The 55,955-nt window shown below is 72.3% G+C and carries 57 protein-coding genes (2 of these 57 cut by a window edge); 33 read left to right on the top strand and 24 right to left on the bottom strand.

Features of this window, described 5'->3' with window-relative positions:
* The 3 genes from JD276_RS09865 to murJ all read right to left on the bottom strand — a co-directional run.
* Positions 1–321 carry the beginning of a lipid II:glycine glycyltransferase FemX gene (locus tag JD276_RS09865; RefSeq protein ID WP_200115476.1) on the bottom strand. 633 nt of this gene lie to the left of the window's left edge, so 321 of the gene's 954 nt are visible here — the first part of the coding sequence; its start codon is at positions 319–321; the stop codon falls past the left edge of the window.
* A 75-nt stretch (positions 322–396) separates the two neighbouring features.
* Complete coding sequence (locus tag JD276_RS09860; RefSeq protein ID WP_200115475.1) at positions 397–1,503, bottom strand: lipid II:glycine glycyltransferase FemX; 1,107 nt, start codon at positions 1,501–1,503, stop codon at positions 397–399.
* Between the two features lie 79 nt (positions 1,504–1,582).
* Positions 1,583–3,208 carry a murein biosynthesis integral membrane protein MurJ gene (gene murJ, locus JD276_RS09855; RefSeq protein WP_200115474.1) on the bottom strand — a complete coding sequence of 542 codons (1,626 nt, stop codon included), beginning with the start codon at positions 3,206–3,208 and terminating at the stop codon, positions 1,583–1,585.
* A 138-nt stretch (positions 3,209–3,346) separates the two neighbouring features.
* Here murJ and JD276_RS09850 point away from each other — a divergent pair, with 138 nt between their 5' ends.
* The 13 genes from JD276_RS09850 to dapF all read left to right on the top strand — a co-directional run bounded on the left by JD276_RS09850 (position 3,347) and on the right by dapF (position 18,104).
* Complete coding sequence (locus JD276_RS09850) at positions 3,347–4,681, top strand: peptidoglycan DD-metalloendopeptidase family protein (RefSeq protein ID WP_200115473.1); 1,335 nt, start codon at positions 3,347–3,349, stop codon at positions 4,679–4,681.
* Positions 4,682–4,776: 95 nt separating this feature from the next.
* On the top strand, positions 4,777–7,818 hold the full coding sequence (locus JD276_RS09845) for a DNA translocase FtsK (protein ID WP_200115472.1): 3,042 nt from the start codon (positions 4,777–4,779) through the stop codon (positions 7,816–7,818).
* Between the two features lie 69 nt (positions 7,819–7,887).
* Entirely contained in the window at positions 7,888–8,997 is a 1,110-nt protein-coding gene (locus JD276_RS09840; RefSeq protein WP_200115471.1) for a hypothetical protein, read from the top strand.
* A 39-nt stretch (positions 8,998–9,036) separates the two neighbouring features.
* Positions 9,037–9,627, top strand: a complete 591-nt coding sequence (gene pgsA / locus JD276_RS09835; protein WP_200115470.1) for a CDP-diacylglycerol--glycerol-3-phosphate 3-phosphatidyltransferase — start codon at positions 9,037–9,039, stop codon at positions 9,625–9,627.
* Between the two features lie 113 nt (positions 9,628–9,740).
* Positions 9,741–10,265, top strand: a complete 525-nt coding sequence (locus JD276_RS09830; RefSeq protein WP_200115522.1) for a CinA family protein — start codon at positions 9,741–9,743, stop codon at positions 10,263–10,265.
* Between the two features lie 266 nt (positions 10,266–10,531).
* Entirely contained in the window at positions 10,532–10,852 is a 321-nt protein-coding gene (locus JD276_RS09825) for a helix-turn-helix domain-containing protein (RefSeq protein WP_200115469.1), read from the top strand.
* A 112-nt stretch (positions 10,853–10,964) separates the two neighbouring features.
* Positions 10,965–11,186: a DUF3046 domain-containing protein gene (locus tag JD276_RS09820; protein WP_200115468.1), complete on the top strand. Its 222-nt coding sequence runs from the start codon at positions 10,965–10,967 to the stop codon at positions 11,184–11,186.
* Between the two features lie 249 nt (positions 11,187–11,435).
* Positions 11,436–12,515, top strand: a complete 1,080-nt coding sequence (gene recA, locus JD276_RS09815) for a recombinase RecA (protein ID WP_200115467.1) — start codon at positions 11,436–11,438, stop codon at positions 12,513–12,515.
* Between the two features lie 4 nt (positions 12,516–12,519).
* Positions 12,520–13,266 (top strand): regulatory protein RecX, encoded by a 747-nt coding sequence (locus JD276_RS16335; protein WP_200115466.1) that lies wholly within the window; start codon positions 12,520–12,522, stop codon positions 13,264–13,266.
* A 41-nt stretch (positions 13,267–13,307) separates the two neighbouring features.
* Positions 13,308–14,855 (top strand): tRNA (N6-isopentenyl adenosine(37)-C2)-methylthiotransferase MiaB, encoded by a 1,548-nt coding sequence (gene miaB, locus JD276_RS09805; protein ID WP_200115465.1) that lies wholly within the window; start codon positions 13,308–13,310, stop codon positions 14,853–14,855.
* Positions 14,852–15,781: a tRNA (adenosine(37)-N6)-dimethylallyltransferase MiaA gene (gene miaA, locus JD276_RS09800; protein ID WP_200115464.1), complete on the top strand. Its 930-nt coding sequence runs from the start codon at positions 14,852–14,854 to the stop codon at positions 15,779–15,781. The genes miaB and miaA overlap by 4 nt, the downstream gene beginning before the upstream one ends.
* 92 nt (positions 15,782–15,873) lie before the next feature.
* The gene (locus JD276_RS09795; RefSeq protein ID WP_200115463.1) at positions 15,874–17,178 is read left to right on the top strand and encodes a GNAT family N-acetyltransferase; all 1,305 of its coding nucleotides are present in this window, start codon (positions 15,874–15,876) and stop codon (positions 17,176–17,178) included.
* A gap of 44 nt (positions 17,179–17,222) precedes the next feature.
* On the top strand, positions 17,223–18,104 hold the full coding sequence (gene dapF / locus JD276_RS09790; protein WP_200115462.1) for a diaminopimelate epimerase: 882 nt from the start codon (positions 17,223–17,225) through the stop codon (positions 18,102–18,104).
* A gap of 113 nt (positions 18,105–18,217) precedes the next feature.
* Here the strand turns inward: dapF and JD276_RS09785 are convergent, their stop codons facing one another.
* The 6 genes from JD276_RS09785 to JD276_RS09760 form a co-directional block, all read right to left on the bottom strand.
* Positions 18,218–18,847, bottom strand: coding sequence for a class I SAM-dependent methyltransferase (locus tag JD276_RS09785; RefSeq protein WP_200115461.1), 630 nt, complete (start codon positions 18,845–18,847; stop codon positions 18,218–18,220).
* A 71-nt stretch (positions 18,848–18,918) separates the two neighbouring features.
* Positions 18,919–20,424, bottom strand: coding sequence for a cardiolipin synthase (gene cls / locus JD276_RS09780; RefSeq protein ID WP_200115460.1), 1,506 nt, complete (start codon positions 20,422–20,424; stop codon positions 18,919–18,921).
* Positions 20,425–20,505: 81 nt separating this feature from the next.
* Positions 20,506–21,279 (bottom strand): ABC transporter permease, encoded by a 774-nt coding sequence (locus tag JD276_RS09775; RefSeq protein ID WP_307866524.1) that lies wholly within the window; start codon positions 21,277–21,279, stop codon positions 20,506–20,508.
* A 48-nt stretch (positions 21,280–21,327) separates the two neighbouring features.
* The gene (locus JD276_RS09770) at positions 21,328–22,092 is read right to left on the bottom strand and encodes an ABC transporter ATP-binding protein (protein ID WP_200115459.1); all 765 of its coding nucleotides are present in this window, start codon (positions 22,090–22,092) and stop codon (positions 21,328–21,330) included.
* Positions 22,089–22,463: a DUF1048 domain-containing protein gene (locus JD276_RS09765; RefSeq protein ID WP_200115458.1), complete on the bottom strand. Its 375-nt coding sequence runs from the start codon at positions 22,461–22,463 to the stop codon at positions 22,089–22,091. The genes JD276_RS09770 and JD276_RS09765 overlap by 4 nt, the downstream gene beginning before the upstream one ends.
* Before the next feature lie 2 nt (positions 22,464–22,465).
* Complete coding sequence (locus tag JD276_RS09760; protein ID WP_307866523.1) at positions 22,466–22,804, bottom strand: PadR family transcriptional regulator; 339 nt, start codon at positions 22,802–22,804, stop codon at positions 22,466–22,468.
* A gap of 167 nt (positions 22,805–22,971) precedes the next feature.
* Between JD276_RS09760 and hflX the strand changes: the two genes are divergently transcribed.
* Complete coding sequence (gene hflX / locus JD276_RS09755) at positions 22,972–24,558, top strand: GTPase HflX (protein ID WP_200115457.1); 1,587 nt, start codon at positions 22,972–22,974, stop codon at positions 24,556–24,558.
* Positions 24,559–24,617: 59 nt separating this feature from the next.
* Here hflX and JD276_RS09750 read toward each other — a convergent pair whose 3' ends face one another.
* Positions 24,618–26,021 (bottom strand): aspartate aminotransferase family protein, encoded by a 1,404-nt coding sequence (locus tag JD276_RS09750; protein WP_233615556.1) that lies wholly within the window; start codon positions 26,019–26,021, stop codon positions 24,618–24,620.
* Between the two features lie 325 nt (positions 26,022–26,346).
* Here JD276_RS09750 and metE point away from each other — a divergent pair, with 325 nt between their 5' ends.
* The 3 genes from metE to JD276_RS09735 are packed head-to-tail and all read left to right on the top strand — an operon-like array spanning position 26,347 to position 30,832.
* Complete coding sequence (gene metE, locus JD276_RS09745; RefSeq protein ID WP_200115455.1) at positions 26,347–28,680, top strand: 5-methyltetrahydropteroyltriglutamate--homocysteine S-methyltransferase; 2,334 nt, start codon at positions 26,347–26,349, stop codon at positions 28,678–28,680.
* Positions 28,677–29,855, top strand: a complete 1,179-nt coding sequence (locus JD276_RS09740) for a uroporphyrinogen decarboxylase/cobalamine-independent methonine synthase family protein (RefSeq protein WP_200115454.1) — start codon at positions 28,677–28,679, stop codon at positions 29,853–29,855. The genes metE and JD276_RS09740 overlap by 4 nt, the downstream gene beginning before the upstream one ends.
* Positions 29,852–30,832, top strand: coding sequence for a methylenetetrahydrofolate reductase (locus JD276_RS09735; protein WP_307866522.1), 981 nt, complete (start codon positions 29,852–29,854; stop codon positions 30,830–30,832). Before JD276_RS09740 ends, JD276_RS09735 begins: the two co-directional genes overlap by 4 nt.
* A 93-nt stretch (positions 30,833–30,925) precedes the next feature.
* On the opposite strand, the gene lipA is transcribed toward JD276_RS09735, so the two are convergent.
* From lipA to lexA, 3 genes are all read right to left on the bottom strand, one after another.
* Entirely contained in the window at positions 30,926–32,143 is a 1,218-nt protein-coding gene (lipA, locus tag JD276_RS09730) for a lipoyl synthase (RefSeq protein WP_233615555.1), read from the bottom strand.
* Complete coding sequence (gene lipB, locus JD276_RS09725; RefSeq protein ID WP_200115453.1) at positions 32,140–32,916, bottom strand: lipoyl(octanoyl) transferase LipB; 777 nt, start codon at positions 32,914–32,916, stop codon at positions 32,140–32,142. Before lipB ends, lipA begins: the two co-directional genes overlap by 4 nt.
* Before the next feature lie 238 nt (positions 32,917–33,154).
* Positions 33,155–33,820 (bottom strand): transcriptional repressor LexA, encoded by a 666-nt coding sequence (gene lexA, locus JD276_RS09720; protein WP_200115452.1) that lies wholly within the window; start codon positions 33,818–33,820, stop codon positions 33,155–33,157.
* A 332-nt stretch (positions 33,821–34,152) separates the two neighbouring features.
* Here lexA and JD276_RS09715 point away from each other — a divergent pair, with 332 nt between their 5' ends.
* Positions 34,153–34,563, top strand: a complete 411-nt coding sequence (locus JD276_RS09715; protein ID WP_200115451.1) for a LysM peptidoglycan-binding domain-containing protein — start codon at positions 34,153–34,155, stop codon at positions 34,561–34,563.
* A 48-nt stretch (positions 34,564–34,611) separates the two neighbouring features.
* Here the strand turns inward: JD276_RS09715 and JD276_RS09710 are convergent, their stop codons facing one another.
* Positions 34,612–34,887: a hypothetical protein gene (locus JD276_RS09710; protein ID WP_200115450.1), complete on the bottom strand. Its 276-nt coding sequence runs from the start codon at positions 34,885–34,887 to the stop codon at positions 34,612–34,614.
* 53 nt (positions 34,888–34,940) lie between these two features.
* Here JD276_RS09710 and JD276_RS09705 point away from each other — a divergent pair, with 53 nt between their 5' ends.
* The 10 genes from JD276_RS09705 (at position 34,941) to JD276_RS09660 (ending at position 43,114) form a co-directional block, all read left to right on the top strand.
* A complete protein-coding gene (locus JD276_RS09705; RefSeq protein ID WP_200115449.1) occupies positions 34,941–35,387 on the top strand; it encodes a MarR family winged helix-turn-helix transcriptional regulator in 447 nt (148 codons plus the stop codon).
* A 24-nt stretch (positions 35,388–35,411) separates the two neighbouring features.
* Positions 35,412–36,500, top strand: a complete 1,089-nt coding sequence (locus JD276_RS09700; protein ID WP_200115448.1) for a histidinol-phosphate transaminase — start codon at positions 35,412–35,414, stop codon at positions 36,498–36,500.
* Positions 36,501–36,573: 73 nt separating this feature from the next.
* Entirely contained in the window at positions 36,574–37,443 is an 870-nt protein-coding gene (locus tag JD276_RS09695) for a DsbA family protein (protein WP_233615554.1), read from the top strand.
* Between the two features lie 6 nt (positions 37,444–37,449).
* Positions 37,450–38,265: a cytochrome c biogenesis CcdA family protein gene (locus JD276_RS09690; RefSeq protein ID WP_200115447.1), complete on the top strand. Its 816-nt coding sequence runs from the start codon at positions 37,450–37,452 to the stop codon at positions 38,263–38,265.
* Between the two features lie 10 nt (positions 38,266–38,275).
* A complete protein-coding gene (gene hisB / locus JD276_RS09685; RefSeq protein WP_200115446.1) occupies positions 38,276–38,884 on the top strand; it encodes an imidazoleglycerol-phosphate dehydratase HisB in 609 nt (202 codons plus the stop codon).
* The gene (gene hisH / locus JD276_RS09680) at positions 38,881–39,528 is read left to right on the top strand and encodes an imidazole glycerol phosphate synthase subunit HisH (RefSeq protein WP_200115445.1); all 648 of its coding nucleotides are present in this window, start codon (positions 38,881–38,883) and stop codon (positions 39,526–39,528) included. Before hisB ends, hisH begins: the two co-directional genes overlap by 4 nt.
* A 68-nt stretch (positions 39,529–39,596) precedes the next feature.
* Positions 39,597–40,349 (top strand): bifunctional 1-(5-phosphoribosyl)-5-((5-phosphoribosylamino)methylideneamino)imidazole-4-carboxamide isomerase/phosphoribosylanthranilate isomerase PriA, encoded by a 753-nt coding sequence (gene priA / locus JD276_RS09675; protein ID WP_200115444.1) that lies wholly within the window; start codon positions 39,597–39,599, stop codon positions 40,347–40,349.
* Positions 40,350–40,387: 38 nt separating this feature from the next.
* Positions 40,388–41,284 (top strand): SseB family protein, encoded by an 897-nt coding sequence (locus JD276_RS09670; RefSeq protein WP_200115443.1) that lies wholly within the window; start codon positions 40,388–40,390, stop codon positions 41,282–41,284.
* A 76-nt stretch (positions 41,285–41,360) separates the two neighbouring features.
* Positions 41,361–42,944 carry a sodium-dependent transporter gene (locus tag JD276_RS09665; RefSeq protein ID WP_200115442.1) on the top strand — a complete coding sequence of 528 codons (1,584 nt, stop codon included), beginning with the start codon at positions 41,361–41,363 and terminating at the stop codon, positions 42,942–42,944.
* Positions 42,941–43,114, top strand: coding sequence for a methionine/alanine import family NSS transporter small subunit (locus JD276_RS09660; protein WP_200115441.1), 174 nt, complete (start codon positions 42,941–42,943; stop codon positions 43,112–43,114). Before JD276_RS09665 ends, JD276_RS09660 begins: the two co-directional genes overlap by 4 nt.
* A gap of 28 nt (positions 43,115–43,142) precedes the next feature.
* Here the strand turns inward: JD276_RS09660 and JD276_RS09655 are convergent, their stop codons facing one another.
* Together JD276_RS09655 and JD276_RS09650 are read right to left on the bottom strand one after the other, a co-directional pair.
* A complete protein-coding gene (locus JD276_RS09655) occupies positions 43,143–43,469 on the bottom strand; it encodes a branched-chain amino acid transporter permease (protein ID WP_200115440.1) in 327 nt (108 codons plus the stop codon).
* Positions 43,462–44,202: an AzlC family ABC transporter permease gene (locus JD276_RS09650; protein WP_307866521.1), complete on the bottom strand. Its 741-nt coding sequence runs from the start codon at positions 44,200–44,202 to the stop codon at positions 43,462–43,464. The genes JD276_RS09655 and JD276_RS09650 overlap by 8 nt, the downstream gene beginning before the upstream one ends.
* Positions 44,203–44,312: 110 nt before the next feature.
* Here JD276_RS09650 and JD276_RS09645 point away from each other — a divergent pair, with 110 nt between their 5' ends.
* Entirely contained in the window at positions 44,313–45,374 is a 1,062-nt protein-coding gene (locus tag JD276_RS09645) for an aldo/keto reductase (RefSeq protein ID WP_200115439.1), read from the top strand.
* On the opposite strand, the gene JD276_RS09640 is transcribed toward JD276_RS09645, so the two are convergent.
* Positions 45,367–45,744, bottom strand: coding sequence for a DUF1844 domain-containing protein (locus tag JD276_RS09640; protein WP_200115438.1), 378 nt, complete (start codon positions 45,742–45,744; stop codon positions 45,367–45,369). The genes JD276_RS09645 and JD276_RS09640 overlap by 8 nt on opposite strands.
* A gap of 244 nt (positions 45,745–45,988) precedes the next feature.
* Here JD276_RS09640 and infC point away from each other — a divergent pair, with 244 nt between their 5' ends.
* The 4 genes from infC to JD276_RS09620 all read left to right on the top strand — a co-directional run bounded on the left by infC (position 45,989) and on the right by JD276_RS09620 (position 48,355).
* Positions 45,989–46,597, top strand: a complete 609-nt coding sequence (gene infC / locus JD276_RS09635) for a translation initiation factor IF-3 (RefSeq protein WP_200115515.1) — start codon at positions 45,989–45,991, stop codon at positions 46,595–46,597.
* A 70-nt stretch (positions 46,598–46,667) separates the two neighbouring features.
* Entirely contained in the window at positions 46,668–46,862 is a 195-nt protein-coding gene (rpmI, locus tag JD276_RS09630; protein ID WP_010156662.1) for a 50S ribosomal protein L35, read from the top strand.
* A 41-nt stretch (positions 46,863–46,903) separates the two neighbouring features.
* Positions 46,904–47,287 carry a 50S ribosomal protein L20 gene (gene rplT / locus JD276_RS09625; RefSeq protein WP_200115437.1) on the top strand — a complete coding sequence of 128 codons (384 nt, stop codon included), beginning with the start codon at positions 46,904–46,906 and terminating at the stop codon, positions 47,285–47,287.
* 252 nt (positions 47,288–47,539) lie between these two features.
* A complete protein-coding gene (locus JD276_RS09620; protein ID WP_200115436.1) occupies positions 47,540–48,355 on the top strand; it encodes a TrmH family RNA methyltransferase in 816 nt (271 codons plus the stop codon).
* A 6-nt stretch (positions 48,356–48,361) separates the two neighbouring features.
* On the opposite strand, the gene JD276_RS09615 is transcribed toward JD276_RS09620, so the two are convergent.
* From JD276_RS09615 to JD276_RS09585, 7 genes are all read right to left on the bottom strand, one after another.
* Positions 48,362–49,159 (bottom strand): ABC transporter ATP-binding protein, encoded by a 798-nt coding sequence (locus JD276_RS09615; protein WP_200115435.1) that lies wholly within the window; start codon positions 49,157–49,159, stop codon positions 48,362–48,364.
* Positions 49,156–50,082, bottom strand: coding sequence for an ABC transporter permease (locus tag JD276_RS09610; RefSeq protein WP_200115434.1), 927 nt, complete (start codon positions 50,080–50,082; stop codon positions 49,156–49,158). The genes JD276_RS09615 and JD276_RS09610 overlap by 4 nt, the downstream gene beginning before the upstream one ends.
* Positions 50,057–51,088 carry an ABC transporter substrate-binding protein gene (locus JD276_RS09605; RefSeq protein ID WP_200115433.1) on the bottom strand — a complete coding sequence of 344 codons (1,032 nt, stop codon included), beginning with the start codon at positions 51,086–51,088 and terminating at the stop codon, positions 50,057–50,059. Before JD276_RS09605 ends, JD276_RS09610 begins: the two co-directional genes overlap by 26 nt.
* Before the next feature lie 13 nt (positions 51,089–51,101).
* Complete coding sequence (locus tag JD276_RS09600; RefSeq protein WP_200115432.1) at positions 51,102–52,007, bottom strand: alpha/beta hydrolase; 906 nt, start codon at positions 52,005–52,007, stop codon at positions 51,102–51,104.
* Positions 52,004–53,500: an NtaA/DmoA family FMN-dependent monooxygenase gene (locus JD276_RS09595; protein ID WP_200115431.1), complete on the bottom strand. Its 1,497-nt coding sequence runs from the start codon at positions 53,498–53,500 to the stop codon at positions 52,004–52,006. The genes JD276_RS09600 and JD276_RS09595 overlap by 4 nt, the downstream gene beginning before the upstream one ends.
* Before the next feature lie 37 nt (positions 53,501–53,537).
* Positions 53,538–54,638 carry a PLP-dependent cysteine synthase family protein gene (locus tag JD276_RS09590; protein WP_200115430.1) on the bottom strand — a complete coding sequence of 367 codons (1,101 nt, stop codon included), beginning with the start codon at positions 54,636–54,638 and terminating at the stop codon, positions 53,538–53,540.
* 125 nt (positions 54,639–54,763) lie between these two features.
* Positions 54,764–55,955, bottom strand: the 3' portion of a protein-coding gene (locus JD276_RS09585; RefSeq protein ID WP_200115429.1) for a Dyp-type peroxidase. Its footprint extends 128 nt past the window's final position; the window shows 1,192 of its 1,320 coding nt (coding positions 129–1,320); its start codon lies beyond the right edge, outside the window — the gene reads right to left on this strand; the stop codon is at positions 54,764–54,766.

Raw genomic sequence — 55,955 nt, 5'->3', positions numbered from 1 at the left:
GCGGCGCAGGCCGGCCGCCTCGAGCAGGGCGGGCGGCAGTCCCGGCTGGTCGTCGGGGCCGGGCGCCTGCGCGAGCACGGGCTCGACGCGGATGAACGCGGCGCCGAGGCGCCGCGCCTCCGCCCGGAGCGCGTCGAGGGCGGGCCGCAGGGCCTCGGGCCGATCGAGCTGGGGGCCGTAGGGTGCGTAGAGCCGGGAGTTCAGCCTGCCCCGCTCGACGAAGGCCTGCACCCGCCAACCGTCGCCCTCGAGCCGCACGACCTCGCGATCCTGCGCCCGCTGCAGCCGCGCCCAGGCCTCGCTCTGCAAGAAGTGTCCCATGTGCTCACACCCTCTGATCGTCTGCTCGTGTCGCCTGGTGCCGAGGCGCCGGGCCCGCTCCGGATCCCGCCACCGCTAGTACATGCCCGTGTCGTCGTAGCGCCCGCGGTGGAGCCGCTGGGCGAGGCGCAGCCCGTAGCGCTGCCACCGCGAGTACGCGCCCGGCCGCATGACGAGGTCGTAGGCGCCGATGAACTCGGTGACCTCGCGCGCGAACGACAGCTTGAACGGCGCGAGCGAGTGGTTCAGGTACTCCGGGTCGTCGAGCCGGTCGCGGGGCGGCACGCCGACGAGGTCGTAGCTCTTCGCCCCGGCGTCGCGCTGCACGCGCATCATATGCCACTGCAGCAGGTTCGACATGCCGGGGGTCGTGCGGGGGCGCTCGGATCCGCCGTCCTTGTAGAAGGCGCGCTCGCCGACGCGGATCGTGTAGGCCATCACCGCGGGGGCGCCGTCGACGTCGATGCCGAAGAAGCGCCCGAGCCCGGCGTCGGAGAAGGCGCGCCAGAATCGTTCGGTGTAGGCCTGCGAACGCAGATCGAGCTTCGCCTTGCCCCCGCCCACGAGGCGCATGAGCCGGTGCATGTGGGCGAAGGTCTCGGGCGTCGCCGGGTACTCGCGGATCTCGACGCCGTCCCGCGTGGCACGGCTGATCATGTTGCGGCACTTCTTGTGGAAGCTCGCGAGGAGCTCGTCGTCGTCGCGGTCGACGTCGACGATCGCGGTGCTGGTGTTGATCTGGATGCCGTCGCGCCACCGCGCGCCGAGCGCGGCGAGGGAGTGCTCGCCGGAGTCGAGACGGGTGCGGTTCTCCTCGGTGTCCTCGACGAGGGGCTCGAGCGTGGCGGCGAACACCCCGCGCGCGCGATCGCGGAGGAAGTCGCGCAGCGCCTCGGCGTGCGCCCGCAGGTCGGCGGTCGTGCGCACGGCGGGCCCGTGCGGCAGGTACCAGTAGTCGCCCACGGTGGGGATGCGGCGCTCGAGCACGAGCGACACGGAGACGACGCGGCCGCCGCCCGCCTCCTCGAAGACGAGGTAGCGCGGGGTCCAGCCCACCGCGGCCTTGGTCGTCGCGAAGCCCCGCACCTGCAGGAAGTCGCCGCCCGAGGGGTTCGCTGCCACCAGATCGTCCCACCGGTCGATCTCGGCGGGGGAGGCGTATCTGGCCTGGAGGCTGGTCATGGGTGAACGATCCCTCTCTAACGTCGGGCGCCGTACAGTTTAGCGGGGCAGGGCGGGGCGGGCGTCGCGCCGGCCGCGGTCAGCGGCGGCCCGGGATCATCGCCGTCGCCCGCCGGGCCAGGGCGGCCGCCTCCGGGTTCCGCAGCAGCAGCAGGATCCCGGCGTACACCGCGCCCATCGCGACCGTGACCGCCGCGCAGGAGACGAGGGCGCCGCCGAATCCGGCCACGGGGAACGCCCCCTCGGAGATCCCGCCCAGTGCGACGAGCACGCCGACCCCCGCGGCGGCGGCGGGGATCGCCGCGACCGCGTTCTGCAGGAGACCCGCGACGACGCTGCGGCCGCCGACGGGGCCGATGCGCCGCCGCAGCAGCAGGAAGGTGACGGTCATCTGGACGAGCCAGGTGATCGATACCACGAGGGTGATGGTCGCCGTGATCATGCCGGTGGGCAGGCCCATGCAGAGCACGGCGGCGACGACCGTCGCGGCGCACTGGCCGGCCTGGATGAAGAACGGCGTGCGCGTGTCGCTCAGCGCGAAGAAGCCGCGGTTGAACACGAACAGCAGGCTGAAGGGCACGAGCCCCACGAGGTTCGCGAGCAGCACGACCGAGACCGTCGCGATGACCTCGTAGGAGGAGCTGGGCTGGATCAGGCGGATGAGCGGGTAGGCGAGCACCGCCATCGTCACCGTGAAGAACATCATCGCGAGGGCGGCGAGCCTCGCCGAGCCCTGGAGATCCCGGCTCACCGCGGCGAGGTCGCCCGCGTGCACGTTCTCGCTCATGCGGGTGAAGCGCGCCGTCACGATCGAGATCGTGATGATGGAGTGCGGCAGCACGAAGATGAGCGAGCCCAGCTGCCACGCGGCGATCCCGGCCTCGTCCTGCCCCGCGAGGTTCATGACGCGCGTGTTGAAGAGGCCGGTGGCCTGGGTGAGCAGCACGGAGAGGAAGGTCCACATGGCCACGCGGCCCATGGTGCCGAGGCCGACGCCGCGGAAGCCGAAGTCGGCGCGGAACGAGAGGCCGGCCCTGCGCCAGAACGCGAAGAGGATCAGCGCCTGCACCGCGACCCCGAGGGTGGTGGATCCCGCGACGAGGGCCTCGCCCGCGACGTTCCAGGCCTCGACGCCGCGCCGGCCGTCGGGGTCGGACCCGAAGAACCACACGAAGACGAGCAGACCGGCGATGTTGAGGACGTTGTTGAGCACCGGCGACCAGGCGTAGGGGCCGAAGAGGCTCCTCGCGTTGAGCACCTCGCCGAGCACCGTGTAGAGCGAGTAGAAGAGGATCTGCGGCAGCAGCCAGAAGGCGAACATCGTCGCGAGCCGGACCTGGTCGGCGGGCCAGCTCGCGCCCAGCCAGTGGATCAGCAGCGGCGTGACGGCCGCCGCGGCGAGCATGATCGCTCCGGATCCGACGATCGCGAGGGTCACGAGCTTGTTGATGTATCGCGCGCCGCCGTCGGCAGCGAGGGCGGCCTTCGTGATCTGGGGCACGAGCACGGCGGTGAGCGCGCCCGTCGCGATCAGGGTGTAGACCGTGTTCGGAACCTGGCTCGCCGTCGCGAACGCGTTCGCGCCGGCTCCGATCGAACCGATCGCGTACACGAGGACGATCGAGCGGATCAGCCCCAGCAGGCGCGAGGTGAGCGTGCCGGCCGCGATGACGAGGCCCGCGCGCCCGATGTTCGAAGCAGCCATGGTCGAGAAGTCTATCCGGGGCCGGCCTGTTAGGGTTGACAGGAATGTGCTCCTGCATCGAGGGTGTAGGGGGAGGAGCACGCTTCGGGGGAGACGTCTTTGCCGATCGTGCGTGAAGGTCTGAGGAAGGACGTGTCTATGGCTGCTCGTGCGAGCCGTGCCCATCGCACGGCAAGACGAGTCGTTGCCGGGGGAGCCGCCCTGGCCCTGTTGACGACGGTGCTCCTGGGGTCGCAGCTGGCGAGCGCGCCCGAGGCCCGTGCGCAGGGCGTCGACCAGTCGCTCCCCACCTGGGAGGACGTCGAGGCCGCCAAGCAGGACGAGTCGAAGACCGCCGCGAAGGTGACCGAGATCGAGGCCCTCCTCGTGCAGGTCGAGGCCGAGGTCGAGCGGACCCGCAAGGCCTCGGAGGATGCGGCGGCGGCGGCGCAGAAGGCCATGGAGGAGTACCAGGCGGCCTACGAGCGGGCGGAGACCTTCGCCGCCCAGGCCGAGGAAAGCCGGAAGCGGGCCGACGAGGCCGCCGAGCAGGCGTCGGCCCTCGTCTCGCAGATGTACCGCTCGGGCGGCGTCGACCGCAACGTCGAGCTCTTCCTCGAGTCGGACGGGGACACCGCCGACCAGCTGCTCGAGCGCCTCGCGTCGATGTCGAAGGCCACCGAGCGGAACACGACGATCTCCGACGAGGCCGAGCAGGCCATGAACTCGGCGAGCTCGCTGGGCAAGCAGGCCGACGAGGCGGCCGCCGAGCGCGATCGCCTGCAGCAGGAGGCCGAGCAGAAGCGCCAGGTCGCCGCAGTCGAGGCCGAGGAGGCCCGACAGGAGCTCGTCACGCAGGAGAACCAGCAGAAGGAGCTGGAGCAGCAGCTCGCCGCGCTGAAGGACAAGACCGTCGAGACCACGGCGGGGTACGAGGAGCGCGTTCGCCAGGAGCAGGCCGAGTGGGAGCGCATCCAGGAGGAGCTGCGCCGCCAGGAGGAGGAGCGTCGCCGCCAGCAGCAGCAGAACCCCGGCGGCGGAGGCGGCGGCGGCGGGGGCGGCGGCGGAGGAGTCGCCCCGCCGCCCCCGGTCTCGAACTCCGGATGGACCGTGCCGATCGCACGCGGGACCTACTGGATCAGCGATGTCTGGGGCGCCGGCCGCAATCACCTCGGCATCGACCTCGCCGTCGGCGCGGGCACGCCGATCATGGCGGCCGGTCAGGGCACCGTCACGTTCTCGGGGTGGTGGCCCTACTGCGGCGGCTACATGGTGGAGATCACGCACCCCGACGGGCTGAAGACCTGGTACGCGCACCAGAACGGCCCGCCCCCCGTGGCCAACGGGCAGTGGGTCGGCACCGGTCAGGTGATCGGCTTCGTCGGGATGAGCGGCTGCGTCACGGGCCCGCACCTGCACTTCGCCACGCTGGCGGGCGGCATGAACTTCGTCGAGCCCCAGTCCACGATGGCGCCGCGCGGGGTCTACTTCTAGACCCGCGGGCCGCCGGACCCGGATGACGGCGGGGATCGGGGGCGCACCGCCCCGGATCCCCGCCGTTGTCGGTGGTGGCTTGTACTCTGGGTGGCATGGCCAGCAAGTCTTCGACGCGCGGAAAAACCGGTAGATCGCCCGCGACCGGTTCGCGGGCGACGGCGAAAACGAAGGTGCTTCCGAAGTCCGAGCGCGAGCCCGAGGCGACGGAGAGCTGGGCGGTGCGCGCCTGGCTCGGCCTCGGCCACGGGGTCGGCGCCGCCGCGCGGGCGTTCAGGGTCGAGCCGCTCGATCCCGCCGACCGGCGCGACGGCATCCCGCTGCTGCTCGTGGTCCTCGCGGTGATCGGCGCCGTCGTGGAGTGGTTCCTCATCGGTCAGCCGGTGGCGGTGCAGCTCGACGCCTGGAGCTTCGGCGGGCTCATCGGGCGCGTCGCCTTCGGCCTCCCGATCATCATGATCGGCTTCGCGCTGTGGCTGTTCAACAACCCCTCGAGCGTGAACGACAACCGACGGATCGCGGTCGGGCTCTTCCTCGCGATCGCGAGCGTCTCCGGTCTGTGCCACGTCTACGGCGGCCAGCCGGCTCCGCAGCAGGGCATGCCCGTGCTCGCCGAGGCGGGCGGGCTGCTCGGGTGGATGATCGGCGCGCCCCTCGCGCTGCTCACGGCCTGGGTCGCGACGCCCGTGCTCGTCATCCTGCTGGCGCTCTCGCTGCTCATCATCACCAAGACCCCTCCGGGACGGGTCGCCGCGCGTCTGCGGGAGGCCTACGCCTTCCTGTTCGGCGTCGCGGACGGCGACGGCGGCTCCGACCACGAGGAGGCCCAGCCCGAGCCCGCCCCCTCGCGTCGCCGCGGCAGGAAGAAGGACGACGACGCGCTCTTCGACCTCGAGAACCAGGAGGAGATCGGCGGCGAGCTGCCCTGGTGGCGCCGCACGTCCTCGGGGCGCGAGGAGGCGCCCGAGTACCGGGCCGACGCCGACGCACTCGACGCTCTCGACGGGGCGGCCGGCGCGGCAGCCGATGACGGTGCCTTCGAGACCGCGCTCACCGGCGAGCAGGAGGAGGTGCGCCCGGGCGCCCGGGCGCTCACGGACGACCTCGCCCAGGCCGAGGCCGCGGTGGCGGCCTCGGGAGGCGGGCGCGGCTCCGGGCTCGGCGACGACTCGCCGACCGAGGTGTTCCCCCTCGACCCCGGGCCCGGGGCGGCCGCGCCCGCGCCGTCGACGACACCCTTCGCGGTGGCCCCGGCGCACCAGCCCGCCGAGCCGGCCGAGTACCGCCTCCCCGACCAGTCGACGCTGTCCGCCGGCGAGCCCGCGAAGTCGCACACCCAGGCGAACGACGACATCATGGCGGCCATCACCGAGGTGATGGCGCAGTTCAAGGTCGACGCGAAGGTCACCGGATTCTCGCGCGGCCCCACCGTCACCCAGTACGAGGTGGAGCTCGGGCCCGGGGTCAAGGTCGAGAAGGTGACGGCGCTCTCCAAGAACCTCGCCTACGCGGTCGCCTCCAACGAGATCCGCATCCTGTCGCCGATCCCGGGCAAGAGCGCGATCGGCATCGAGATCCCGAACAAGGATCGCGAGAACGTCGCGCTCGGAGACGTGCTGCGCTCGAGCAAGGCCCAGCGCAGCACCCACCCGATGACGATCGGCGTCGGCAAGGACGTCAAGGGCGGCTTCGTCGTCGCGAACCTCGCGAAGATGCCCCACCTCCTGGTGGCGGGCGCCACCGGCTCGGGCAAGTCGAGCTTCATCAACTCGATGATCACCAGTCTCCTCATGCGGGCGACGCCCGCCGAGGTGCGCATGGTGCTCGTCGATCCGAAGCGCGTGGAGCTCACCGTCTACCAGGGCGTGCCGCACCTCATCACCCCCATCATCACGAACCCGAAGAAGGCGGCCGAGGCGCTGCAGTGGGTCGTGAAGGAGATGGACATGCGCTACGACGATCTCGCGAGCTTCGGCTTCCGTCACATCGACGACTTCAACGAGGCCGTGCGGCAGGGGTCGATCGTGCTGCCCGAGGGCAGTCAGCGCGTGCTGAAGCCCTATCCGTATCTGCTGGTCGTCGTCGACGAGCTCGCCGACCTCATGCTCGTCGCCCCCCGCGACGTCGAGGACTCGATCCAGCGCATCACGCAGCTCGCGCGCGCGGCCGGCATCCACCTGGTGCTCGCGACCCAGCGGCCGTCGGTCAACGTCGTCACGGGTGTCATCAAGTCGAACGTGCCGAGCCGATACGCCTTCGCGGTGGCCTCCGGCACCGACTCCCGAGTCATCCTCGACGAGGTCGGCGCCGAGCGGCTGATCGGCCAGGGCGACGGCCTGCTGCTCGTGAACGGCGACTCCACGCCGCGGCGCGTCCAGGGCGCCTGGGTGAACGAGTCCGAGATCGCCCGCGTGGTCGAGCACGTGAAGGCGCAGGCGCGTCCCGAGTACCGCAGCGACGTAGCCCAGTCGGCCGAGAAGAAGGAGATCGACTCCGACATCGGCGACGATCTCGAGGTGCTGCTCGCCGCGATCGAGCTGGTCGTCACCTCGCAGTTCGGCTCCACCTCCATGCTGCAGCGGAAGCTGCGCGTCGGCTTCGCCAAGGCGGGCCGCCTCATGGACCTGATGGAGTCCCGCGACATCGTCGGCCCCTCCGAGGGGTCGAAGGCGCGCGACGTGCTCGTGAGCCCCGAGCAGCTGCCCGAGGTGCTCGCCCGTGTGAGCGGCGGCGGGGACCAGCAGGGAGGCGCAACCCGGGGGCCCGGGCCGCAGGCTCCGGCCCCGCAACAGGCCTCGGCCTCGGCCGCTGCCGCCGCGGGGGCGGGGGCCTCGGGCGCCGCCGCGGGGGCGGGGTCCGCCGATGATTCGGCCGACGCGCCGTGGTTCGCGTCCGACTCCGGACGCGCCGGCGAGGCGACCGGAGCCGATGCCGATTTCACGGGCGAGTCGCCGGATGCCGCGACCGAGGTGCTGGAGCCGCTGCAGCCCGAGTCGGTCGAGCAGCACCGCCCGCCGCGCTTCTCGGAGCCCGACGACCGCTACGACGACCCCGTCGGCAGGTACCAGGCCTCGCTCGAGGAGGTCGACGGAGACGACGGCGACGAGGACGCCTGGCAGCTCACCGGACCGGACTAGCGGGGCTCCGACGCTCTAGGCTGGCTGCACGGGGCCCGCCGGGAGGGCCCCGGCGAAGGGAAGGCCGACATGACCGATCCGCAGCAGGCGCAGCAGACCGCGCCCTCCTCCGACGATCCGTACCCGCTCGACCTCTGGGGCGCGGAGAAGCCCGCGGTGCCGCGCTGGGCGTGGTGGCTCGGGGCCGGGCTCACGCTGGTCGTCCTCGGCGGAGCGACCGCCGTCATCGTCTGGGGCGCCGCTTCGGGCGAGCGCGGCGCGGCCTCGGCCGTCGCCGAGCGCTACGTCGAGGCCATCGCGGACGGAGACGCCGACGCCGCCAACGAGCTGGCGAGGGTGAACCTCGACTCGCCGGAGAACGCCGTACTCGCCTCGGACGCCCTCTCCGAGGCCGAGCGCATCGCCGACGCGGAGGTGGGGCGGCTGAGGGTGAACGGCGAGGCCGGAGAGGCGGAGGCGAGAATCGACTACCGCCTCGCCGGTCGCAGTCACACCGACACGATCCGCCTGGTGCAGGACGGCGGGGGCTGGTACGTCGACGACGGCCTCGTCTACGATCTCGCGATGTACGGCTATGCCACGGCGCCGGCCGGGATCGAGGGGTTCGACGGCCCCGTGCCGCTGGAGTACGGGTCCGCCCCCGCCCACGGGTGGGGATCGGACGGATCGTACTCCGACGAGGGGTACGTCGGCGGGCCGACCGGCATGCGGGCCTACCCCGGCGTGTACACGGTCGTGCCGCCCAACGAGTTCTTCGACCTCGTCTCCGATGGCCGGCTGGAGGTGTCGCCGCGCGCGGAACCCCGCTGGGACGAGTGGGTGATCCCGAATCGCGCCTACGAGGCCGAGGTCGACCGTCAGGTCGAGGAGTGGTTCGACGCCTGCGCCGACGAGCGCACCGTGGGGGCGCTCGCCGAGTGCGGCATCCTGGTCGACGCGTACGCGGGCGCCTCCGATCGCGACCTCGTGACCGACGTGGAGATCGACCGGTATCCCTCCTTCGAGGGCTACGACAGCGGCTGGGGCGAGCTCGGGGGAGAGGGGCGCTTCACCGTCACGCTCGACGGCGAGCGCTCCGAGGGGGAGACCGTGGACGCGACGAGCGACGGGGCGGAGGTCTCGGTCGAGGCGACCGAGGACGGTCTCGAGCTCTCCTTCCTCTTCTACTCGGCCTACTGACGAGTCGGGCGGGCGGCACGCTCCGGTAGGCTGCAGGGCATGCCATCACCGTCGCCGCCCGACGCCCGCCCGAGCAACTGGAACGCGCCGAACGTCATCACCGCGGCGCGCATCGTCGCCACCCCGTTCTTCATCTGGATGCTCCTCGCCGACGGCGGAGAGATGGGCGCCCTGCGCTGGGCGGCCGCGATCTTCTTCGTCGTCGCGATCGCGACCGACGCCCTCGACGGCTACCTCGCCCGGTCCAGGGGGCTCATCACGGACCTCGGCAAGCTGCTCGACCCGATCGCCGACAAGTTCCTGACCGGCGGCGCGCTCGTGGGGCTCTCGATCCTGGGCGAGCTGCCCTGGTGGGTGACCGCGATCGTGCTCGTCCGCGAGATCGGGATCACGATCCATCGGCTGTTCGAAGCTCGCAGCGTGGTGCTCGCGGCCGCGTGGATGGGCAAGCTCAAGACCGTCGCGCAATCCGTGGCGATCACGCTCGCGCTGCTGCCCCTGGCCTCGGTGCTGGGCGACTGGGTGGTCTGGGTGAACATCGTCTCCATGTGGATCGCGGTCGCGCTGACGGTGGCGAGCGGGGTCGACTACATCGTCACCGTCGCCCGGATGGGGAAGGGCGTGCGGTGAGCCGGGCGCCCGCCGGCTCCGAGGCCGCCGCCGAGCCCGCGACTCGAGCCGAGGCCGCCGAGCCCGCGACTCGAGCCGGGGCCGCCGAGCCGGCCGAGGGGGTGGAGGCGACGATCGGGGGGACGGCCGCCCGTGTGCTGGCCTCAGCGCGGCGTCTCGGCGCCCGTGTCGCGGTCGCCGAGTCGCTCACCGGCGGGCTGCTGGCGGCGGCGATCGTCTCCGTGCCCGGCGCCTCCCTCGTCTTCTCGGGAGGCGTCGTCGCCTACGACACGCGGCTCAAGCACTCGCTGCTCGACGTCGATGCGGCGCTGCTCGCCGAGCGGGGTCCCGTGGATCCGGAGGTCGCGCGGCAGATGGCGCGCGGGGCGAGGGTCGCATGCGGGGTGCCGCCCCATCCGGGATCCGAGGTCCGCCCGGCCGATTTCGGGATCGCGACGACGGGGGTCGCCGGCCCGGATCCCGACCCGCGGACCGGTACTCCCCCCGGAACGGTGTGGCTGGGGGTGAGCGGGCCGCGGGGCGAGCGCGCCCTGGAGCTCCGCCTCTCGGGCGACCGGGCGGAGATCAGAGCCCTGACGGTGCTGGCGGCGCTGCAGGAGCTCGCGATCGAGATGGGCGACGCGGCGGATCGCCGCTGATGCCGCTCGGCCCCTCCTGCGCCCCGGACGCCGACGGGTTCCGCCCGAGCACCCCGGAAAACGACACCGCGGGCAGAAGTGTCGCAGAACTTGAGTCACCTTCTGTCAAGTTCAGCGAAGTTTCAGGAATATGCGCGGTAATCTCTTGGTTGTTCCCAGTGACACCCGACAGACTGGACGGTGTTCCCGCCGCTTCGGCTGTCGTGGCGGACGGGTAGTGTGGACGTGCGGTTCCCAGGGGCCGCGCCGACAGGAGGAGGGTGCACATGGTGCTGTTTCGTCAGGAGATCGGCGACGTGCTGCGTGACTTCCGGCTGCAGAAGGGCCGTACGCTGCGGCAGGTCGCCGGTTCGGCGAGCGTGGCGCTGGGGTACCTGAGTGAGGTCGAACGCGGGCAGAAGGAAGCCTCGAGCGAGATCCTCGCCGCGGTCGCGGAGGCGCTGGAGACGCCGCTCTCGGTCATCATGGGGGAGGTCAGCGAGCGTCTCGCCGTCGTCGAGGGGCTCAGCGTCCCCATGACGAGTCGGGTGCCCGATACGGTTCCCGACGACCTGGTCTCCGGTTTCTCGCCGGAGCTGGTCTCCTAGGAAGGTGAAGTAGTCGTGTCGACGATGCGCGCCCGGTGTGGGGCGCGCGAGCAGGCAGGAGCCCGTCCCGTGGGGACGGGCTCTGTGTCGTTCCGGGGTGCGGCGGTGCGCGTTGCGTCTGAGTGAGTTCCAGCGGGCCGTCGCCGAGGAATTCGGCGAGGCGTACGCGGGGGTGCTGATCCGCGACCACTGGCTCGCGGCGCTCGGCGGCACGGCTCGCGAGGCGCTGGAACGCGGCGTGCCGGCTCGGAAGGTCTGGGACGCGCTCTGCGTCGACCTCGACGTGCCGGTCGAGCGTCGCCACGGCCGCGGCCTGCGGCCGCCGAGGGACTAGCGGGGCCGTCGTCCGCGACTCGCCGCGCGGTGTTCGAAGATGTGTTCGATTCTTGCTAGTGTCGTCCACAGGTGCTCTGCAGTGGTCTCCGTCCACAGATCGGCCCGCTCCGCCCCGAATGTCGGAGGTGCCGTCTAAGGTCTGAATCACCAGACGCCACGTGCCTTGTCCGCCGCCGGTCCTCCCGGAGGCGAGACAGTCGGTAGGCAGCAGACCGGTGGCATCGCCGCCCGAACGAAGGAGCAGGAAATGGCAGCACCGAAAGACCGTGAGAAGGCGCTCGATGCGGCCCTCGCGCAGATCGACCGTCAGTTCGGCAAGGGCGCGATCATGCGCATGGGCAGCCAGGAGCGGGCGCCCGTCGAGGTGATCCCGACCGGTTCGGTGGCGCTCGACGTCGCCCTGGGCGTCGGCGGGCTGCCCCGCGGGCGCATCATCGAGATCTACGGCCCCGAGTCGTCGGGCAAGACCACGCTCACGCTGCACGCCATCGCCAATGCGCAGCGCAACGGCGGCATCGCCGCGTTCATCGACGCCGAGCACGCCCTCGACCCCGAGTACGCCCAGAAGCTCGGCGTCGACATCGACGCGCTGCTCGTATCCCAGCCCGACACGGGCGAGCAGGCGCTCGAGATCGCCGACATGCTCATCCGCTCGGGGTCGGTCGACCTCGTGGTGATCGACTCGGTGGCGGCCCTGGTGCCGAAGGCCGAGATCGAGGGCGACATGGGCGACAGTCACGTCGGCCTGCAGGCGAGGCTCATGTCGCAGGCGCTCCGCAAGATCACCGGCGGCCTGAACGCCACGAAGACGACCGCGATCTTCATCAACCAGCTCCGCGAGAAGGTCGGCGTCTTCTTCGGCAGCCCCGAGACCACCTCGGGCGGCAAGGCGCTGAAGTTCTACGCGTCGGTCCGCCTCGACATCCGCCGCATCCAGACGCTGAAGGACGGCACGGACGCGGTGGGCAACCGCACCCGGGTGAAGGTCGTCAAGAACAAGATGGCGCCGCCGTTCAAGCAGGCCGAGTTCGACATCCTCTACGGCCACGGCATCTCGCGCGAGGGCTCGCTCATCGACTACGGCGTGGAGCAGGGGCTCATCAAGAAGAGCGGCGCCTGGTACACCTACGACGGCGATCAGCTCGGCCAGGGCATGGAGAACGCCAGGCGCTTCCTGATCGAGCACGCCGACGTCGCCGCCGAGATCGAGGAGAAGATCCTGACGAAGCTCGGAGTCAACGGCCGCGGGGCGGCGACTCCGGCCGAAGCTTCGCCGGAGACCCCGGTCGTGCCGGTGCCGACCGCCGACAAGCGGGCCAGCGCCTGAGCCCGTGGCCGTACGATTCCTGCCGCCGCCCGGCGAGCCCCGGGGCCCCGAGCCCGCAGATCGGGGCGACCTCGCAGAGGTGATCTCGCTGCGCTCCCGTCTTCCGCAGCGGGGATGGCAGCATCCTCAGGAGGAGACGCCCGCCGACGAGGACGCGGTCGCGGACATCGCCGAGGGCGAGCCCGATCCGGCGCCCGAGGCGCCGGCCCGGCCCGAGGTCGCTGCCCGGTCGGAGACGGAGGCTCGGCCCGAGGCCACCGCTCAGGAGGACGGCGTGCGGGTGCTCGCGCGGCGGGCCCGATCCAGCGGGGAGCTGCGCCGGGACCTCCTGGACCGGGCGCACGATCCGAACGAGGTCGAGGCCGTGATCGACGAGTTCGCGCGCAGCCACTACCTCGACGACCTCGGCCTCGCGCGTGTGCTGACCGAGAAGCTCCGCGACGGGAAGGGCGCGAGTCGCTCGCAGATCCGCCGCAAGCTGCGGGACCGGCTGCTGCCCGACGCGGTCATCGAGGCGGCGCTGGGCGAACTCGACGACGACGAGGAGTTCGAGCTCCTCCGCAGTGCGGCGAGAGACCGCGCCCGCAAGCTCGGCGGGCTCGACCGGCAGACGGCCGAGCGCCGCCTGCTGGGGTTCCTCGCGCGTCGGGGGTGGGGAGGCGAGCCCGCGATGCGCGCGGTCCGAGACGCTCTCGACGAGGCGGACGGCGCCTCGGGCGGAGGCGGCTCGCGGGGCGTGCGCTTCCGCTGACGGGACGCGGCCCTCCCCGTCGCCGGTAGAATCGGAGCATTATGACTTCCGCCTCAGCTGACCCCGTCGTGATCGAGCCGTCGCCCGCCGCGTTCCGCGCCGATGGCGCCCCGCGGAGCTACACGGTGCGCACGCTCGGCTGTCAGATGAACGTGCACGACTCGGAGCGGCTCTCCGGCTCCCTCGAGGCAGCGGGCTATGTGCACGCGGAGGACGGCGAGCAGGCCGACGTCGTCGTCATCAACACCTGCGCCGTCCGCGAGAACGCCGCCAACAAGCTCTACGGCAACCTCGGGCATCTCGCCGGCGTGAAGCGCGAGCGAGACGGCATGCAGATCGCGGTCGGCGGCTGCCTCGCGCAGAAGGATCAGGGCACGATCGTTGAGAAGGCCCCCTGGGTCGACGTGGTGTTCGGCACCCACAACATGGGGTCGCTGCCGACCCTGCTCGAACGCGCCAGGCACAACGCCGAGGCCCAGGTCGAGATCCTCGAAGCGCTCGAGGTGTTCCCGTCCACGCTGCCCACCAAGCGCGACTCCGCGTCGAGCGGGTGGGTGTCGATCTCGGTCGGCTGCAACAACACCTGCACCTTCTGCATCGTGCCCGCGCTGCGCGGCAGGGAGAAGGACCGTCGCCCGGGCGACATCCTCGCCGAGGTGCAGGCGCTCGTCGACGACGGCGCCATCGAGGTGACGCTGCTCGGCCAGAACGTGAACACGTACGGCGTCGAGTTCGGCGACCGCCAGGCGTTCGGCAAGCTGCTGCGCGCCATGGGCGAGATCGAGGGGCTCGAGCGGGTGCGCTTCACGAGCCCGCACCCCGCGGCCTTCACCGACGACGTCATCGCCGCCATGGCCGAGACGCCGAACGTCATGCCGCAGCTGCACATGCCGCTGCAGTCGGGATCCGACGCCGTCCTGAAGGCGATGCGACGCTCCTACCGCTCGAAGCGGTTCCTCGGCATCCTCGACCGCGTGCGCGAGCGCATCCCGCACGCGGCGATCACCACCGACATCATCGTCGGCTTCCCCGGCGAGACCGACGAGGACTTCGAGGAGACCATGCGGGTGGTCGAGGCCTCGCGCTTCTCGAGCGCCTTCACCTTCCAGTACTCGATCCGACCCGGCACCCCGGCCGCCACGATGGAGGACCAGGTGCCGAAGGCGGTGGTCCAGGAGCGCTACGACCGGCTGCTCGCCCTCCAGGAGCGCATCTCGCTCGAGGAGAACCAGGCGCAGATCGGCCGTACGCTCGACATCCTCGTGGCCGCGGGCGAGGGCAAGAAGGACGACGAGACCCGGCGGCTCTCGGGGCGCGCCGAGGACAACCGCCTCGTGCACTTCGCCGTGCCCGAGGGCGCCGAGGTTCCGCGGCCGGGCGACGTGGTCACGGTGCGCATCACGTCGGCCGCGCCCCACTTCCTCATCGCCGACCGGGCGGAGGGCGCGCCCTACGAGCTGCGCCGCACCCGCGCGGGCGACGCCTGGGATCGGCGGGAGGCGGAGAGCTGCGGCGTGCCGGCCCCGGCCTCCGCCGGCGGCGGGGCCCTCGCCGTGAGTCTCGGTCTGCCCACCGTCCGGAAGCGATGACGCCGCGCCTCTGGGCGATCGTCGGCGCGACCGGCACCGGTAAATCGGAGCTCTCGCTCGACCTCGCCCAGCGGCTGGCCGAAGCCGGACGGCCCGCCGAGATCGTGAACGCCGACGCCATGCAGCTCTACCGGGGCATGGACATCGGCACCGCCAAACTGCGCCCCGAGGAGCGCCGCGGGATCCCCCACCACCTCTTCGACGTCGTGGAGCCCGCCGAGGAGGCGACGGTCGCCCGGTACCAGCCGGCCGCCCGCGCGGCGATCGAGGGGATCCTCGCGCGGGGACGGCACGCGATCCTCGTCGGGGGATCCGGTCTCTACGTGTCCGGCGTCGTCTTCGACTTCCGCTTCCCGCCGCGCGACGAGGCGCTGCGCGCCGAGCTGGAGGCCGAAGTGGCGGAGACCGGGCCGGCTGCGCTGCTGGAGCGGCTGCGAGGCCTCGACCCGGTCGTCGCCGAGGCCGTCGACGCCCGCAATCCGCGGCGCGTCGTGCGGGCGCTCGAGGTCGCGCTGCTCGGCGGCGACGCGCGCGCGACCCTTCCGTCCGACCCCGTGCCGTGGCTCCCGGACACCCGCATCCTCGGCGTGCGCTGCGAACGGGCCGAGCTCGTGGGCCGACTCGACCGGCGCGTCGAGCGCATGTGGGCCGACGGGCTGCTCGACGAGGTGCGCGCGCTGATCCCGCGCGGAATCGAGCGCGGCCCCACGGCGAGCCGGGCCATCGGGTACGCGCAGGCGCTCGCCCAGCTGCGCGGCGAGAGCACCGAGGCCGAGGCGGTCGCCGAGACCCAGGCGCTCACCCGTCGCTACGCGCGCCGCCAGGTGAGCTGGTTCAAGCGCTACCCCGGTGTGGAGTGGCTGGAAGCGCCGGGTGGCGACCGCGTCGCCGGCATCGTGCGCGGCGGGCCGCGGTTCGCGGACTGACGCGACGGGGCCGTCGGGGCAGGGGCCTCGGGCGCCCTGGGTTCGCGGTGGTGGCCTGGTCCGCGCCCCGCCGGTCCCCCTAGGCTGAGAGCATGACTCAGTTCGACGCACGGACCGTGCCCGCCGATCAGACCTCCCGCGCGGCGCTCGAGCCGGCCGGCCTCGACTACCGCCTGGTGGATGCCGCCGACACCACCGCGCTCGACGGCCTCAGTCGCGCGGTCGCCCGCGGATTCCTCGAGAGCGAGCCGACCGAGGAGGTGCTGCTCGCGGGCCGCCCCGCTCAGGAGACGCGGCGGCTCGTCGGCGTCTACGACGGAGAGAATCCGCGGGTGGAGATGCCCGTGGCGACGGTGGGATCGTGGGTGGCGCCCCTGACGGTGCCCGGCGGGGAGTTGCCGATGTGGGCGGTCAGCGAGGTCACGGTCGCTCCCACGCACCGCAGGCGGGGGATCGCGCGGGCGATGCTCGAGGGCGAGCTGCGGGCGGCCGCGGGCGCCGGGATCCCGATCGCCGGGCTCACGGCGTCCGAGGCCACGATCTACGGCCGCTACGGCTTCGGGCAGGCGACCTGGGAGACCCGCTGGACGGTCGACACCCGCAGGGCCGGGTGGGCCGGTCCGGAGCCGGAGGGGCGGTTGCACCCGCTCGACCGGGAGCTCCTCGCCGCGGCCCTCGGGGAGCTGCACGAGCGCACGCGCGCCTCCCGCGCCGGCGACATCGCGGGGTGGACCCGCCGCTGGCAGCAGATCGCCGGCACCGATCCGGGGGAGCCCCACGGCCGGAGCGTGCGCGGCGTGCGCTACGTCGACGCCGAGGGCGCTCTCCGCGGCGCCCTGGCCTACCGCGTCGTGGAGTCCGAGGTCGACTGGACGCGCTCGCGGCTGGAGATCCGGCACATGATCGGCGAGACGGCCGAGGCTCGGGCGGCGCTGTGGCGGTTCGCGCTGCAGCACGACCTCGTCGGCACGGTCGAGGCGGGGATGCGCCCCGCCGACGACCCCCTGCCGTGGCTGCTCGCCGACTCGCGGGCGGCGGTGCCGACGGTGCAGGATCACGGGTGGCTGCGGATCCTCGACGTGCCCCGCGTGTTCGCCGCCCGCACCGCGGCGGCCCCGCTGTCGGTCGTGCTCCGCGTCGGCGACCGCCTCGGCTTCGCGGAGGGGGTCTGGCGTCTGGAGACGACGGACGACGGGCGCTTCCGTGCGACCCCGGCCGCCGGGGCGGAGGCCGAGCTCGAGCTCGGAGCGGGCGAGCTGTCGTCGCTGTACCTCGGCGGCGTCTCCGCCCGCTCGCTCGCGGAGGCCGGGAGGGTGCGCGGCGACCTCGCGGCGGCGGCGCGGCTCGACGAGGCGCTGCGCCTCGAGCGCGCGCCGCACCTGAGCATCATGTACTGAGGCCGGCCGGCGGCGCGCGGAGGCCTGCCCCGTAGAATGGGTGGATGCGCACGCTCGACTTCACCAAAGGCCACGGCACGGGCAACGACTTCGTGCTCGTCACCGACCCCGAGGGCGAGCTCGATCTCAGCTCCGAGCAGATCGCGTTCCTCTGCGACCGCCGGTTCGGGATCGGCGCGGACGGCCTCATCCGCGCGGTGCGCTCGCGCGCCATTCCCGAGGGCGCCGCGATCCTCGAAGCGGAGCCGGAGGCCGAGTGGTTCATGGACTACTGGAACGCCGACGGGACGCCGGCGGAGATGTGCGGCAACGGGATCCGGGTCTACGTCCACTACCTGATCGAGGAGGGGCTCGTCGCCCCCGAGCGGCGCGACACGCTGCCGATCGGCACGCGCGCGGGCGTGAAGGACGTGCTGCCCGGCGTGTCGGGGTACACGGTCGACCTGGGGCGGTGGCGGCTCGGAGGCGAGCACCTCGTCGCGGCGCACGGGCTCGACGTCGCGCGCCCGGGGCTCGGCATCGACCTCGGCAACCCCCACGTCGTGACGGCCCTCGCCGACGCGGTCGAGCTCGACGGGCTCGACCTGCACCGGATCCCGGGCCTGGATCCCGTTGCCGAGCACGGCGCCAACGTCGAGTTCGTGGTGCCCGAGGAGCCGCTGATCAAGGAGGGCGTCGGCCGCATCCGCATGCGCGTGCACGAGCGCGGCGTGGGCGAGACGCTCTCCTGCGGCACCGGCACCGCCGCGGCCGCCCTCGCGTTCCGCCACTGGGGCGGAGAGGGCATGCCCGACCACTGGCGGGTCGACGTGCCCGGCGGCAGGCTCGCCGTGCGCATGTTCGCGACCGAGGAGGGCGAGCACGTGTCGCTCAGCGGGCCCGCCGAGCTGGTCTACCGCGGGGCCATCGAGCTGCCCGAGCTCTGAGCGGCGCGCGCAGCGCGCCCGGGGCCGCGCTCCCGGCCTTCCGCGGCGCTCCCTCGACGACGCTTGCGGAGCTGCGGCGGGTGGCTCGACCGCGGACCCCGGGATCCCGCGCGTCAGTCGCGCACCGCGCGGATGACGTGGAAACCCCGGTCGCGGGCCGCGCGGTCGACGGACAGCTCCGGGAACTCCGCCGCGATCCAGCGCTGCAGCGAGTCGGCGCCGAGGTGCTTCGCGACGACGAGGTAGGCCGTGCCCTCGGGCAGCAGGCGGGGCAGCCACCGGCGCAGGATCCCGCGCAGCACCTCCTTGCCGACGCGGATCGGCGGATTCGACCGAATCTCGGCGAATCCGAGCCGCTCCGGCACCTCGTCGGGGGCGGCCACGCGGACGTTGCCGAGCCCCAGTCGCCGCGCGTTCTCCGCGGAGAGGGCGCGGGATCGCTCGTTCACGTCGACCGCCCAGACCTCGCGGTCGGGGTGGGAGAGCGCCGCGGAGAGCGCGATCGGGCCCCAGCCGCAGCCGATGTCGAGGATCGGCCCGGCCGGGGCGAGATCGTCGAAGGCGCCGGGGTCGGGGAGCTTCCGCAGCAGCACCTCGGTGCCCCGGTCGAGGCCCTCCGGGCTGAATACGCCGCCCGCCGTCACGAGGGCGCGCGGCGCCCCGGCGAGCACGGCCTCGATCTCGCGGGTGCGCATCTCTCCCGCGGGCGACTCGGAGAAGTAGTGCTGGGTTCCCTCGCTCATCCCTCAAGTATCCCAGGCCCGACGGCGCTGCCGGCACCGGATCCCGGGCCTACTGCGGCGCCGAGACGCGCCTACTGCAGCGCCGAGGTGAGACGCATCACCGACTCGGCGTAGCGCCGGGTGAGGGGACGCGAGGCCCAGACCGCGGGATCCAGCACCGAGCTGCGAGCCGCATACTCCGCGATGACGTCGCGCACCTGCTCGACGATGTCGCCGCCGGTGGCGAGCAGGCTGATCTCGTAGTTGAGCCCGAAGGATCGCATGTCCATGTTCGAGGAGCCGAGCACGGCGCATGCGTCGTCGACGAGGAAGCACTTGGTGTGGAGCACCTCGGGCGCCGGGTAGCGGAAGATGCGCACGCCGGCGTCGAGCAGGGCCCGGTAGTATGAGGACTGCGCCCGGTCGACCATGAACTGGTCGGCGACCTCGCTGACGTAGAGCTCGACTGAGACGCCGCGGTGGGCCGCGGTCGTGATCGCGGCGAGCACCGACTCGTCGGGCACGAAGTAGGGGCTCACGATCGCGAGCCGGCGCTTCGCCGTGTACATGAGCGAGGCGAAGACGCGCAGGTTCGGCTCGGTCCTGAACCCGGGCCCCGAGGGGATCAGCTGCACGGCGTTGACCTCGCCGCCGACCGCCCTGACGGGCTCGTGGACCGCGGGCAGCAGGTGGCTCTCGGACCCCGGGTCCCCGAGCCCGCGATAGGTGTGCACGTCGATGAGCTCGCCGCACTCGCTGTACCAGTCCACGGCGAACACGGCCTCGAGCGACGACACGATCTCGCCGGTCAGCTCGACGGTGATGTCGTTCCAGCGCCGCCCGATCTTGCGGTTCCTCGGCGAGCCGTAGCTCGCCTCGATCATGTTCTGCGACCCCATGACCGCGGTGACCCCGTCGACGACCATCAGCTTGCGATGGTTGCGCAGGTCGATGCGACGGGCCTTGCCCCGCAGGGGAAGGAAGGGCAGCATGAGGTGCCACTCGATGCCGGCCTCCGTCATGCGGGTCAGGAACTCCCGGAAGCCCGGGTACTTGCGCGAACCGATGTGGTCGAGCAGCACGCGGACCCGGACGCCTCTCCGCACCGCCGCCTCGAGCGCGGCGAAGAAGCCCTCCGTCGTGGAGTCGCGGGCCATGATGTAGATCTCGACGTGCACCGACTCGCGGGCGCCCTCGACGAGGCGGGTCATGCGGTCGATGCCGGCCTCGTAGTCCATGACGACGCCGTGGTTGGTGCCGGTGACCATGGGCAGCGAGGTCAGCGACCGGGACAGCTCCGCGATCCCGGCGAGCTCCGGCGAGATCGCGGCCGTCTCGGGGACGGGAGGGATGCTCTCCGTGCCCTGGGCGAGCAGCCGGTTCGCCTCTGCCTGGATGGCGGCCCTGCGCCGGTGGACGTACGGGCTGCCGAGGAGCAGGAAGAGCGGCACCCCGACGACCGGCAGGAAGAGGATGAGCAGCAGCCACGCCGTCGACGACGACGGGCGCCGGTTCTCGGGGACCACGCCGACGGCGACGATCTTCACGACGTACTCGAGGACGACGAACGCCGTGCTGGCGATGGCGAAGGCGCTCATGCCCGGATTCTATCGGCCGGGAGCGCCCCGGGCGGGAGCCCGGGAGCCAGGAGCGCCCCCGGCGGGAGCCCCGGGGACGCGCTACGAGATCCTGCGGCGATGCACCAGCGAGGCGAGGAGGGAGGCGACGATCAGGATCGCGACGCACCACGCCAGAGCGCTCCAGAGCTCGGCGCCCGCCGGCTGCCCGGCGAGCAGGCCGCGGATGGAGTCCACGATCGGGGTGACCGGCTGGTGCTCCGCGAACCAGCGCACCGGCCCGGGCATGGTCTCGGTCGGGACGAAGGCGGAGCTCAGGAAGGGCAGGAAGATGAGCGGATACGAGAACGCGCTGGCCCCGTCGACGGTCTTGGCCGTGAGGCCCGGGATGACGGCGATCCAGGTCAGCGCCAGAGTGAACAGCAGCAGGACGCCGGCGACGGCGAGCCACCCGAGGACGTTCGCGGGGGAGCGGAAGCCGATCGCGATCGCGACGCCCACGACGATCGCGAGCGATGCCAGGGTGGCGACGACCGATGTGAGCACGTGCGCCCAGAGCACGCTCGAGCGCGCGACGGGCATGGACCGGAAGCGCTCGAGGATGCCGTCGCGCATGTCCATGAAGATCCGGAAGGCCGTGTAGGCGACGCCCGAGGCGATCGTGATGAGCAGGATGCCCGGCAGCAGGTAGTCCACGTACGCTCCCGCTCCGGCGCTCGCCCCGATGTCGATCGCGCCGCCGAACACGTAGACGAACATCAGCATCATCGCGATCGGCATGAGGGCGGTAGTGATGATGGTGTCGGGGCTGCGCACGATGTGCCGCAGCGAGCGTCCCGTGAGCGCGGCCGTGTCGCCGATGAAGTGCATGGTCATGGTGGGTCCTTCCGGTCGGTGGGCGTTCGTCGGCGGCGCCGCGGGAGCTCAGGCCTTCGCGGCACCGCCGACGAGGGCGAGGAAGATCTCCTCGAGCGTCGGCTGCTTCTCGACGTACTCGACCCGAGCGGGGGGCAGCAGCCGCTTCAGCTCGGCGAGGGTGCCGTTCGCGATGATCCGGCCCTCGTGGAGGATGGCGATGCGGCCGGCGAGCTGCTCCGCCTCCTCGAGGTGCTGCGTCGTCAGCAGCACGGTCGTGCCGCTCTGCGCGAGCTCGCGCACCGCGCCCCAGACCTCGAGCCGGGCCTGCGGGTCGAGCCCCGTGGTCGGCTCGTCGAGGAAGACGACCGGGGGATCCCCGACGAGGCTCATGGCGATGTCCAGGCGGCGGCGCATGCCGCCCGAGTAGGTCGCCACCCTGCGTCCGCCCGCTTCGACGAGCGAGAAGCGCGCGAGCAGCGCGTCAGCGGTCGCGCCCGGATCGCGCCGGTGCCGCAGCCGCGCCACGAGCACCAGGTTCTCGCGCCCCGTGAGCACCTCGTCGACGGCGGCGAACTGGCCGGTGAGGCTGATCGCCTCGCGCACCCTCGCCGGCCGTGCGGCGACGTCGTTCCCGTTCACCTCGACCGCTCCCGCGTCCGCGCGCAGCAGGGTCGACAGGATGCGCACGAGCGTGGTCTTGCCCGCGCCGTTCGAGCCGAGCAGGGCGAGGATCGTGCCCCGCCCGACCTCGAGGTCGACGCCGCGCAGCACGCGCAGATCGCCGTAGGACTTCTCGAGCCCCCGCACCCGGATCGGCTCGGCGGCGATCATGATCCCGCCCCCTCCTCGTCGCTCTCGGCGCGGGCGATCGCGTCGGTCAGCCGCGCCCGCTCCTTGCCGATCCACTGCCGGTCCGAGTAGTTGCGGAGGAACGCCTCGGCGAACTCGACGGGATCCTCGCCCACGATGCCCCGGACGGGAGTGGCGCTCTCGACGCTCTGCTCGAACAGCTCGAGCAGGTCCTCGAACATGTCGACCATGGCGTCGCCCTTCATGATCCCCGCGTACATGAGGTAGCGCTCCACCGCCTCGAGAGCGGTGCGGTAGGCACCCGGAAGCTCCGAGACGCGCTCCCGGTACCTCCGGTAGCGCTTCTTCTCCTCGAACGATCCGGTGATCGTCTCGATCCATTTCGCGGCCATGATTACCTTCCTCCTCCATCGAGCCCGTGGAGCCGTTCGAGTCGCTCGGAGAGGAAGCCCCACGTCGTCCAGAACTCTTCGAGGTAGTCGCGCCCTTCCGCGCTCAGCGTGTAGACCTTGCGGGGCGGCCCCTTCTCGGAGGGAACCCGCTCGACCTGCACGAGCCCCCGTCTCTCGATGCGCACGAGGAGGGCGTAGACGGTGCCCTCGGCGATGTCGGAGAACCCCTGATCCCGCAGGCGGGCGGTGATCTCGTACCCGTAGGCGGGCCGCACCGCGAGGATGGCGAGGACGATGCCCTCGAGCGTGCCCTTGAGCATCTCGGTCATCTGCTTGCCCACGAGGCACTCCCTGCTACTCAGTGACGCTGACTACCAGTACATAGTACCACTGAGTAGTCGTGGTGCACGGGCGGATTCTCGAGACGGTGCGGCGGATCGGGGAGGACCTGCGCTGTGGGCGAACCCGCGACACGCGCGAGCGCGGGTGGCATACACTGGGAAACCAGATGACGAAACGTATATCCCAGGATCAGCAGTCCGATCTCGATCAGGCCGAGGACGTGCGCGACGCCGCGCCCACCGAGGCAGAGACGCCCCTCCCCGCCGATCCCCTCGACCGCGTGCTCTCGCGCGCCGCGGGAGTGGGATCCGCGACCGTGATCCGGGACCTCACGGGCGGCGCCCAGGCGCTCGGAGACGCCGAGCACGATCGGCTGGCCGAGGACCTGGACGCGATCCGCATGGAGCGCGAGGATCGCGCCTCGCTGCGCCGCGTCCCCGGCCTCTCGACCGAGCTCGAGGACGTCACCGAGGTGGAGTACCGGCAGCTCCGGCTCGAGAACGTCGTGCTGATCGGCGTCTACTCGCAGAAGTCGACCGAGGACGCCGAGAACTCGTTGCGCGAGCTCGCCGCCCTCGCCGAGACGGCGGGTGCGGTGGTGCTCGACGGCCTGCTGCAGCGGCGCGCGAACCCCGATCCCAGCACGTATCTCGGCAAGGGCAAGGCCCAGGAGCTCGCCGAGCTGGTCGCTGCCGTGGGCGCCGACACCGTGATCGCCGACACCGAGCTGGCGCCCAGCCAGCGCCGAGCGCTCGAGGACGTGGTGAAGGTCAAGGTGATCGACCGCACGGCGGTGATCCTCGACATCTTCAGCCAGCACGCCAAGAGCCGCGAGGGCAAGGCGCAGGTCGAGCTCGCCCAGCTCGAGTACCTGCTGCCGCGGCTGCGCGGCTGGGGCGAGTCGATGTCGCGGCAGGCCGGCGGCCAGGTGGGCTCCGCGGGCGCGGGCATGGGCTCCCGCGGCCCCGGCGAGACGAAGATGGAGCTGGATCGCCGCAAGATCCACACCCGGATGGCGAAGCTGCGCAAGCAGATCGCGGGGTTCGCCCCCGCCCGCGAGGCGAAGCGCGCCAACCGCAGGCGCGGCGAGGTGCCGTCGGTGGCCATCGCCGGCTACACGAACGCGGGCAAATCGAGTCTGCTCAACCGGCTGACGGGCGTGCAGGAGCTCGTGCAGAACCAGCTCTTCGCGACCCTCGACACCGCGGTGCGGCACGCCGAGACCGACGACGGGCGTCGCTTCACCTACGCCGACACCGTCGGCTTCGTGCGCAATCTTCCGCACCAGCTGGTCGAGGCGTTCCGCTCCACCTTCGAGGAGGTGGGGGAGGCCGACGTGATCCTGCACGTGGTCGATGCCTCGCACCCCGACCCGGCGGCGCAGCTGCAGACGGTGCGCGACGTGATCGCCGAGGTCGACGCGCAGGGGATCCCCGAGCTCGTCGCCTTCAACAAGGCGGATCTCATCGACGATTCCCAGAGGCTCGTGCTGCACGGGCTCGCCCCCGATGCCGTCTTCGTCTCGGCGCGGACGGGCGAGGGCCTCGAGGAGCTGAAGCGCCGGATCGACGCCGCGCTGCCCGTGCCGGATCGCGAGGTCACCGTGGTCGTGCCCTACGACCGCGGCGAGCTCGTCGCCGAGATGCACGAGCGCAACCGCGTGCTCGAGACCGAGTACGTCGAGACCGGCACCCGCGTGCGCGCCTTCGTCACCTCGGAGATGCTCGCGAAGCTCGAGCCCTACGTGGTCTGAGCGGCGCGACGGGCCGACGCCGGCCGGGTTCAGGGGACGGGGCGGCGTCCCCGGGATCCCTATGCCCGGAGCGCCTCGGCGAGCGAGCGGAAATCCTCGATGAGCACCGACATGTCGTCCTCCGTGTGCGCGAGCGAGACGAGCCACTGCTCGTCGAGCCCGGGCGGGGTCAGCACGCCCCGGTTGACGCCCCAGAGCCAGGAGAGCTCGGCGACCCCGAAGTCGGTGGCCTTGTAGTCGCGGTAGTTGCGCACGGGGCCGGTCGCCCAGGTGACGCAGCCCTTCGCGCCGAGGCCGACGGTGTGGGCGGGCAGCTCGTACTCCCCGATGATCGCGTCCAGGGTGTCGAGGGTGCGGGTGTTCAGGGCCTCGAGGCCCGCGCTCGCCTCGGGGGTGATGAGCTCGTCGACGGCCTTCGCGGCGGCCATGACGAGCGCGTTGCCGTTGTAGGTGCCGAAGTGCGCCATGCGGCCGTCCACGACGACGTCCATGATCTCCTGCTTGCCGCCGAACGCGGCCAGCGGCAGACCTCCGCCGATCGACTTCGCGAGCGTGATGAGGTCGGGCTTGATCCCGAGCCGCTGCGCGGCGCCGCCGTGACCCGCCGTGAGACCGGTCTTGACCTCGTCGAAGATCAGCACGACGCCGTACTCGTCGCAGAGCGCGCGGACTCCCTCGAGGTAGCCCTCGTCGGGCAGCACGATCGCGAGGTTCTCGATCACGGGCTCCACCACGAACGCCGCGATGCTGCCGCCGTGCTCGCGGAACGCCCGCTCGAGCTGCCCCAGGTCGTTGTACGCGACGACGTGCACCTCGCCCGGCACCGCGTCGGCCGGCGCGTCGGGGATCGGGCGGTCGGCGGGGCCGATGTCCTCGAGAGCCGGCTTCACCGACACCTGGAGCGCGTCGTAGCCGCCGTGGTAGCCGCCCTCGATCTTCGCGATGCCCGAGCGCCCGGTGTAGGCGCGAGCGCTGCGGATCGCGTACATCAGCGACTCGGTGCCCGAGTTCGTGAAGCGCAGCATGTCGAGGTCGAAGCGCCTCTTGAACCGCTCGGCCATGTCGGTGGCCTGCGACGACGGCGTGACGAAGAGGGTGCCGATGCTGGTGAGGGCGTGGGTGACCTCCTCCACCACTCGCGGGTTCAAGTGGCCCACGAGACCGGCGCCGAAGCCCATCGAGAGGTCGAGCAGCCGGTTGCCGCCCACGTCGGTGAGGTGCGCCCCGCGCGCGGACTCGATCGTGATGGGGTAGGGATCCCAGTGCTGGAACGAGCTGGTGACGCCGAGCGGCAGCGAGGTCGAGGCGCGCCTGTTGTGCTCGCCCGAGGCCTGCGACCAGGAGGTGAAGCGATCCCACTCCTCGGCGAGGAGCTGCTGCACCCGGTCGGCGTCGACCGGCTTCGAGTCGGCGGGAACCACGCGTCGGGTCCCGGGCGCGTTCGGGCGGGTGTTCTCGGTCAAGGTTCCTCCTCCATCGCAGGATCCGGCGCCGAGCGGCGCCGGCCCGCTCAATGTAAACCGCGCGCCGCGGGGGAGCAAGTCGGCGGCGTCGGCTCGGCCTCGAGTCCGGACCGTGGGCAACGGTGCGGTCGTCGGTCCTCCGCTCGGCGCCGTGGTCGGGTCGACGGTCCTCCAGCCGTCGGCCGCCGGTCGTCGGTCCCCGGGCGGCGTAACATTTCGTAGTTCATACGGCGCAACATCGGGGCGGGGCCCGTCGCGCCCCGGATAGCTTGAGGGGACCCGGGGCCGCCCCGGTCCTCCCCGCCCGCCGATCCGAAGGACGCCGATGCCCGCCTCACCCCTGCCGAACGCCACCATCCTCGGTTACCCGCGCCTCGGGCGCCGCCGCGAACTGAAGCGCGCGGTCGAGGCGTTCTGGAAGGGGAGCGCGAGCGAGGCGGAGCTCGTCGAGGCGGCCCGCGGACTGCGCGCCGCGACCCGGGAGCGCCTCGTCGAGCTCGGCCTGCCCGCCGAGGGCGCCGCGATCCCCGAGAGCTTCAGCTTCTACGACCAGGTGCTCGATGCGACGCTCGCGCTCGGGGCGATCCCTGCGCGCTTCTCCGACGTCGCCGCCGCGGAGGATGCCACCGACCTCTCCGTCTACTTCGCCCTCGCCCGCGGCGACGAGCGCCACCAGCCGCTCGAGATGACGAAGTGGTTCGACACGAACTACCACTACAGCGTGCCCGAGATCGACCCCTCGACACCGTTCGCCGCGAACGCCGCCGCCCTCGTCGGGCAGCTCGCCGAGGCACGCGAGCAGGGCGTCGAGTCGCGGCCCGTGATCGTGGGCCCCGTCACCTACCTGCTGCTCTCGAAGGCGGCGGATGGCGCCCCCGAGGGCTTCGCCCCGATCGACCGCCTCGACGACGCGGTCGCCGCGTACGCCGAGCTGCTCCGCGAGCTCGCCGCCGCGGGCGCCTCCTGGGTGCAGCTCGACGAGCCCGCGCTCGTCTCCGACTCGCTGTCGGTGCCGCGCGAGGAGATCGTCGCCCTCGTCGAGCGCGCCTACGGCGTGCTGGGCGGCGGCGAGGACCGCCCCGCGATCCTGCTCACCGCGCCCTACGGGGACTCCTCCGGTGCGCTGCTGCGCCTCGCCGCGCTGCCGGTCGAGGCCGTGCACGCCGACCTGGTGCGGGGCACCCTGCCCGCCGGGGCGTTCGAATCGGGAGAGCTCGTGAGCGCCCTCCACCGGAAGCAGCTCGTCGCCGGCGTCGTCGACGGCCGCAACATCTGGCGCACCGATCTGCGCGTGGCCTCGGGGGTCGTGCAGGATCTGCGGCTCGCCGGCGTCGACGCGGTCGTCGGCACCTCGAACAGTCTGCAGCACGTGCCGCACGACGTGGACGACGAAGCGAAGCTCGAGCCGCGCCTGCGATCCTGGCTCGCCTTCGCCGACCAGAAGGTCTCGCAGGTCGCGGTGCTCGCCCGGGGTCTGCGGGAGGGCGCCGACGCGATCGAGCCCGAGCTCGCCGAGACGGAGCGCGTGCTCGCCGATCGCGCGGCCGCGCCCGGCGTGCGCGTCGACGGTGTGAGGGCCCGCGTCGCCGAGGTCAGCGACGCCGACCGTGGCCGCGCCTCCGAGCAGGAGCGCCGCGACGCGCAGCGCGCGCTGAGCATCCCCCGCCTCGCGACGACGACAATCGGATCCTTCCCGCAGACCGGCGATATCCGCAAGGCCCGTGCGGCGTTCACGAGGGGCGAGATCGACCAGGCGGCCTACGACGGCTTCCTGCGCGAGGAGATCGAGCGCGTCATCAGGCTGCAGGAGGAGATCGGGCTCGACGTGCTCGTGCACGGCGAGGCCGAGCGCAACGACATGGTGCAGTACTTCGCCGAGAATCTCGACGGCTTCGCCGTGACCGAGCACGGGTGGGTGCAGTCGTACGGCACCCGGGCGACCCGGCCGTCGATCCTCTGGGGCGACGTGTCCCGCCCCGCGCCGATCACCGTCGAGTGGTCGAGGTACGCGCAGTCGCTCACCGGGAAGCCGGTCAAGGGCATGCTCACGGGCCCCGTGACGATCCTCGCATGGTCGTTCGTGCGCGACGACCAGCCGCTCGGAGACACCGCTGCGCAGGTGGCGCTCGCGCTGCGCGACGAGATCGACGACCTCGTCGAGGCCGGCATCGGCATCGTGCAGGTCGACGAGCCGGCGCTGCGCGAGTTGCTGCCGCTCGACGCCGACCGCCAGGCGGCGTACCTCGACTGGTCGGTGGGTTCCTTCCGCCTCGCGACCGGAGGGGCCGCCCCCGAGGTGCAGATCCACACCCACCTCTGCTACTCCGAGTTCGGCGAGATCATCGACGCGGTCGACGGGCTCGACGCCGACGTCACCTCGATCGAGGCCGCGCGCAGCCGCATGGACGTCGTCGAGCCGCTCGGCGACCACGGCTACTCCCGCGGCATCGGGCCCGGCGTCTACGACATCCACTCGCCCCGCGTGCCGAGCGTCGAGGAGCAGACCGAGCTGATCCGGATCGCCGCTTCGCGGATCCCGGGCGAGCAGCTGTGGGTCAACCCTGACTGCGGTCTGAAGACCCGCGGCTACGAGGAGACCGTGGCGAGCCTGACGAACCTCGTGCGGGCCGCCAGGGCGGTGCGCGAAGGCGCGGCGTGACGCCCGCGGCGAGCACCGTCGAGGCCTGGCCGGCGGGGCGGCTGCCGACCGAGCCGGTCGGCTCGCTGCCCCGTCCTGCGCGGCTGCAGCGCGCCGTGCTCGACACCGACACCGGGCTGCTGAGCGCCGAGGAGCTGGCGGCCGAGCAGGACCGCGCGGTGCGCGACACCCTCGAGCGCATGGCGGCGACCGGGTCGCCCATCCTCAGCGACGGCGAGCAGCGCCGAGAGAGCTTCGCGAGCTATCCGCTCGGCACCTCGTTCGACGGGATCGCGGAGGAGGGGCCCGTCTTCGCGGTGTTCGCCGACGGCCACCACCGGGTGATCCCGAGCCTCTCGGGCACGCCCTTCCGCTTCCGGGCGTGGGCGGCGGACGACGTGCGCCACGCGCGCACGCTCACCGGGCTGCCGCTGAAGCAGGCCGTCGTCTCGCCCTCGATGCTCTCGCTCATGGTGCCGGCCGAGGGCATCGGGGACTACACGCGGGAGGAGTTCCTCGACGACGTGGTCGCCGGCTGCGCGGAGGATATCCGGCGCTGCTTCGCGGCCGGCGCCTCGCGCGTCACCGTCGACTTCACGGAGGGGAGGCTGGCGCTGCGCCGAGACCTGCGCGCGCCCTGGGCCGGCCCCGAGGCGCTCGGCGGCTTCATCGACCTCGTCAACCGCGTGCTTGACCGCCTCGCACCGGCTCAGCGGGCGGCCGTGGGGGTGCACACGTGCCCCGGCAACGACCGCGACTCGGCGCACAGCGCCGACGTCGACTACGCCGAGCTGATCCCCGAGCTCTTCCAGATCGACGCCGGCTACTTCCTCGTGCAGGCGGCGAGCGAGCAGGAGCCCGACCGGGTCGCGGGGCTCGTCGGGCGCGAGCTGCGCCGCCGCTCCGAGGCCGACGGATCCCGCCGCCCGCGGGTGCTGTTCGGCGTCACCGTGCCGACGAGCCCCAAGCTCGAGACCGCGGAGGAGATCCGGGATCAGCTCGTGCGGGCGGCCCGCTTCGTGCCGCCCGAGCTGCTCGGGTCCACGGACGACTGCGGCTTCTCGCCCTACCTCATCGACGAGAAGCCGCGGCACGGGTCGCCCGACTTCGCCCGCGACGTCGCCTTCGCGAAGATCGCCGCCCGCGTGCGGGGCACGGCGCTCGCCGCCGAGGAACTCGCGGGAGGCGCGCCGTGACCCCTGCACCGCACGGAAGCGTGCTGCTCACGGGGAGCGCCGCGACGCGGGCCCGCTTCTCGTTCGAGGTGTTCCCGGCGCGCAGCGGAGCGGCGGCGCTCGCGCTCGGCCACGCCGTGCAGCACCTCTCGGCCGCGGGCCCCGACTTCATCTCCGTCACCTACGGGGCGAACGGCTCGAACCGCGACGCCTCGCTCGACCTGCTGAGGTATCTGCGCGGCAACACCGACGCCCTGCCGCTCGCGCACCTCACGACGGTCGGCGAGACCCCCGATGCGATCCGCGCGACGATCCACGGGATCATGGACGCGGGCGTCCACGACTTCCTGGCGCTGCGCGGGGACCCGCCCCGCGGTCTGGGCGAGGACGATCCCGCCGTGTCGGGGTCCCTCGACGCGGTGCAGCTGGTCGAGCTCATCGCCCAGGCGCGGGCCGAGCGGCCGCCGCTCACGAGCGTCGGACGCACCGCGGTCGCGGCGTACCCGAACGGCCACCCGCTGTCGCGATCCCGAGCCGAGGACATCGAGTGGCTCATCGCGAAGCAGGAGGCGGGAGCCCAGTTCGCGATCACCCAGCTCTTCTTCCGCGCCGAGGAGTACCTGGGGTTCGTCGACGACGCGCGGAGTGCGGGCCTCGAGATCCCCGTGCTGCCCGGGCTCATGCCGGTGTCGACGATCGCGCAGCTGCGCAAGGTCGCGTCGCTCGCCGGGCGGCCGGCGCCGCCCGAGCTGGAGCGGGCGCTCGAGGAGGCCGGCGGCTACGCCCCCGAGCTCGGCGTCGAGCACACCCGGGAGCTCGCGCGCGAACTCCTCGCCGGCGGAGCGCCCTCGATCCACCTCTACACCTTCAACCGCCACGAGCAGGTGCTCGCGGTGCTCCGCGACCTCGAGCTGCTGACGCCCGATCCGGTCTCGCCCGCTCATCATCTGCGCTCGGCAGTAGATGCTCCGAATTCGAAGATTCAGGACATCTACTGACGAGCGCAGATGAACGGGTGCGGTGCGGGTGGGACGGGGGCGGGACGGGGCGGTGAGGGACGGCGGGATGCGAGCCGCGAGGCCGGACGCCGGTCACACCGCCTGCAGGAACGCGTCGTCGGCCGTCGCTCGCTCGGCGAGGTGCCGAAGGTGCTCGGGCACGGTCCGCCCCTTCGCCGCCATGGTCTGCGCCCACAGCCGGCCGGCTCGGTACGAGGAGCGCACGAGCGGCCCGGCGAGCACACCGGCGAATCCGATCTCGTCGGCCGCGGCCTTGAGCTCGACGAACTCCTCGGGCCGCACCCAGCGGTCGACGGGGTGGTGCAGCTTCGATGGGCGCAGGTATTGCGTCAGTGTCAGGATGTCGCAGCCGGCGTCGTTGAGCTCCCGCATCGCGGCGTGCACCTCGGCGACCGTCTCGCCCATGCCGAGGATCAGGTTCGACTTCGTGATCATGCCGGCGACGCGCGCCTGCGCGATGACGTCGAGAGAGCGCTCGTATCGGAAGCCCGGCCGGATGCGCCGGAAGATGCGCGGCACCGTCTCGAGATTGTGCGCGAACACCTCGGGCCCCGCCTCGAACACCTGCGCCAGATCCTCGGGCCGGCCTCCCAGGTCGTCGGCCAGCACCTCGACGCCGGATCCCGGGTTCAGCCCGTGGATCTGCCGGATCGTCTCGGCGTAGAGCCACGCGCCCGTGTCGGGGAGGTCGTCGCGAGTCACCCCCGTGATGGTCGCGTAGCGGAGGTCCATCGTCCGCACCGACTCGGCGACGCGGCGCGGCTCGTCGAGGTCGAGCGGCAGCGGCCTGCCCGACGTGATCTGACAGAAGTCGCAGCGCCGCGTGCAGATCGAGCCGCCGATGAGGAAGGTCGCCTCCCGATCCTCCCAGCACTCGTAGATGTTGGGGCAGCCCGCCTCCTGGCACACGGTGTGCAGGCCCTCGCGCTGCACGAGGGATCGGACGTCGGTGTACTCGGGTCCGGTGCGAGCCCGGGTCTTGATCCACTCCGGCTTCCGCTCGATCGGGGTCTGCGCGTTGCGCGCCTCGACGCGCAGCAGCGGGCGGCCGTCGGGCTGCGGCCGCTGCGCGGCGTCGGGCCCGGCGCGATGCGCGGATCGGCCGGCCTCGATCGGCTCCTCCGGTGTCGCCTCCTCGGGAGTCTGCTCTGCCTGGGACTGTGCCGCGTGTGCCCGCTCGCCCGCGGCCCGCTCGCCCGCGGCTTGCTCCTTGGCGGCTCGCTCCTTGGCGGCTCGCCCCTTGGCGGCGAGCACCTCGGACAGCGGCTTTCCGATGTTGACTGCGCTCATGCCGCGACCTCCTCGATCTTCGCCGAGAGTCGCGGAACGAGGTGCGGGATGACGTCGGCGGGGGCGATCGTCGCTCCCGCGAGGCTGCTGAGCGAGGCGACCCCGGCGTCCGTGATCCCGCACGGCACGAAGGATGCGAAAGGCTCGAGGGCGTTGCTGCAGTTCAGCGCGAAGCCGTGAGTGATGAGGCCCTCGCGCGCATGCAGGCCGATCTGGGCGAACTTGACGGGCACGCCCGAGGCCGCAACCGTGCTCGCACCCGGGATCGCAGCCGCGCCCGCGGCCGCAACCGTGCTCGCGGTCGCGGTCGTGCTCCCTGAGCGGGGCGCCTCGGCCCAGACGCCGGAGCGCCCGGGGATCCGCATGCCCCTCACGCCGAAGTCGGCGGCGACCTCGATGAGCACCTCCTCGAGGTCGCGCACGAAATCGACCACCCCGTGGCCTTCGCGCAGCCGGACCACGGGGTAGCCGACGAGCTGACCCGGGCCGTGCCAGGTCACCTTGCCGCCGCGATCGACCGGGATGACCGGGCTGCCGTCGTCCGGGTACTCCTCGGGCAGCGACCTGCGGCCCGCCGTGTAGACGGCCTCGTGCTCCAGCAGCAGCACGGTGCCGCGATCCTCGCCGCGCTCGACGCGTTCGGCGGCCTCGCGCTGGAGGGCGAGGCCGCGTGCGTAGGGTACGAGCCCGGGGACGAGGCCGACGTCGACCGGCGGGGGTCCGGTCTCCGCGGCGCGGCCGGTCGGGGGAGCGAGGAGCGGTGTCTGCGGCATGGCGTCCACAATAGATGAACTCAGTTCAAAAAATCGAATGCGGGAGTGCCGAAGGTCGCAGGGGCGCCCGCGACGGGCGCCGGGCGCCGCGACGGATGCCGAGCGGTCGCCGCGACGGGCGCCGAGCGGGCGCTTCTGCACCGGTCCCGGGGCATCGGGCGCGGAGGGGCGCTCTCGGCGGGCAGGCCGGGGAAGGCCGGATGATCCTGCGCTGCGGAGGGCGTGTCTACGCGAGGGGCTACACCGAGCGGAAGACGGCGACCACCTTGCCGAGCACCTCGGCGTGGTCGCCCAGGATCGGCTCGAATGCGCTGTTGCGGGGGAGCAGCCAGGTGTGCCCGTCGCGCTGACGGAAGACCTTGACGGTCGCCTCCTCGTCGAGCATCGCGGCCACGATGTCGCCGTTCTCGGCGTTCTGCTGCTGGCGCACCACCACGAAGTCGCCGTCGCAGATCGCGGCGTCGATCATCGAGTCGCCCACGACCTTGAGCATGAAGAGCTGGCCGTCTCCGACGAGCTGGCGGGGCAGCGGCACGAGATCCTCGACGTGCTGATCGGCCGTGATCGGAGCGCCGGCGGCGATGCGGCCGACGAGGGGCACGAGGGTCGCCTCTGCGGCCTCCTGGGACGGCGCCTCGCTCATGGCCGATCTGGTCTCGGCGAGTTCGATGAGGATCTCGAGCGCCCGGGGGCGATTCGGATCGCGCCGGATGTACCCCGCGGCCTCGAGTCGGCTCAGCTGGTGCGTGACGCTCGAGAGGGAGGAGAGCCCGACCGCGTCGCCGATCTCGCGCATGCTCGGCGGATAGCCGCGACCCTCCACCGACCGTGCGATGAACTCGAGGATCGCCCGTTGCTTCTCCGTGAGCGGCTTCGGCGCCGACGGGGTGGCTGCCTGGGTCATCGCGGCTCCTTCGGGTGGTCGGGTCTCGGTGTGCGACGCGGTATCGGAGCGCCGTGCGGTCGAGCCGAGGCGGCTCGCCCGGCAGGTCGCGTCACCCGGGTCGGGATCGGCGGAAAACCGCCGATGTCAGTGGTCCGTGGTTCGGTGTTCCTTGTCCGGAACCCTAGCGGCTCGCCGCGGCGCTCGGCAAACGTTTGTTCGAGTGTCGCGCGAAAATTCTCGCTCAGAGTTTCGAATTCCACCTTGCAAATCCACAGAATCGAATATAGATTCGAAACAGATGTTCGAACCGGCTCGCCCGGTGCGCATATCGCAGACGAAGGGAAGCGAACATGAGTGCAACGCTGGTCATCCAGGCCGAGGCCCCGCGTGCGGCGGCAGCACCCTCGCCCGTGCGGCTGAGGCTCACGCGTCGCGGCCGCGTCGTGTTCGGTGCGATCGGCACCCTCCTCGTCGCCGGAGCGCTCGCGATGCTCGCCGCCATCGGCGCCCCGGGGGCGCAGGCCTCCGCGGAGAACGGCGGACGGGAGTTCGGGTACGTCGTCGTCGCGCCGGGGGAGTCGCTGTGGTCGGTGGCATCGGAGCTCGATTCCACCACGGACCCGCGCGACCTCATCTCCGAGATCGTGCGTCTCAACCAGCTCGAGGGCTCGGCCGTGCAGGCGGGCCAGCCGATCGCCGTGCCGCTCCGGTACGCGGACGAGCCCGGGGTTGCGACCGCCGCGGAGGTCGGGCTCGACTGAGGCGGCCGCGGCAGCGGGTTCGGCCCGCTGGCCTCGGGCGAAACGTCTTCAGTCGTCCTCGCCGGCCTGGGGTTTCGGCGCCGGGCACTTCATGTGGGTCGGCTTGCCCGGGCCGCCACGATCGATCCGATGCTCCTTCATCGGTGCACCGCAGACCGGGCAGGTCGGGTTCTCCGGGGGCACGTACGGGGGCTCGTTCGGGTCGCCCAGCTGGGCCGTCCCCTCGAACTGGTAGAAGAACCGCTGCACGGCGGCGTAGGCCCCCGGCACATCGTCGTAGGGAGTCGCGTGCCAGAGTCTCCGCTTCGGTGTTCGTTTGCCCACGAACAAAATGCTAGCAGAAGTCGTTCGCGGACGAACGAGGTAGGATCGGGCGCATGCAGGAACTCCCCGACGACGCCCTCGAGCTCGACCGGCAGGTGTGCTTCGCGCTCGCGGTGGCCAGCAGGAGCGTCATCGGCATCTACCGCCCCATCCTGGAGCCGCTCGGGCTCACGCACCCGCAGTACCTCGTCATGCTCGCGCTCTGGGGCGGCGCACCGCTGCGCTTCGGGGAGCTCGCCGAGATGCTGCGTCTCGACCCCGCGACGCTCTCGCCGATCGTCAAGCGACTGGAGCAGTCGGGGCTCATCGAGCGGGCGCCCGTCGAGGGCGACGACCGCACCTTCTGCCTCGTGACCACGGAGGCGGGGCGGGCCCTGCGGGAGCAGGCCCTCTCGGTGCCTCCGGCGGTGATCGAACGGCTCGGGCTGCCGGTGGAGCGCCTGCTCGCCCTGCGCGACGAGCTCGCGGCCGTGATCGCGGCCGTCGAACGCTCGGAGTGAGCCCCGCCCGGTAAACTCGATGGGGTGACCGATCTCAGCGAACTCCCGCTCCGCGACAACCTCGTCGGTAAGCGACCGTACGGCGCCCCCCAGGATCCCGTGCCGGTCAGCCTGAACGTCAACGAGAACACCCACCCCATCCCCGACGGGGTGGCCGCCGACATCGTCGCCGAGCTCGAGCGCGCGGTGCGCGGCGTCAACCGCTACCCGGATCGGGAGTTCCTCGCACTGCGCGAGGCGCTCGCGGGGTATCTGGGGCACGGGCTCGCAGCCGACCAGCTGTGGGCTGCGAACGGCTCGAACGAGGTGCTGCAGCAGATCCTGCAGGCCTTCGGCGGGCCCGGGCGCACCCTGCTGAGCTTCACCCCCACCTACTCCATGTACCCGCTGCTGGCCTCCGGCACCGACACCGGATGGACGCCGGTGGAACGGCCCGAGGGCTACGCCCTCACGTCGGAGTTCGTCGCCGCGGCGCTTCGCGAGCACCGCCCCGACATCGCCATCCTCTGCGGACCCAACAACCCGACGGGCACGCCCCTCGATCGAGAGGTCGTCGTCGCGGCCTACGACGCCTTCGACGGCATGCTCATCGTCGACGAGGCCTACCACGAGTTCGACGCCGAGCGCGAGAGCGCCGTGTCGCTGCTGCCCGGCCGGCCCCGGCTGCTCGTCTCCCGCACCATGAGCAAGGCCTTCGCGTTCGCCGGCGTGCGGCTCGGCTACCTCGCCGCCGACCCCGCGGTGATCGACGCACTGCGCCTCGTCCGCCTGCCGTATCACCTCTCCGCCCTCACGCAGGCCGCGGCGACGGCGGCGATCCGGCACTCCGCCGAGATGCTCGCGACCGTCGCCGACATCCGCGATCAGCGGGATCGCCTCGCCGACGCGCTCGAGGGGCTGGGCTACCGCGTCCACCCCTCGGGCGCCAACTTCCTCCTCGTCGGGGGCTTCGCCGATCCCACGGCGACCTTCGAGGCGCTCCGCGCGCAGGGCATCCTGATCCGCGACCTCGGCATCGAGGGGCACCTGCGCCTCACCGCGGGCACCGAGGAGGAGACGACGACCCTCATCGAGGCGATCGCCGCGCTCGGTCCGGGCGGCGCCCGCGGCTGATCCGGACGCCGGCCGCGCCGGAGTTGTTCCACGCCTGACGCGCAAGTCGGGGAGGTCCGTTAGGCTGTGAGCGATGTCTGACGAACACGAGAGCGGCGCGCGGGAGCGCTCCGGCGGAGTCGCTGCCCGGACGAGGACCCGGGGCCCCGTCGAGACGATGGACCGCACGACCCTCGAGCGCAGGTACCGGCTGCTGCGCAACTACTGCGTGGTGCTCGGCGCGCTCGTGATCGTGCTCGCGGTCGTCATCGGCATGCAGATGACCGCCCTCGACGCGGCGCGCTCGGGCGGTGGCGCGGACGCAGGGTCGTCGGCGGGCGAGGGGCGGGCGACGGCCGAGGGGCGGGACGGCGCCGCCGAGGCGTGCCCGGTGGAGGCGCGGCGCGAGGCCGACGACCCGATGGCGCTCGGCGATGCGGACGCCCCCGTCGTGCTGGCGGAGTGGACCGACTTCCGCTGCCCCTACTGCGGCGTGTTCTCGCGCGACACGCTGCCGGTGCTGATCGAGGAGTACGTGGACACCGGCAAGGTGCGCATCGAAGTGCACGACGCGGACTTCATCGAGGGCGAGGTGTCGGCCCGCGTCGCCGTCGCCGCGCGCGCCGCGGGGGAGCAGGGGCGCTACTTCGAGTACCTCTTCGCGGTCTACGACGACATGACCGACGACCGCCCCGAGATCACCGACGAGCGGTTGCTCGAGTACGCGCGCCAGGCGGCCGTCCCCGACCTGCCCCGCTTCTCGGAGGATCTGGGCAGCGAGGAACTGCGCGAGGCGGTCCGCGCGAGCAGCGATGAGGCGCGACGGCTCGGTGTGAGCTCGGTGCCGTTCTTCGCGGACACCGGGACGTGCGGCGCCCTGCAGGGCGCGCAGCCGGTCGGGGAGTTCCGCAGCTTCCTCGACGGCGCCGTGGAGCAGGCCGAGCAGCGCGAAGGCGAGCAGTAGGCTGCCGTGAGCCTGAGTCTGCTCGGGGCCTTCCTCGGCGGCGTGCTGACGCTGCTGAGCCCGTGCTCCGCGATGCTGCTGCCCGCCTTCTTCGCGTACGCGTTCAACAGCGCCGGCGCCCTCCTCGCCCGCACGGGGGTGTTCTTCCTCGGGCTCGCCACGGCCCTCGTGCCGCTCGGGCTGCTCGCGGGCAGCCTCGGCGTGTGGGTGAGCGCGCATCGGCACGCGCTCATGACCGGTGCCGCGATCCTGGTCATCGCCCTGGGGCTCGTGATGCTGCTCGGGATCCGCCTGCCGGCGCTCGCCCGGCAGCGCGGGGCGAAGAGCGCGTCGATCGCCTCGGTCTACGCGCTCGGCACGGTGTACGGGCTCGCCGGGGTGTGCGCGGGTCCGCTGCTCGGCGCGGCGCTCACGCTCGCGGCCTACGGCGGCGCGCCCCTGCTCGGAGGCCTCGTGATGCTCTCGTTCGCCGCCGGGATGGCGGTGCCGCTGCTGCTGCTGGCCCTGCTGTGGAACCGGATCCCGGCCGTGCGGCGTCTCGTGCGGCCGCGCGAGCTGGTGCTCGGGCGCTGGCGGAACGTCTGGACGAACATCGTGGCGGGCGCGGCGACGATCGGCATCGGGATCCTGCTGCTGGCGACGCGCGGCACGAGCGCGCTCGGCAGCCTCGTCGGCTACTCCGAGCAGGCGCGTCTCGAGGGCTGGGTGCAGCAGGCGTCGGCGGCGATCCCGAACTGGGTCTTCGTCGTCGCCGCGCTGTTCCTCGGCGGGCTCTGGGTGGCGACCCGGCAGGCCCAGCGGGCCGGCGGGCCGGCCGGATAGGATGGGGCCCATGACCTCAGCCCCCCGCACCGCGACGCTCGAGCGATCGACGAGCGAATCGCAGATCAGCCTGAGCCTGAACCTCGACGGCACCGGAGAGTCCGACATCGAGACGGGCGTGCCGTTCTTCGACCACATGCTGACGGCGTTCGCCCGCCACTCGCTCACCGACCTGACGGTGCGCGCCGAGGGCGACATCCACATCGACGTCCACCACACGGTCGAGGACACGGGCATCCTGCTCGGCCAGGCGCTGCTCGAGGCGCTCGGCGACAAGCGGGGCATCTCCCGCTACGGCGACGCGCTCGTGCCGCTCGACGAGGCGCTCGCGCAGGCCGTCGTCGACATCTCGGGGCGGCCCTACCTGGTGCACTCCGGGGAGCCTTCCGGCTACGAGTTCCACCTCATCGGCGGCCACTTCACGGGGTCGATGGTGCGGCACTTCTTCGAGGCGCTCACGTTGAACGCGCGCCTCACGGTGCACCTGCGCCTCATCGAGGGGCGGGATCCGCACCACATCGCCGAGGCCGAGTTCAAGGCCTTCGCGCGGGCGTTCCGCCGCGCCAAGGAGCCCGACGCGCGGGTGACCGGCATCCCGTCGACCAAGGGCGCGCTGTGACCCGAGCGGGCGAGGCCCCTCGCGTCGCGGTGCTCGACTACGGGTCCGGCAACGTGCACTCCGCCGTCAAGGCGCTCGCCCGCGCGGGCGCCGACGTCGAGCTGACCCGCGACGCCGACGCCGTGATGGCCGCCGACGGACTGCTCGTGCCGGGCGTCGGGGCCTTCGACGCGGTGGTGCGGCAGCTGCGCGCCGTGCGCGGCGACGAGCTGATCGACCGTCGGCTCGCGGGCGGCAGGCCCGTGCTGGGCATCTGCGTCGGCCTCCAGGTGATGTTCGAGGGCGGCGTCGAGCGCGGCGTCGAGACCTCGGGGCTCGGCCAGTGGCCCGGGATCGTGCGCCGACTGGACGCGCCCGTGCTGCCCCACATGGGCTGGAACACGGTGGAGGCCCCCGCCGACTCGGCGCTGTTCGCCGGCATCCCCGACGAGCGCTTCTACTTCGTGCACAGCTACGCGGCGACCGAGTGGACGCTGGAGGGGCGCAGCGAGGCGACGGCGCCCAGGGTCACCTGGGCCGAGCACGGCGAGCGCTTCGTCGCCGCCGTCGAGAACGGGCCGCTCTCCGCCACCCAGTTCCACCCCGAGAAGTCCGGCGAGGCCGGCATCCGGCTGCTGCGCAACTGGATCGACACGCTGCGCTGACCGCGCGGGCCGCGGGCCCGCGCGCCGCACACCCTGGAACGACACACCGAGATAGCGAGAAGTAACGAATGATCGAGCTGAACGAGCGGCCCAAGCTGGAGCTGCTGCCGGCGATTGACGTCGTCGACGGGAAGGCCGTGCGCCTCCTCAAGGGCGAGGCCGGCACCGAGACGAGCTACGGCACCCCGGTGAACGCCGCGCTCTCCTGGGTCGAGCAGGGCGCGGAGTGGATCCACCTCGTCGACCTCGACGCGGCCTTCGGGCGCGGCAGCAACATCGGCGTGATCCGCAAGGTGCTCAAGCACGCGAAGAACGTGAAGGTCGAGCTGTCGGGCGGGATCCGCGACGACGCGAGCCTGGAGGCGGCGCTCGAGTTCGGGGCGACGCGCGTCAACCTCGGCACCGCGGCGCTCGAGAACCCGGAGTGGACCCGCGCGGTGATCGCCCGCTACGGCGAGCGGATCGCCGTCGGCCTCGACGTGCGCGGCGAGACCCTCGCGGCGCGCGGGTGGACCGAGGATCGGGGCAACCTCTGGGAGGTTCTCGAGCGCCTCGAGGACGCCGGATGCCCCCGCTACGTCGTGACCGACGTGACCAAGGACGGCACGCTGCAGGGGCCCAACATCGAGCTGCTGAAGCAGGTGGCCGCGCGCACCGATCGACCCGTCGTCGCCTCGGGCGGCATCTCGACGCTCGACGATCTCGCGGCGCTGCGGGAGATCGTGCCCCTCGGCATCGAGGGCGCGATCGTGGGCAAGGCGCTCTACTCGGGTGCCTTCACGCTGGCGGCCGCGCTCGACGTCGCCGGGAGGGGCGAGTAGGCGCGGTTCCGAGAGGGCCGGACGAGAAGGAGGGCACGGTGGCGATCAGGAAGCTCCCGTCGAGCGGCGACGCGCCGCGCAGCACCGGCGTCCCCGAGAGCCTCGTCGCCGGAGGGGCCGCGGACTCCGCGGGCTTCCCGTGGGCCGGACGCACCTTCGACCATCACGGCACCGAGTTCGCCGACGACGACGGATCGACCCCGGAGGAGCTGCGCGCCGCCGTGCAGGGCGTGCGCGACGCCGCTGCAGCCGTGCGGGGGTCGGATCCGGGTGCGGATCCGTCGGCGGCCCTCGCCGCGCTGGCGCAGGGGCACGCTGACGCGGTCGCCGCCCTGTCGCGGTGCCGCCTGCTGATCCCGCTCGTCGCGGAGGCCGGGGATCTCGGGCGCACCCCTGAGGGGCGCACGGTGGAGAAGACGCAGGAGCTCTCGATCGTGACGGTCGCGGCGCCCGACGGCCGCCGCGTGATGCCGGTGTTCAGCTCGACCGACGCCATGCGGCGGTGGAACCCCGGAGCCCGGCCGATCCCCGTTCCCGGACCGCAGGCGGCCCTCGCCGCGGCGCAGGAGGGGACGGACCTCGTGATCGTCGATCCCGGCTCGCCGGAGTGCGAGTACGGCGTGCGCCGGCCGGCCCTGCGCGCCGTCGCGACGGGGGAGCGGAGCCTGCCGTCGTGGGCCGACGCCGACGTGCGCGCGGCCTTCAGCGCATCCGTCGCCGACGATCCGCGGGTCAGGGACGCGGTGCTCGTGCCGGGAGACCCGGAGGGCCGGCTGCTCGCCCCCGAGACGGACGCCGTGCTGCTGATCGAGCCGGGTCTCGGGCGCGACGAGCTCGCCGAGGTGGTCGAGCGGGCGCAGCGGCGGTGGGCCGGCGACGCGGTGGTCGCCGAGCGCGTGGACTCGCTGCGCGTGGTGATCCGGCCGGCGGCCTGACCGCATTCGCGACGCCTCTCCGCGGTATGGTGCTACGCTCGCGTGGAAGACGGACGGCGAACAGGAGCGACACACCGTGACGCAGAGCACCTCGGCCCCGGCGGCACCGCAGCGCGAGCAGTGGTCCGGGCAGATCGGATTCATCTTCGCGGCCATCGGATCGGCGGTGGGTCTCGGCAACATCTGGCGCTTCCCCGGCGTGGCGTTCGAGAACGGCGGCGGCGCCTTCCTCATCCCGTACTTCGTGGCGCTGCTCACAGCGGGCATCCCGATCCTGCTCTTCGACTACGCCCTCGGCCACCGATTCCGCGGCTCGGCCCCGCTCGCGTTCCGCCGCACGGCAGGGAGGGCCGGCGAGGCCGTCGGGTGGTTCCAGGTGATGATCAACGTCTTCATCGCGACGTTCTACACCGTGGTCGTCGCGTGGGCCGCGAGCTACTTCGTCTTCTCGTTCGATCTGAAGTGGGGAGACGACGCCACCGGCTACTTCGTCGGCGAGTACCTGCGCGTGGCGGAGGCCCCCTTCACGCTCGACTTCGTCCCGGCGGTGCTGATCCCCGTCGTCATCGCCTGGGTCGTCGTGCTGCTGATCCAGAGCACCGGAGTCGCCAAGGGCATCGAGAAGGCGAACGTCATCTTCCTGCCGCTGCTCGTCGTGAGCTTCCTGGCGCTCGTGATCGGCGCCCTGACGCTCCCCGGCGCCGTCGAGGGGCTGAACGCCTTCTTCACCCCCGACTTCGCGGCGCTCGCCGACCCGCAGGTGTGGATCGCCGCCTACGGTCAGATCTTCTTCTCGCTCTCGGTCGCCTTCGGCATCATGCTGACCTACTCCTCGTACCGCAAGCGCCGCTCCAACCTCTCCGGCCCCGGCCTGGTCGTCGCCTTCGCGAACTCCTCCTTCGAGCTGCTCGCGGGCGTCGGCGTCTTCGCGACGCTGGGGTTCTTCGCCTTCCAGCAGGGCATCCCCGTCAGCGAGGTCTCGGGCACGGGCGTGGGGCTCGCGTTCATGACCTTCCCGGCCATCGTCGCCGAGATGCCGATGAGCCAGCTGTTCGGCATCCTCTTCTTCGGATCGATCGTCATGGCGGGGCTCACCTCGCTGATCTCCGTGCTCGAGGTGGTCTTCTCCGCGGTCATGGACAAGTTCGGCCTCTCGCGCAAGCAGGCCGTGTGGGGCGTCGGCGGAGTCCTCGCGCTCGTCTCGATCCTGCTGTACACGACGACCTCCGGCCTGACGGCGCTCGACACGATCGACAACTGGGCGAACAACATCGGAATCGTCGCCTCGGCCGTGGCCGCGTCGGTCGTGGTGATGTGGATCTACAAGCGCGGCCCCGAGCTCGCCTTCCACGTCTCGCAGGTCTCGACCTTCAAGGTGGGGCGCATCTGGCGCCTGCTTGTCTCGGTGCTCGGGCCGGTCGTGATCGGCTTCATGCTGATCCAGGTCGTGATCGGGCTCGTCTCCGAGGGGTACGGCGGCTACCCGGCCTGGTACACGACGCTGTTCGGCTGGGGCGCGGTGGCGGTGATGCTGGTCGCGGCGGGCGTCTTCACGGCCCTCCCCTGGAAGCGGGACCCGGGAGGGTTCACGCCCTACCCCGCGTACCCTCCGGCACCCGCGACCGCCGCCGCGGAGAAGAACGAAGGGAGCGGCCGATGACCCCCGTCGCCGTCGTGTTCATGATCCTGTCCTTCGTGCTGCTGTGGGGCGGGCTCATCGCGAGCTCGATCTTCCTCGCGCGCCGCCCGGAGGTCCCGGTGTACCCGCCGGGAGGCGACGATCCCGAGGGTGAAGAGGTGTACGACCTCCCGCCGATGCGGGACACCTGATCGACCGCGGCGTCGCTCGGCGAGCCGGCTAGACGAGGTTGAGCAGCAGCACGTAGCAGGTCGTGCCCGCCGCGATGCTCAGCAGGGCCCGTCGCCTCGAGAGCAGATGGACCGCGACCGTGACGCCCACCGCGACGAGGACGGCCCACGCGCGACCGGGGTGGGCGGCGAGCTGGTCGCGCAGCACCACGACGGCGAGGATCAGCAGGATCCCGGCCGGCATCCAGCGCCCGAGCGCCTGCACGAGCCGGGACTTCCGCAGCGGCTTCAGCACCGCGAACGGGAGTGCGCGCAGCCCGAGCGTGACGAGCCCGGCGATCGCGACGCCGGCGACGAGGTACCAGGTCTCAGGCACGGTCGCCTCCTCGGCTCCTCCTGCGGCCCAGCGCGTACCGCAGCGTCAGCAGCAGCGCGAACACGACGAGCGCGACGAGCAGCGCCGAGCCCGGAGCGGCGACGAGCGCGGCGGCGACGCTGAGCCCGGCGAGCAGCACCGACGGGATCTCGCGCCTCGACCGGGCGGCGTCGAGGGTCATCACGACGAACAGGGCGCACAGGGCGAACTCGAACCCCTCGATCGGCTGAGGAAGCGCCGAGGCGAATGCGACCCCGACCAGCCCGCCGCCCACCCAGTAGGCCTGCGAGGCGAGCTGCATCGCGACGATGCGCGCCGATTGGAGCCGCTCCCTCGGGGCGAGCGCGTAGGTGGCGTAGGCCTCGTCGATCATGGCGTACACCGAGTACGCCCGCGGGAGCCCCGGGCGCACCCGATCGATCGGGAACGAGAGGGCGTAGAACACGTGCCGGAAGTTCACCGCGAGCACGGTGACGGCGACCGTGAGCAGCGGCGTGGCCGCCGCGAGCATGCTCACGAGCAGCAGCTCGACCGATCCCGCGAACACGCCGACGGACAGCGCGGGGGCGAGCCACCAGGGCAGGCCGGCCTGCACCACCAGCACACCCAGGGCGATCCCGAGCGGGAAGATGCCGAGGCCGACGCCGAGGGAGTCGGCGAGACCGGCCAGGATGCTCGCCCGCCGGGTCGTCGCGGCGTCGCCGCGGGCGGCGGGATCGGGGAGGGAGCGCACACGACCATGATGCCCGAGCCTCGCTGCGAGGATCCGGATCGCGCTCCCGCACCTCCCGCTCGCGCTCCCGCACCTCCCCGCTCGCGGCGGAGCGGGGCTAGGCTGAGGGGATGAGCTACGTCTCTTCCGCTGAACGATACGAAGATCCCTCGATCCGCCGCTCGGGCCGCAGCGGCCTGCAACTGCCCCCGCTGTCCCTGGGGCTCTGGCAGAACTTCGGCCATGACCGCCCGTTCGCGGCTCAGCGCGAGATGGTGCTCGGCGCCTTCGACCGCGGCGTGTTCCACTTCGACCTCGCGAACAACTACGGCCCGCCGCCAGGTTCGGCCGAGAGCGGCTTCGGCAGGCTCCTGCGCACCGACCTCGCCCCCTATCGCGACGAGCTGGTCATCTCGACGAAGGCCGGATGGAACATGCACCCCGGCCCCTACGGGTCGGGCGGCAGCCGCAAGTACCTGCTCTCCAGCCTCGATCGCTCGCTCGAGCGCCTCGGCATCGACGCGGTCGACGTCTTCTACTCCCACCGCCCCGACCCCGGCACCCCGCTCGAGGAGACGGCCGCCGCTCTCGACCACGTCGTGCGCTCGGGGCGCGCCCACTACGTCGGGGTCTCCTCGTACTCCGCCGACGCGAGCCGCGACATGGCCCGCCTGCTGCGCGATCTGGGCACGCCGCTCGCGATCCATCAGCCCTCCTACTCGATGCTCAACCGCTGGATCGAGGAGGACGGCCTGCTCGACGTCGCGGAGGATGAGGGCTTCGGGATCATCGGCTTCAGCCCCCTGGCGCAGGGGCTCCTGACCGACAAGTACCTGCGCGGGATTCCCGAGGGCGCGAGAGGCGCGCAGCCCGGATCCTTCACGGGCGACGCGCTCACCGACGACCTCCGCGACCGGCTGAGCGCGCTGGCCGCGCTCGCGGAGCGCCGCGGTCAGAGCCTCGCGCAGCTCGCCATCGCCTGGGCGCTGCGCGACGCCCGGGTGACGAGCCTCGTGGCCGGCGCGAGCCGGCTCTCGCAGCTCGAGGAGAACCTCGGCGCGCTCGCGGGGCCGGAGCTCGACGAGGCGGAGATCGCCGAGATCGACGGCCTCGCCGTGGACGCGGGCATCGACCTCTGGCGGAGCGCCCGCCTCGGCGGGGCCCTGCCGCCGCTCTCCGCGAAGACTAGTTGACCGGGCCCGTGTACTTCTCGCCGGGGCCCTGCCCCGGGGCATCGGGGATCGCGGAGGCCTCGCGGAACGCGAGCTGGACCGAGCGGAGGCCGTCGCGCAGGCTGCGCGCGTGCATGTCGCTGATCTCCGGCGCGCCCGCCGTGATGAGCCCGGCCAGGGCGTTGATGAGCTTGCGCGCCTCGTCGAGATCGGTCTGGTGCTCCGGATCGTCGGCGAGGCCGACCTTCACCGCGGCCGCGCTCAGCAGGTGCACGGCGGCCGTCGTGATGACCTCCACCGCAGCGACGTCGGCGATGTCGCGAGCGGCCTGCGCGGCGTCGGCTCCGTGGCCGGCGGGCTCATCTGCTTCGGGGGAGTTCGTCTCGCTCATGCTGTCCTGACTGTCAGTGCGGTTCTTGTGCTAAACTTTGTGAGGTTCTCGGCGCTTCGTCGAGATTACGGAAGCGGAGATACTCCCACCCGGCACCAGACAAGGTTACCGGGTAGTTGGCACCCCGCCACTCGCGTGGCAGCTGAAACAGGGTGCAGGATGTGCGCGTACGCGCGATCCTCGATCTTCGTGCCCGTTGCCTCCCGAACGGGAGAGGCCAGACACGAGATCAGAGGAGCAGGCGATCAGCGATCCCCGTACGAATGACAGAATCCGCGTCCCCGAGGTGCGACTGGTTGGCCCCAGTGGCGAGCAGGTCGGTGTCGTGCCGATCGAGACCGCGTTGCGCCTGGCGGCAGACGCCGATCTCGATCTCGTCGAGGTTGCCCCGAACTCGAAGCCGCCCGTGGCCAAGATCATGGACTTCGGCAAGTTCAAGTACGAGGCCGCCCAGAAGCAGAAGGAAGCTCGTCGCAACCAGGCGAACACCGTCCTCAAGGAGGTGCGCTTCCGCCTGAAGATCGACAAGCACGACTACGAGACCAAGACCAAGCGCGCGGTCGGCTTCCTCTCGCAGGGCGACAAGGTCAAGGCCATGATCCTGTTCCGCGGTCGCGAGCAGTCGCGGCCCGAGATGGGCGTGCGCCTGCTGCAGAAGTTCGCGGAGGACATCGCGGAGTACGGCACCGTCGAGTCGAACCCCCGCATCGACGGCCGCAACATGGTGATGGTCATCGCACCGATCAAGAACAAGTCCGAGGCGAAGGCGGAGCAGAACGCCCGCCGCGCCGAGGAGAAGGCAAGCCGCAAGGCGGACAAGTCGGCCGAGGCCGGCTCCGCCGCGGGCGAGTAGACGGCGGCCGCCCCGGCCGCAGCAGACGTGGCCGTCCCGGACGGCGCGCAGGAAATCCAAGGAGAGAACGATGCCCAAGCAGAAGACCCACTCGGGGGCGAAGAAGCGCTTCAAGCTCACCGGCTCCGGCAAGCTGATGAAGCAGCAGGCCGGCATGCGCCACAACCTCGAGGTGAAGGCCTCGAAGCGCAAGCGCCGCCTGAACGCCGAGCAGGTGCTCGCCAAGGGCGACGCCAAGCAGGCCATGAAGCTGCTCGGTCACTAAGCACCCGTCTACCCCCAGACTTTTCGTAAGGAAGAACTGAAATGGCAAGAGTCAAGCGGGCCGTCAACGCCCACAAGAAGCGTCGCGTCATCCTCGAGCGCGCCGAGGGATACCGCGGGCAGCGTTCGCGCCTGTACCGCAAGGCCAAAGAGCAGGTCATCCACTCGCTCGTCTACTCGTACAACGATCGCCGCAAGAAGAAGGGCGACTTCCGCCGCCTGTGGATCCAGCGCATCAACGCCGGAGCCCGCGCCAACGGCCTGACCTACAACCGCTTCATCCAGGGTCTCGGCCTGGCAGGTGTCGAGGTCGACCGTCGGATGCTCTCGGAGCTCGCGACCAACGAGCCCGCCGCCTTCGCCGCCCTCGTCGAGGTCGCGAAGAACGCTCTGCCGGAGGACACCTCGGCCCCGAAGGCCGCGTAAGCCCGGTCTTTCCGCCTCGCGGAGAACCCCGCACCCCTCCGGGTGCGGGGTTCTCCGCGTTTCCGGGGCTCTTCGTCGCGGGCCCCTCTGCGGCGCTCGGGCGTGGCCGACCGTTGCATCGGAGATGCCGCATCTGTCGGATCCGGACCGCGGTGTCGCTCCGACAATCCGATGATCTCCGACGTCAGCGTGCGCGCCCGTCGCGGCGCCCTGCGGGCTGACGCCTGCGTCGCCGGGGGCTAGGCTGGCGTGGTGAACGATTCGATCCTGAGCAACCCGAAGGCGCCGCGCGTCAAGCGGGTCGCCGCGCTCGCTCGCAAGCGCGAGCGCCAGAGCGCCGGGCGCTTCCTCGTCGAGGGTCCCCAGGCCGTGCGGGAGGTGCTCGCGCACCACCCCGAGATCGTGGACGCGGTGTACGCGACGATCGACAACGCCCCGTGGCAGCTCGAGCTGGACCGCCTGGCCGATGCCGCCGAGGTGCCGGTCGAGCGGGTGACGGACGCCGTGCTGTCGGCGATGGCGGAGACCGTGAACCCGCAGGGGGTCCTCGCCGTCGCCCGGACGAACGCGGTGCCCCTCGCCGAAGCGCTGGTCGGCGCGCGGCTGGTGGCGATCCTGCACGAGGTGCGGGATCCCGGCAACGCCGGCACGGTGCTCCGCGCGGCCGACGCCGCCGGCGCCGACGCGGTCGTGTTCTCGGGGGAGTCGATCGACCCGTTCCACCCCAAGGTGGTGCGCTCCACCACGGGGTCGCTCTTCCACCTCCCGGTCGCCGTCACGGACTCCCTCGAGAGTGCTGCAGCCGGGGCGAGAGCGGCCGGGCTGACCGTGCTCGCGGCGGACGTGCGGGGGACGGAGCTGCTGGAGGCCCGGGCCGAGGGGGCGCTCGCGGGCCCCGCCGCATGGGTGTTCGGCAACGAGGCCCGCGGGCTCGACGAGGGCGCGCGGGCGCTCGCCGACCGCTCCCTGAAGCTGCCGATCTACGGGGCGGCCGAGTCCCTGAACCTCGCCGCCGCCGCGAGCGTGCTGCTCTACGAGACGGCGTTCGCGCAGCGCGCCGGGGACTGAGGCCGCTCAGCGCACGTGCAGCTCCTCGATGAGGCGGTGTCGAAGCGCGGCGAGGCCCTCCTCCCCGATATCGCGCGGCCGGGGCGACTCGACGACGTGCTCGTAGGCGAAACCGCCGTCGTTGAGCACGATGATGCGGTCGGCGAGCCCGATGGCCTCGTCGATGTCGTGCGTGACGAGCACCGCGGCCGGCCGGTGGCGGTCGACGAGCTCGGCGACGAGGGTCTGCATGCCGATGCGCTTCAGCGCGTCGAGCGCGGCGAAGGGCTCGTCGAGCAGCAGCAGCTGGGGGCGGCGCACGAGCGCGCGGGCCAGCGCCACGCGCTGGGCCTCGCCGCCGGAGAGGGTCGACGGCCAGCTCCGCTCGCGCCCCGCCAGCCCGACCTCGGCGAGCGCGGCGAGCGCCGAGGCTCGGGTCTCCGCGCTCCTCGGCAGCCCGATGGCGACGTTCGCGAGCACGCGCTTCGACGGCACGAGCCGCGGCTCCTGGTAGGCGAAGGTCGTGCGCTGCGGCACGAGCACCCGCCCGGAGTCGGGCCGCTGCAGCCCGGCGAGCACCCGGAGCAGCGAGGTCTTGCCGGTGCCGCTGGGCCCGAGCAGCGCGACGAACTCGCCGCGTCCGACCTCGAGGTCGACGCCGCCGAGCACGACCTTGCCGTCGAACGAGAGGCGGACGTCCGAGGCGCTCACGCGCAGTTCGCCCCGCCCCGACGCGTCGGTCCGCCCCGCCGTCTCGATGATCCCCTCGGGCACTGAGATCGGCCCGGGCGCCTCGGGGATCTCGGCCCGCACGCCGGCGCTCATCGCAGCACCGCCCCGCGCTGCCAGGGCAGGAGCGTGCGCTCGAGCAGGCGCACGAACGCGTCGAAGAGCAGGCCGAGCGCGGCGTAGACCACGACGCACAGGAACAGGTAGTCGACGCGGTTGTACTGCTGCGCGAGCGACACGAGGTAGCCGAGTCCGACCCTCGTGCCGACGTTCTCGGCCGCGATGAGCGCGCCGATGCTGATGCTCAGGCTGATCCGCAGCGCCATGAGGATGCCCGGCAGCGAGAGCGGCAGCACGACCTCGCGGATCAGCCGGCTCCCGGCGAGCCCGTACCCCCGCGCGGCCTCGACCAGCTTCCGGTCGATGCCCCGGACGGCGAGGTAGACGTAGGCGTACATCGGCGCGATCGTCGCGAAGGCGATGACGAGCACCTTGAAGGTCTCGTCGATGCCGAACCACGCGATGAAGAGCGGGACGACCGCGAGGAAGGGGATCGCCCGGACGATCTGGAGCGAGCCGTCCACGAGATCCTCGCCCGCCTTCGAGAGCCCCGAGAGGAGCCCGAGCGCCAGCCCGAGCCCGGCCCCGAGCAGCACGCCGGCGATCACCCGCAGCAGCGAGGCGCCGAGCGAGGTGGCGAGCTGACCGCTGGCGATGAGGTCCCAACCGGCGAGGAGCACGTCGGGGATCGTCGGCAGCACGGCGACCGGCACGAGCCCGAGCCCCGAGACGGCCCACCAGGCCAGCAGGATCGCCGCCGGGATGGCGGCGCGGCGCAGCGCCACCGCGCCGGGACGCGTCGTGCGCCTCGGCGGATAGGCGGGTTCCCGCAGCGCGGTGTCGCCGCCGAGCGCGCGGGCGTCCGTCGCAGCCGGGCGGTCGTCCGGTGCGCCCGCGCGGGCGCCGGAGGTCTCCGCGGGGGTCCGCTCGACGTCAACCGAGATCTGCGACGAGGTCATCCGCGGTCACCCCCTCCGGGATCACGCCGTTCGCGGCGAACACGTCGATGATCGACTGCAGCCGCTCGCGGTCCTGCTCGTCCGGCACGCGCAGGGTCGCGGGGTTCGCCCCGTTGACCCGGACCTGCCAGTCGAGGGCGTCGCCCTCCAGTGCTCGCGGGCCGCTCGAGTCGAAGACGTTGACGTAGTCCTCGGGATGCTCTGAGCGAGCGGCGACGACGGGGCCGGCGGCCTCGACGACGGCCTGGGCGATGTCCGGGCGATCCGCGAGCAGGTCGGCGGTGAACAGGATGATCTCGCGATCCTGCGAGTCGATGTCCCGCTCGGTCGCCACGACCGTGCCCGTCTCCTGCGCCTGGCGGAAGAAGTCGCCGAAGGTGGCGACGGCGTCGACCTTGCCCGAGGTGAAGGCCGACAGGGCCTCGGCGGGCTGGAGGTACTGCAGCTCGACGTCGTCCTTCGCGAGGCCCGCCCGCTCGAGGGCCAGCAGCACGATGTACTCGCCCTTGCCCGCCGGGTTCACCGCGATCGACTTGCCCGCCAGATCGGCGACGTCGGACGCCCCGCTGGCCTCCGTCGCGACGATGCCGGAGTCGTCGCCGGCCGCCTCGGTGCCGAGGACGGCGCCGACGCGGATCGGGGCGTCCTGGGACGCCGCTCCTACGACGGGCGTGAACGCGCCCTCGCTGACCTGGATCTCGCCGGTGCTGAAGAGCGGGAGGTTCGCCGACACGGCCCCCTTCGCGGGCACCCACTCGACGGTCGTCCCGAGCGGTTCCAGGGCGTCCTCGAGCGTGCCGTCCCGCTTCGCGACGGCGAGCCAGCCGTTGTTGACCGGGTCGGTGACCTTCAGCGTGTACGCGCCGTCTCCCGTCGATCCCTCGTCGGCGCGCGCGCCCTGTTCCAGCGCGGATCCGGAGGTGCACGCCGAGAGCAGCATCGCGGGAACGGCGAGCAGCAGTGCGATGGCGCCGAGGCGCCGGGAGGTCTTCGGCCTGGGGTGCATGATGTGGGTCCTTTCAGATGGTCTGGAGCCGGGCGGAGCCGCCGGAGCGGCCGTCGGCGGCGGCGCAGGCCGCCGCGAGGTGGCCGATGGCGGCGCCGATGAGCGGAGGGGAGGAGAAGAGCGGGTCGGCGTGATCGGCGCCGGCGACCTCGAGCAGCGTCGAGTCGGCGCCGATGGAGCGGAGGGCGGCGTGCCAGGTGCGCTGGGAGTAGCGGATCTCCTCGGAGTCGTCCGTTCCGACCAGGAGGAGGAAGGGCGGGAGACGCTCGGGGGCGAGATCCGCGAGGTGGAGGCGCGGGTCGCCGTCGAGTGCCTCGCGCAGCGTCACCGAGCCGAGATCGGCGGTGCCGATGAACGGCACGAACGGGTCGCGCGGCTCGGGCGGCTCGGCGCCGCCCCGGTCCCAGAAGCCGCCGGGCCGGGGCGCGTCGGGATAGCGGTGCTTCAGGTAGCGCGAGGCGGGGTCGAGCGGTGCGTACCAGGAGACGACGGCGCCGGGGAGCGCGGCGAGCCGGCCCTCGGCGAGGCCCTTCGTCACGGCGAGCGACGCGAGGTGCCCGCCGGCGGAGGATCCCCCGATGCCCAGCACCGGTGAGCCGGCGTCGAGGCCGAGCTCGGAGGAGCGATCCCCCACGTACGCGATCAGCGCGAGGACGTCGTCGACGTTGCGGGGGTAGGGATGCTCGGTCGTGAGGGTGTAGTTCGCGTTCAGAGTGGTGATCCCGGCGCTCGCGAGCGCGGCGGGGATCCGCTCGCTCGTGGACTTGTCGCCGTATCGCCAGCCGCCGCCGTGGAGGTAGAGGAAGGCCCCCGGGAGCCGGGGCGCGGTCGGCCGGAACAGGTCGAAGCGCTGCCCGGCATGCGCCTCGTCGCCGGCGCGGTACTCGACGTCGCGGATCACCTCGAACGCGGCCGTCACGCGTTCACCCCCTGCAGCTCGGGCGCGGGGGCGGGCGGCGCGGGTGCCCCGGCCTCGGCGGATGAACCGCCGGTCGTCGCGCCGGCCTTGGCACCGCCGGTCGCCGCGACGCCGCTCGCCGAGCCGTCCGCCTCCGCACGGCGCCTGAGCACCGCCGGCCGGGGGAGCCCGAGGTGGCCGCGCAGCGTGTCGCTCGTGTACGAGCTGCGTGCGATCCCGCGCCGCTGCAGCTCGGGCACCACGAAGTCCACGAAGTCGCCGAAGGCCGAGCGCATGAACGGCGGGAACACCTTGACGCCGTCGAAGGCCCCGGAGACGTACCCCTCCTCGATCCAGTCGGCCACGTCGCCGGGGTCGCCCACCACGACCGGGAAGTTCTTCTTGTTCGCCGCGAAGCGGAAGAGGTCGTCGAAGGTGAAGTCGTAGTCGCCGGTGATCCGCGCGAAGTCGTCGAGCAGGGCCCGCGCCGTGCCGCCGGCCGGCAGCTCGTCGATGTCGAGCGCGGCGGCGACGCGGGACTGCGCGCGGACGCGATCCGCCTCGATGCCCAGGTGCCTGGCGACGAGCGCGGGGGAGAAGCGCTCGACGAGGCCCGCCTGCACCTCCTCGAAGAGCTCGCGCGCCCGGGCGCGGGTCTCGGCGACGTAGATGTTCGCGCCGACGACGAAGGCGTAGTCCTCCGGGCTCCGGCCCTGTCGCACCGCGAGCTCCCGCTGATCCTGCGCGTAGCGCCGGTTCCACTCGACCGAGGCGTAGGGGCTGAAGCGGACGTCGGCGTAGCGGGCGCCGAGCTCGAACGACTCCTGGGAGGTGCCGGCGTGCAGGATCGGCACCCGCCCCTGCGGCGAGCGGGGGGCGTTGAGCGGCCCGGCGACGCGGAAGTGCTCGCCGACGAAGTCGATGGGCTCCGCGGCCTCCGGGGCGAAGAGCCGGCCGCGCTCCTTGTCCCCGACGAACCAGTCGTCGGACCAGGAGTCCTGCAGACGGGTGAAGACCTCGAGGTACTCGTTCGCCCGCGTGTACGCGTCGGCGTGGTCGGGGCGCTCCGCGTGGCCGAAGTTGCGGTGGGCCGCTCCGCCCGGGGCGCCGGCGACGAAGTTGACGCCGAACCGGCCCCGCGAGAGATGGTCGACGTTGCTGGCCAGCTGGGCCGTGAGGTAGGGGTCGCTGTAGGTCGTGTTGACGCTGGCGACGAGGCCGATGCGGGACGTCAGGCCAGCGAGGTGGGCGGCCGCCGTGAACCCGTTCAGCTGGAAGGCGTTGCGGACCACGCCGCCCGGGTTCGCGTTCGAGCTGTCCTCGGTGTTGCCCCAGAAGAAGTAGTCGAAGACGCCGCGCTCGGCCAGGCGGGCGGTCTCGGCGAGCAGGCCGGGATCGAAGATCCCGCCGGTGTAGGAGGAGCGGGAGCGCCAACCGCTGTTGGTGGCGCCGGTGGGCCAGTAGCTGACGGCGAGGATCAGGTGGTCGCGTTCGGGACGGGGTGCGTGTGACATGGTGCTGTCTCCTGTGGAGTCGGAATCGTCGGGGCGGCTAGGCGAGGGATCGGGACAGTTCGCCGTCCCGGCGGGGCGTTCGGCCGCCGGTGCGCGGCGCGGCGGAGAGCTCGCCGCGTTCGATCCGTTCGGCGAGCGCCGCGTAGCCGTTCTCGCGGAGCCAGCCGAGGTTGTACTCGCGCGAGACGTAGTCGCGCGCGCTGTCGGCGGAGAAGACGACGAAGACGTCGTCCTCGCGGGCCTCGGCTGCGAGGTCGAGCGCGACCCGTAGCGAGAGCGCGGAGGAGACGCCGATCAGCAGGCCCTCCTCGCGCGCGGCGCGCCAGCCGAGCTCGATGGCCGCTTCCCGATCGCGGCGCTCGAACCGGTCGATGACGTCGAGGTCGATGTTCTCGGGCCAGTCGTGCTCGAGCCGCTCGAAGCCGGGCTCGCGCGCGGCCACCCGGTAGAGGTTCGTCTGCGAGTGCATCGAGTCGGGGTAGTCGGTCGCGATCACCTCGATCTCGGGGTTCCGGCGGTGCAGATACGCGCCCGTGCCGCTCACGGTGCCGCCCGTCGCGATCTGGGCGAGGAAGTGCGTGACGCGGCCGGCGGTCTGATGCCAGATCTCGGGCCCGGTCGAGGCGATGTGCGCCGCGGGGTTGTCGTGGTTGCTCTCCTGGTGCGACCACCAGCCCCGCTCCTCGGAGGCGGCCCTGGCGCGGGCGACGTTCGCCCAGTGCTCGGGGTCGTCCCGGGGAACGTCCGGCCGGCCGTGCAGCAGCTCGACGCCGAGGAAGGCCAGGAGGTTGGCCTTCTCGGGCGAGAGCGTCGGCAGCGGGACGGAGCTCGAGGGGTGGCCGGTCGCGTTGCCCGCGAGAGCGATGCCGATGGCCGTGTTGCCCGCGCCGGTGTCCGCGATACGGCCTCCCGGCAGGAGCCGGCCGCTCGCGACGGCCTCGCGGACGATGTTCAGACCGATGCGGTCCTTCGACGACCCGCCGAGGTTGAAGCCGTCGAGCTTCACGTAGACGGACGCGGGAAGCCCCTCGGTGAGCCGGTTCAGCTTGACGAGCGGGGTGTTGCCGATCAGCTCCAGCACGCTCTCGTAGGTCTGGCTGCGGGTCGGGTCGGGGAAGACGGGCGGCAGGGCGGGCATGTGGCTCCTTGCGGTGGCGGTGGACGCGGAGGATCGCGCTCACCAGCCGAAGCTACCGCCTGACCGAGAACATGTGGTGATGTGTGAAGTAATGTGACGTTATGACTGCGGCCGCGGTGCTCCCATCACTCGAGCAGCGCGGCGCCGAGCGTCTCGCCCGGTTCGAAGCCGGGCAGGATCGCGAACACCGCCGAGCCGGTGTGGGTCACCCACTCGTTGAGCAGGTCGAGCTCGTCGAGCCGCCGCTGGATCGGCACGAACTGCCTGAGCGGGTTCCGCTGGTAGCAGGCGAAGAGCAGGCCCGACTCCGCGCCGTCGTCGTAGTTGACGGCGCGGCGGAAGATGCGCTCGTCGGGATCCTCCGAGTGCGCGCGGCGCACGTGCGCGAAGCTCGGGATCACCGTCAGGCCGAGCGCGTTGCGGGCCTCGTAGTCGACCGGCGTGTGCTCGTCCCCGCCCGTGAGGGGTGCGCCCGTGTCGAGCCTGCGGCCGATCGTCTGCTCCCGCCCCGGTCGGTCGACCTGGTCCCAGGTGTCGAGCTCCATGCGGATGCGGCGCAGCACGAGCGCGGTCCCGCCCTCGAGCCAGGCGCCCGCGCCGCCGCGGCCGTCCCGGGACGCGTCCTCCGGAGCGCCGCCGATCCACACGAGACCGTCGAAGTCCTCGTCGGCGGGCGACGGATTGACGGTGCCGTCGACCTGCCCCATGAGGTTGCGCATCGTCGTGCCCCCGGCCTCCGCTCCTCGAGCCTGCCGGAAGCCCTGCTGGGTCCACAGCGGCTCGGCGAAGCTCGCGAGGTCGCGGGCCAGCATGCGCGCGGCGTGCGCGATGGGGAGCGGATCGTCGGCCTGCAGCAGCACGAGCAGGTCGCCGCCGTCGTGCTGCCCGCTGAGGCGGTCGCGCGAGAACGGCGGCAGCGGGGCGAGCCACTCGGGGCGCTTCAGGGGATCCACGCGATCCACGAGGCCCGGTCCCACCCCGACGGTCACGGTGAGCCGTGCGGGACGCGCCGCGAGCTCCGGCTCGGGGTCGGCGAGCGGCCCCGTCCCTGAGGCGAGCCCCTCGACGTCGCCGGTGAGGATCCGGAGCATGCGCCGGATGCCGTCGCGGTCCGTCTCGGGCCTGAGCCGGTACGAGACGTAACGGGCGTGCGCCGCGGGCGGGGTGGTCGTGACGCCCGCCTGGTGGGCGCCGTGGCACGGCAGGGCCTCGCCGCCGAAGCCGGGCAGCTCGCCTCCGATCCCCGAGGAGCGGTCGGCCTCGGGGGAGGGGTCGACGCCGCCGGGAGGCCCGGCCTGAGGAGTCCCCCGGTCGCGC

Origin of the sequence: Leucobacter chromiisoli (assembly GCF_016522505.1) — a bacterium.
Classification (GTDB): domain Bacteria; phylum Actinomycetota; class Actinomycetes; order Actinomycetales; family Microbacteriaceae; genus Leucobacter; species Leucobacter chromiisoli.
Note: the sequence above shows the minus strand (reverse complement) of the source record. Positions and strands in the feature narration are given on the sequence as shown.

Coding starts and splice junctions, on each gene's coding strand:
- lipA (WP_233615555.1), bottom strand. CDS start 32,143: ATGAGCGCAGTCAACATCGGAAAGCCGCTGTCCGAGGTGCTCGCCGCC.
- JD276_RS09845 (WP_200115472.1), top strand. CDS start 4,777: ATGGCCAGCAAGTCTTCGACGCGCGGAAAAACCGGTAGATCGCCCGCG.
- JD276_RS09615 (WP_200115435.1), bottom strand. CDS start 49,159: ATGAGCGCCGGCGTGCGGGCCGAGATCCCCGAGGCGCCCGGGCCGATC.
- JD276_RS09595 (WP_200115431.1), bottom strand. CDS start 53,500: ATGTCACACGCACCCCGTCCCGAACGCGACCACCTGATCCTCGCCGTC.
- hflX (WP_200115457.1), top strand. CDS start 22,972: ATGACGAAACGTATATCCCAGGATCAGCAGTCCGATCTCGATCAGGCC.
- JD276_RS09765 (WP_200115458.1), bottom strand. CDS start 22,463: ATGGCCGCGAAATGGATCGAGACGATCACCGGATCGTTCGAGGAGAAG.
- JD276_RS09605 (WP_200115433.1), bottom strand. CDS start 51,088: ATGCACCCCAGGCCGAAGACCTCCCGGCGCCTCGGCGCCATCGCACTG.
- JD276_RS09850 (WP_200115473.1), top strand. CDS start 3,347: ATGGCTGCTCGTGCGAGCCGTGCCCATCGCACGGCAAGACGAGTCGTT.
- JD276_RS09825 (WP_200115469.1), top strand. CDS start 10,532: ATGGTGCTGTTTCGTCAGGAGATCGGCGACGTGCTGCGTGACTTCCGG.
- murJ (WP_200115474.1), bottom strand. CDS start 3,208: ATGGCTGCTTCGAACATCGGGCGCGCGGGCCTCGTCATCGCGGCCGGC.
- priA (WP_200115444.1), top strand. CDS start 39,597: ATGATCGAGCTGAACGAGCGGCCCAAGCTGGAGCTGCTGCCGGCGATT.
- JD276_RS09645 (WP_200115439.1), top strand. CDS start 44,313: ATGAGCTACGTCTCTTCCGCTGAACGATACGAAGATCCCTCGATCCGC.
- recA (WP_200115467.1), top strand. CDS start 11,436: ATGGCAGCACCGAAAGACCGTGAGAAGGCGCTCGATGCGGCCCTCGCG.
- lexA (WP_200115452.1), bottom strand. CDS start 33,820: ATGACCCAGGCAGCCACCCCGTCGGCGCCGAAGCCGCTCACGGAGAAG.
- JD276_RS09610 (WP_200115434.1), bottom strand. CDS start 50,082: ATGACCTCGTCGCAGATCTCGGTTGACGTCGAGCGGACCCCCGCGGAG.
- dapF (WP_200115462.1), top strand. CDS start 17,223: ATGCGCACGCTCGACTTCACCAAAGGCCACGGCACGGGCAACGACTTC.
- JD276_RS09775 (WP_307866524.1), bottom strand. CDS start 21,279: ATGACCATGCACTTCATCGGCGACACGGCCGCGCTCACGGGACGCTCG.
- miaB (WP_200115465.1), top strand. CDS start 13,308: ATGACTTCCGCCTCAGCTGACCCCGTCGTGATCGAGCCGTCGCCCGCC.
- JD276_RS09795 (WP_200115463.1), top strand. CDS start 15,874: ATGACTCAGTTCGACGCACGGACCGTGCCCGCCGATCAGACCTCCCGC.
- hisB (WP_200115446.1), top strand. CDS start 38,276: ATGACCTCAGCCCCCCGCACCGCGACGCTCGAGCGATCGACGAGCGAA.
- JD276_RS09840 (WP_200115471.1), top strand. CDS start 7,888: ATGACCGATCCGCAGCAGGCGCAGCAGACCGCGCCCTCCTCCGACGAT.
- cls (WP_200115460.1), bottom strand. CDS start 20,424: ATGAGCGCCTTCGCCATCGCCAGCACGGCGTTCGTCGTCCTCGAGTAC.
- miaA (WP_200115464.1), top strand. CDS start 14,852: ATGACGCCGCGCCTCTGGGCGATCGTCGGCGCGACCGGCACCGGTAAA.
- JD276_RS09705 (WP_200115449.1), top strand. CDS start 34,941: ATGCAGGAACTCCCCGACGACGCCCTCGAGCTCGACCGGCAGGTGTGC.
- pgsA (WP_200115470.1), top strand. CDS start 9,037: ATGCCATCACCGTCGCCGCCCGACGCCCGCCCGAGCAACTGGAACGCG.
- JD276_RS09860 (WP_200115475.1), bottom strand. CDS start 1,503: ATGACCAGCCTCCAGGCCAGATACGCCTCCCCCGCCGAGATCGACCGG.
- JD276_RS09785 (WP_200115461.1), bottom strand. CDS start 18,847: ATGAGCGAGGGAACCCAGCACTACTTCTCCGAGTCGCCCGCGGGAGAG.
- JD276_RS09695 (WP_233615554.1), top strand. CDS start 36,574: ATGTCTGACGAACACGAGAGCGGCGCGCGGGAGCGCTCCGGCGGAGTC.
- rplT (WP_200115437.1), top strand. CDS start 46,904: ATGGCAAGAGTCAAGCGGGCCGTCAACGCCCACAAGAAGCGTCGCGTC.
- JD276_RS09715 (WP_200115451.1), top strand. CDS start 34,153: ATGAGTGCAACGCTGGTCATCCAGGCCGAGGCCCCGCGTGCGGCGGCA.
- lipB (WP_200115453.1), bottom strand. CDS start 32,916: ATGCCGCAGACACCGCTCCTCGCTCCCCCGACCGGCCGCGCCGCGGAG.
- metE (WP_200115455.1), top strand. CDS start 26,347: ATGCCCGCCTCACCCCTGCCGAACGCCACCATCCTCGGTTACCCGCGC.
- JD276_RS09660 (WP_200115441.1), top strand. CDS start 42,941: ATGACCCCCGTCGCCGTCGTGTTCATGATCCTGTCCTTCGTGCTGCTG.
- JD276_RS09590 (WP_200115430.1), bottom strand. CDS start 54,638: ATGCCCGCCCTGCCGCCCGTCTTCCCCGACCCGACCCGCAGCCAGACC.
- JD276_RS09640 (WP_200115438.1), bottom strand. CDS start 45,744: ATGAGCGAGACGAACTCCCCCGAAGCAGATGAGCCCGCCGGCCACGGA.
- JD276_RS09770 (WP_200115459.1), bottom strand. CDS start 22,092: ATGATCGCCGCCGAGCCGATCCGGGTGCGGGGGCTCGAGAAGTCCTAC.
- rpmI (WP_010156662.1), top strand. CDS start 46,668: ATGCCCAAGCAGAAGACCCACTCGGGGGCGAAGAAGCGCTTCAAGCTC.